General features: G+C 60.4%; 54 protein-coding genes and 2 pseudogenes (1 of these 56 running past the window's edge). 30 read left to right on the forward strand and 26 right to left on the reverse strand.

What is annotated here, in order from left to right; translation table 11 throughout:
* Positions 1-45 precede the first annotated feature (45 nt).
* Both ACM6IK_RS11915 and ACM6IK_RS11920 read right to left on the reverse strand, forming a co-directional pair.
* A complete protein-coding gene (locus tag ACM6IK_RS11915) occupies positions 46-1,023 on the reverse strand; it encodes an NAD-dependent epimerase (RefSeq protein ID WP_414874476.1) in 978 nt (325 codons plus the stop codon).
* A 199-nt stretch (positions 1,024-1,222) separates the two neighbouring features.
* A complete protein-coding gene (locus ACM6IK_RS11920) occupies positions 1,223-1,843 on the reverse strand; it encodes a cell wall hydrolase (protein WP_414874477.1) in 621 nt (206 codons plus the stop codon).
* Positions 1,844-1,985: 142 nt separating this feature from the next.
* Here ACM6IK_RS11920 and ACM6IK_RS11925 point away from each other — a divergent pair, with 142 nt between their 5' ends.
* From ACM6IK_RS11925 to ACM6IK_RS11945, 5 genes and pseudogenes are all read left to right on the forward strand, one after another.
* A complete protein-coding gene (locus ACM6IK_RS11925) occupies positions 1,986-2,837 on the forward strand; it encodes a CAP domain-containing protein (protein WP_414874478.1) in 852 nt (283 codons plus the stop codon).
* Between the two features lie 358 nt (positions 2,838-3,195).
* Entirely contained in the window at positions 3,196-4,194 is a 999-nt protein-coding gene (gene moaA, locus ACM6IK_RS11930; RefSeq protein WP_414874479.1) for a GTP 3',8-cyclase MoaA, read from the forward strand.
* Between the two features lie 5 nt (positions 4,195-4,199).
* Positions 4,200-5,099, forward strand: coding sequence for a bestrophin family protein (locus ACM6IK_RS11935; RefSeq protein ID WP_414874480.1), 900 nt, complete (start codon positions 4,200-4,202; stop codon positions 5,097-5,099).
* A 291-nt stretch (positions 5,100-5,390) separates the two neighbouring features.
* Positions 5,391-6,088 (forward strand): annotated as a pseudogene (locus tag ACM6IK_RS11940) (chromate transporter); the annotation flags it as partial.
* Positions 6,089-6,278: 190 nt separating this feature from the next.
* The gene (locus ACM6IK_RS11945; protein WP_414874481.1) at positions 6,279-7,574 is read left to right on the forward strand and encodes an NAD(P)/FAD-dependent oxidoreductase; all 1,296 of its coding nucleotides are present in this window, start codon (positions 6,279-6,281) and stop codon (positions 7,572-7,574) included.
* 251 nt (positions 7,575-7,825) lie between these two features.
* Here the strand turns inward: ACM6IK_RS11945 and ACM6IK_RS11950 are convergent, their stop codons facing one another.
* Positions 7,826-8,608 carry a DeoR/GlpR family DNA-binding transcription regulator gene (locus ACM6IK_RS11950; protein ID WP_414874482.1) on the reverse strand — a complete coding sequence of 261 codons (783 nt, stop codon included), beginning with the start codon at positions 8,606-8,608 and terminating at the stop codon, positions 7,826-7,828.
* 427 nt (positions 8,609-9,035) lie between these two features.
* Between ACM6IK_RS11950 and speF the strand changes: the two genes are divergently transcribed.
* Positions 9,036-11,219, forward strand: coding sequence for an ornithine decarboxylase SpeF (gene speF / locus ACM6IK_RS11955; protein WP_414874483.1), 2,184 nt, complete (start codon positions 9,036-9,038; stop codon positions 11,217-11,219).
* Positions 11,220-11,268: 49 nt separating this feature from the next.
* Here the strand turns inward: speF and ppk2 are convergent, their stop codons facing one another.
* Together ppk2 and ACM6IK_RS11965 are read right to left on the reverse strand one after the other, a co-directional pair.
* The gene (gene ppk2 / locus ACM6IK_RS11960) at positions 11,269-12,087 is read right to left on the reverse strand and encodes a polyphosphate kinase 2 (protein WP_414874484.1); all 819 of its coding nucleotides are present in this window, start codon (positions 12,085-12,087) and stop codon (positions 11,269-11,271) included.
* A 58-nt stretch (positions 12,088-12,145) separates the two neighbouring features.
* Positions 12,146-13,867 carry a SulP family inorganic anion transporter gene (locus tag ACM6IK_RS11965; RefSeq protein ID WP_414874485.1) on the reverse strand — a complete coding sequence of 574 codons (1,722 nt, stop codon included), beginning with the start codon at positions 13,865-13,867 and terminating at the stop codon, positions 12,146-12,148.
* 323 nt (positions 13,868-14,190) lie between these two features.
* On the opposite strand from ACM6IK_RS11965, the gene ACM6IK_RS11970 reads away from it, so the two are divergent.
* Positions 14,191-14,643 carry a hypothetical protein gene (locus ACM6IK_RS11970; protein WP_414874486.1) on the forward strand — a complete coding sequence of 151 codons (453 nt, stop codon included), beginning with the start codon at positions 14,191-14,193 and terminating at the stop codon, positions 14,641-14,643.
* 172 nt (positions 14,644-14,815) lie between these two features.
* Here the strand turns inward: ACM6IK_RS11970 and ACM6IK_RS11975 are convergent, their stop codons facing one another.
* Positions 14,816-15,316 (reverse strand): hypothetical protein, encoded by a 501-nt coding sequence (locus ACM6IK_RS11975; protein ID WP_414874487.1) that lies wholly within the window; start codon positions 15,314-15,316, stop codon positions 14,816-14,818.
* Positions 15,317-15,436: 120 nt separating this feature from the next.
* The gene (locus ACM6IK_RS11980) at positions 15,437-15,886 is read right to left on the reverse strand and encodes an anti-virulence regulator CigR family protein (protein ID WP_414874488.1); all 450 of its coding nucleotides are present in this window, start codon (positions 15,884-15,886) and stop codon (positions 15,437-15,439) included.
* Positions 15,887-16,292: 406 nt separating this feature from the next.
* Here ACM6IK_RS11980 and ACM6IK_RS11985 point away from each other — a divergent pair, with 406 nt between their 5' ends.
* Positions 16,293-16,529, forward strand: coding sequence for a hypothetical protein (locus tag ACM6IK_RS11985; RefSeq protein ID WP_414874489.1), 237 nt, complete (start codon positions 16,293-16,295; stop codon positions 16,527-16,529).
* 190 nt (positions 16,530-16,719) lie between these two features.
* Positions 16,720-17,457, forward strand: a complete 738-nt coding sequence (locus ACM6IK_RS11990) for a hypothetical protein (RefSeq protein WP_414874490.1) — start codon at positions 16,720-16,722, stop codon at positions 17,455-17,457.
* 33 nt (positions 17,458-17,490) lie between these two features.
* Here ACM6IK_RS11990 and ACM6IK_RS11995 read toward each other — a convergent pair whose 3' ends face one another.
* Positions 17,491-18,294, reverse strand: coding sequence for a hypothetical protein (locus ACM6IK_RS11995; protein WP_414874491.1), 804 nt, complete (start codon positions 18,292-18,294; stop codon positions 17,491-17,493).
* A 647-nt stretch (positions 18,295-18,941) separates the two neighbouring features.
* Here ACM6IK_RS11995 and ACM6IK_RS12000 point away from each other — a divergent pair.
* Positions 18,942-19,235, forward strand: coding sequence for a fructose-bisphosphate aldolase (locus ACM6IK_RS12000; RefSeq protein ID WP_414874492.1), 294 nt, complete (start codon positions 18,942-18,944; stop codon positions 19,233-19,235).
* Between the two features lie 118 nt (positions 19,236-19,353).
* Here the strand turns inward: ACM6IK_RS12000 and ACM6IK_RS12005 are convergent, their stop codons facing one another.
* The 4 genes from ACM6IK_RS12005 to ACM6IK_RS12020 all read right to left on the reverse strand — a co-directional run bounded on the left by ACM6IK_RS12005 (position 19,354) and on the right by ACM6IK_RS12020 (position 24,645).
* Complete coding sequence (locus ACM6IK_RS12005; RefSeq protein ID WP_414874493.1) at positions 19,354-19,902, reverse strand: cupin domain-containing protein; 549 nt, start codon at positions 19,900-19,902, stop codon at positions 19,354-19,356.
* A gap of 339 nt (positions 19,903-20,241) precedes the next feature.
* Positions 20,242-21,540, reverse strand: coding sequence for an NAD(P)/FAD-dependent oxidoreductase (locus tag ACM6IK_RS12010; protein ID WP_414874494.1), 1,299 nt, complete (start codon positions 21,538-21,540; stop codon positions 20,242-20,244).
* Between the two features lie 51 nt (positions 21,541-21,591).
* On the reverse strand, positions 21,592-23,082 hold the full coding sequence (locus ACM6IK_RS12015) for an aldehyde dehydrogenase (RefSeq protein WP_414874495.1): 1,491 nt from the start codon (positions 23,080-23,082) through the stop codon (positions 21,592-21,594).
* A gap of 186 nt (positions 23,083-23,268) precedes the next feature.
* Positions 23,269-24,645, reverse strand: coding sequence for a glutamine synthetase family protein (locus ACM6IK_RS12020; RefSeq protein WP_414874496.1), 1,377 nt, complete (start codon positions 24,643-24,645; stop codon positions 23,269-23,271).
* A 284-nt stretch (positions 24,646-24,929) separates the two neighbouring features.
* Between ACM6IK_RS12020 and ACM6IK_RS12025 the strand changes: the two genes are divergently transcribed.
* The 5 genes from ACM6IK_RS12025 (at position 24,930) to ACM6IK_RS12045 (ending at position 30,283) form a co-directional block, all read left to right on the forward strand.
* Complete coding sequence (locus ACM6IK_RS12025; protein WP_414874497.1) at positions 24,930-25,691, forward strand: gamma-glutamyl-gamma-aminobutyrate hydrolase family protein; 762 nt, start codon at positions 24,930-24,932, stop codon at positions 25,689-25,691.
* A gap of 352 nt (positions 25,692-26,043) precedes the next feature.
* Positions 26,044-27,186 (forward strand): polyamine ABC transporter ATP-binding protein, encoded by a 1,143-nt coding sequence (gene potA, locus ACM6IK_RS12030; protein ID WP_223530570.1) that lies wholly within the window; start codon positions 26,044-26,046, stop codon positions 27,184-27,186.
* Positions 27,183-28,097, forward strand: coding sequence for an ABC transporter permease subunit (locus tag ACM6IK_RS12035; RefSeq protein ID WP_414874498.1), 915 nt, complete (start codon positions 27,183-27,185; stop codon positions 28,095-28,097). The genes potA and ACM6IK_RS12035 overlap by 4 nt, the downstream gene beginning before the upstream one ends.
* Positions 28,094-28,978 (forward strand): ABC transporter permease subunit, encoded by an 885-nt coding sequence (locus tag ACM6IK_RS12040; RefSeq protein ID WP_414874499.1) that lies wholly within the window; start codon positions 28,094-28,096, stop codon positions 28,976-28,978. The genes ACM6IK_RS12035 and ACM6IK_RS12040 overlap by 4 nt, the downstream gene beginning before the upstream one ends.
* A gap of 207 nt (positions 28,979-29,185) precedes the next feature.
* Positions 29,186-30,283 (forward strand): polyamine ABC transporter substrate-binding protein, encoded by a 1,098-nt coding sequence (locus ACM6IK_RS12045; RefSeq protein ID WP_414874500.1) that lies wholly within the window; start codon positions 29,186-29,188, stop codon positions 30,281-30,283.
* 240 nt (positions 30,284-30,523) lie between these two features.
* Here ACM6IK_RS12045 and thpR read toward each other — a convergent pair whose 3' ends face one another.
* Positions 30,524-31,066 (reverse strand): RNA 2',3'-cyclic phosphodiesterase, encoded by a 543-nt coding sequence (gene thpR, locus ACM6IK_RS12050; protein WP_414874501.1) that lies wholly within the window; start codon positions 31,064-31,066, stop codon positions 30,524-30,526.
* A gap of 121 nt (positions 31,067-31,187) precedes the next feature.
* On the opposite strand from thpR, the gene ACM6IK_RS12055 reads away from it, so the two are divergent.
* A complete protein-coding gene (locus tag ACM6IK_RS12055; protein ID WP_414874502.1) occupies positions 31,188-31,382 on the forward strand; it encodes a hypothetical protein in 195 nt (64 codons plus the stop codon).
* Between the two features lie 14 nt (positions 31,383-31,396).
* Here the strand turns inward: ACM6IK_RS12055 and ACM6IK_RS12060 are convergent, their stop codons facing one another.
* On the reverse strand, positions 31,397-31,750 hold the full coding sequence (locus tag ACM6IK_RS12060; protein WP_414874503.1) for a DUF1428 domain-containing protein: 354 nt from the start codon (positions 31,748-31,750) through the stop codon (positions 31,397-31,399).
* Positions 31,751-31,767: 17 nt separating this feature from the next.
* Positions 31,768-32,832 carry a hypothetical protein gene (locus ACM6IK_RS12065; protein ID WP_414874504.1) on the reverse strand — a complete coding sequence of 355 codons (1,065 nt, stop codon included), beginning with the start codon at positions 32,830-32,832 and terminating at the stop codon, positions 31,768-31,770.
* Here ACM6IK_RS12065 and ACM6IK_RS12070 point away from each other — a divergent pair.
* Positions 32,810-33,157, forward strand: a complete 348-nt coding sequence (locus tag ACM6IK_RS12070; protein WP_414874555.1) for a hypothetical protein — start codon at positions 32,810-32,812, stop codon at positions 33,155-33,157. The genes ACM6IK_RS12065 and ACM6IK_RS12070 overlap by 23 nt on opposite strands.
* Positions 33,154-33,414 carry a hypothetical protein gene (locus ACM6IK_RS12075; protein ID WP_414874505.1) on the forward strand — a complete coding sequence of 87 codons (261 nt, stop codon included), beginning with the start codon at positions 33,154-33,156 and terminating at the stop codon, positions 33,412-33,414. Before ACM6IK_RS12070 ends, ACM6IK_RS12075 begins: the two co-directional genes overlap by 4 nt.
* Before the next feature lie 23 nt (positions 33,415-33,437).
* Here ACM6IK_RS12075 and ACM6IK_RS12080 read toward each other — a convergent pair whose 3' ends face one another.
* The gene (locus ACM6IK_RS12080; protein WP_218431844.1) at positions 33,438-33,674 is read right to left on the reverse strand and encodes a hypothetical protein; all 237 of its coding nucleotides are present in this window, start codon (positions 33,672-33,674) and stop codon (positions 33,438-33,440) included.
* Positions 33,675-33,853: 179 nt separating this feature from the next.
* Here ACM6IK_RS12080 and ACM6IK_RS12085 point away from each other — a divergent pair, with 179 nt between their 5' ends.
* The 6 genes from ACM6IK_RS12085 to yghX all read left to right on the forward strand — a co-directional run bounded on the left by ACM6IK_RS12085 (position 33,854) and on the right by yghX (position 41,108).
* Positions 33,854-35,617: an L-lactate permease gene (locus ACM6IK_RS12085; protein WP_414874506.1), complete on the forward strand. Its 1,764-nt coding sequence runs from the start codon at positions 33,854-33,856 to the stop codon at positions 35,615-35,617.
* 247 nt (positions 35,618-35,864) lie between these two features.
* A complete protein-coding gene (gene glcD, locus ACM6IK_RS12090; RefSeq protein WP_414874507.1) occupies positions 35,865-37,364 on the forward strand; it encodes a glycolate oxidase subunit GlcD in 1,500 nt (499 codons plus the stop codon).
* Positions 37,364-38,428, forward strand: a complete 1,065-nt coding sequence (gene glcE / locus ACM6IK_RS12095) for a glycolate oxidase subunit GlcE (protein WP_414874508.1) — start codon at positions 37,364-37,366, stop codon at positions 38,426-38,428. The genes glcD and glcE overlap by 1 nt, the downstream gene beginning before the upstream one ends.
* Before the next feature lie 3 nt (positions 38,429-38,431).
* On the forward strand, positions 38,432-39,649 hold the full coding sequence (glcF, locus tag ACM6IK_RS12100) for a glycolate oxidase subunit GlcF (protein WP_414874509.1): 1,218 nt from the start codon (positions 38,432-38,434) through the stop codon (positions 39,647-39,649).
* A 19-nt stretch (positions 39,650-39,668) separates the two neighbouring features.
* On the forward strand, positions 39,669-40,070 hold the full coding sequence (locus tag ACM6IK_RS12105) for a heme-binding protein (RefSeq protein WP_414874510.1): 402 nt from the start codon (positions 39,669-39,671) through the stop codon (positions 40,068-40,070).
* Between the two features lie 150 nt (positions 40,071-40,220).
* Positions 40,221-41,108 (forward strand): YghX family hydrolase, encoded by an 888-nt coding sequence (gene yghX, locus ACM6IK_RS12110; protein WP_414874511.1) that lies wholly within the window; start codon positions 40,221-40,223, stop codon positions 41,106-41,108.
* A gap of 145 nt (positions 41,109-41,253) precedes the next feature.
* On the opposite strand, the gene ACM6IK_RS12115 is transcribed toward yghX, so the two are convergent.
* Positions 41,254-41,907: a peroxiredoxin gene (locus ACM6IK_RS12115; protein WP_414874512.1), complete on the reverse strand. Its 654-nt coding sequence runs from the start codon at positions 41,905-41,907 to the stop codon at positions 41,254-41,256.
* 123 nt (positions 41,908-42,030) lie between these two features.
* On the reverse strand, positions 42,031-42,975 hold the full coding sequence (locus ACM6IK_RS12120) for an aldo/keto reductase (protein WP_414874513.1): 945 nt from the start codon (positions 42,973-42,975) through the stop codon (positions 42,031-42,033).
* A gap of 128 nt (positions 42,976-43,103) precedes the next feature.
* On the opposite strand from ACM6IK_RS12120, the gene ACM6IK_RS12125 reads away from it, so the two are divergent.
* From ACM6IK_RS12125 to ACM6IK_RS12140, 4 genes are all read left to right on the forward strand, one after another.
* Entirely contained in the window at positions 43,104-43,892 is a 789-nt protein-coding gene (locus ACM6IK_RS12125) for an alpha/beta hydrolase (protein WP_414874514.1), read from the forward strand.
* A 143-nt stretch (positions 43,893-44,035) separates the two neighbouring features.
* On the forward strand, positions 44,036-44,665 hold the full coding sequence (locus tag ACM6IK_RS12130; RefSeq protein ID WP_218431862.1) for a hypothetical protein: 630 nt from the start codon (positions 44,036-44,038) through the stop codon (positions 44,663-44,665).
* Positions 44,666-44,684: 19 nt separating this feature from the next.
* Entirely contained in the window at positions 44,685-45,314 is a 630-nt protein-coding gene (locus ACM6IK_RS12135; RefSeq protein WP_414874515.1) for a helix-turn-helix transcriptional regulator, read from the forward strand.
* Positions 45,315-45,464: 150 nt separating this feature from the next.
* The gene (locus ACM6IK_RS12140) at positions 45,465-46,325 is read left to right on the forward strand and encodes a CAP domain-containing protein (protein WP_414874516.1); all 861 of its coding nucleotides are present in this window, start codon (positions 45,465-45,467) and stop codon (positions 46,323-46,325) included.
* A 656-nt stretch (positions 46,326-46,981) separates the two neighbouring features.
* Here ACM6IK_RS12140 and ACM6IK_RS12145 read toward each other — a convergent pair.
* A complete protein-coding gene (locus ACM6IK_RS12145) occupies positions 46,982-47,614 on the reverse strand; it encodes a DUF5074 domain-containing protein (RefSeq protein ID WP_414874517.1) in 633 nt (210 codons plus the stop codon).
* A gap of 35 nt (positions 47,615-47,649) precedes the next feature.
* Positions 47,650-48,870 (reverse strand): helix-turn-helix domain-containing protein, encoded by a 1,221-nt coding sequence (locus tag ACM6IK_RS12150; protein ID WP_414874518.1) that lies wholly within the window; start codon positions 48,868-48,870, stop codon positions 47,650-47,652.
* Positions 48,871-48,954: 84 nt separating this feature from the next.
* On the opposite strand from ACM6IK_RS12150, the gene ACM6IK_RS12155 reads away from it, so the two are divergent.
* Together ACM6IK_RS12155 and ACM6IK_RS12160 are read left to right on the forward strand one after the other, a co-directional pair.
* On the forward strand, positions 48,955-49,713 hold the full coding sequence (locus ACM6IK_RS12155) for a DUF899 domain-containing protein (RefSeq protein WP_218431866.1): 759 nt from the start codon (positions 48,955-48,957) through the stop codon (positions 49,711-49,713).
* Between the two features lie 140 nt (positions 49,714-49,853).
* Positions 49,854-49,967: pseudogene (locus tag ACM6IK_RS12160) on the forward strand (thiamine biosynthesis protein ThiJ); the annotation flags it as partial.
* Here the strand turns inward: ACM6IK_RS12160 and ACM6IK_RS12165 are convergent.
* From ACM6IK_RS12165 to ACM6IK_RS12190, 6 genes are all read right to left on the reverse strand, one after another.
* Positions 49,950-50,720, reverse strand: a complete 771-nt coding sequence (locus ACM6IK_RS12165; RefSeq protein WP_414874519.1) for an APH(3') family aminoglycoside O-phosphotransferase — start codon at positions 50,718-50,720, stop codon at positions 49,950-49,952. The pseudogene ACM6IK_RS12160 and the gene ACM6IK_RS12165 sit on opposite strands and share 18 nt — an antisense overlap.
* A 450-nt stretch (positions 50,721-51,170) precedes the next feature.
* The gene (locus tag ACM6IK_RS12170; protein WP_414874520.1) at positions 51,171-51,920 is read right to left on the reverse strand and encodes an amino acid ABC transporter ATP-binding protein; all 750 of its coding nucleotides are present in this window, start codon (positions 51,918-51,920) and stop codon (positions 51,171-51,173) included.
* 14 nt (positions 51,921-51,934) lie between these two features.
* On the reverse strand, positions 51,935-52,594 hold the full coding sequence (locus tag ACM6IK_RS12175; RefSeq protein WP_414874521.1) for an amino acid ABC transporter permease: 660 nt from the start codon (positions 52,592-52,594) through the stop codon (positions 51,935-51,937).
* 10 nt (positions 52,595-52,604) lie between these two features.
* A complete protein-coding gene (locus ACM6IK_RS12180; RefSeq protein WP_414874522.1) occupies positions 52,605-53,252 on the reverse strand; it encodes an amino acid ABC transporter permease in 648 nt (215 codons plus the stop codon).
* Positions 53,253-53,315: 63 nt separating this feature from the next.
* Positions 53,316-54,104, reverse strand: a complete 789-nt coding sequence (locus ACM6IK_RS12185; RefSeq protein ID WP_414874523.1) for an ABC transporter substrate-binding protein — start codon at positions 54,102-54,104, stop codon at positions 53,316-53,318.
* Between the two features lie 171 nt (positions 54,105-54,275).
* Positions 54,276-55,613, reverse strand: the final stretch of a protein-coding gene (locus ACM6IK_RS12190; protein WP_414874524.1) for an aminotransferase class III-fold pyridoxal phosphate-dependent enzyme. The gene runs 1,710 nt beyond the window's last position; only the last 1,338 of its 3,048 coding nucleotides appear in the window; its start codon lies off the right edge, out of view; its stop codon occupies positions 54,276-54,278.

The following is a 55,613-nucleotide window of genomic DNA, read 5'->3' on the forward strand; positions in this document are numbered from 1 at the left end:
GGTCTCTCTCGCCCTTTTGATTTTTCGAGATCAGAGGCGAACGCTTCAAATCCGGTAGAACTGCCGATACCACTTCACAAACTCGCCAACGCCGGTTTCGAGCGTCACTTGCGGGCTGAAGCCCACCCACTCGGCCAGTGCCGAGACATCGGCCCAGGTCTTGACCACATCACCGGCCTGCATCGGCATGTAGTTGCGCCGGGCTTGCAAGCCCAGGGCGGATTCCAGGCAGTCGACGAAATCCAGCAACGCCACCGGCATGCCACGCCCGATGTTGAAGAGCCGGTTTACCCCGGTGGCGGAGCCTTGCGGCACCGGAGGCCTTGGGCGTAGTCGGGCGATACCTTCGACAATGTCGTCGACGTAGGTAAAGTCGCGCGACATCTGCCCCTGGTTGTAAATGTCGATGGGCAGGCCTTTGAGGATGGCGTCGGTAAACTTGAACAGCGCCATGTCCGGGCGACCCCATGGACCGTAGACGGTAAAAAAGCGCAGGCCACTGGCTTTCAGGCCATACAAGTGGCAGTAACTTTCGGCCAGCAGTTCATTGGCGCGCTTGCTGGCGGCGTACAGCGAAACGGGATGTTCGACAGGGTCCTCGACACTGAATGGCATCTTGCTGTTGGTGCCGTACACCGAACTGCTCGAGGCGTAGATCAGATGCTCGGGGCGATGGTGCCGACAGGCTTCCAGCACATTGAGGAACCCCACCAGGTTCGATTGCCCATAGACATCCGGGTTGTCCAGCGAATAGCGCACTCCGGCCTGAGCGGCCAGGTGCACCACCTCGGTAAAACGGTGTTCTTGAAACAGGCTCATCAGGGCCGGTTTATCGACAATGTCCATTTTCCGGAAGCGAAAGCCCGGCAAAGCCTCCAGCACCTTGAGGCGTGCATGCTTGAGTTCCACGTCGTAGTAGTCGTTGAGGTTGTCGATACCGACAACGTCCTGACCCTCGCGGCACAAGCGCTGGACCGTATGAAATCCGATGAAACCGGCCGCACCGGTGACCAGAACGGTCATTGGACGCACGCCTGCGATTGCACCGCGATCGGCGCGAGATTACTGATCCAGACCCTTGTCAGCTTCATATATAGCTCCTGCTTATGGCGTCATTCGCACACGGTTTCGTTGTGAAGCTTATAAAACAGAAACATTTCAGTTTCGATAACCCCGTGCGCGACCTCAGCAAAAAAACAATTTTTGGCCGAAACCGCCGCTACTATTTGACCGAATCGTCACGTGGTTTATAAAACCGGAACAAGCCGATATCCACGGTCTTGATGTATTGCGTGGCCCAATCCGGCTTGACGGTACGATCATGGAAATACAGGGCACCCTGGGTGCGGTCCGGCAGTTCCTTGTTCAGGGCCTTGCGCGCGATTTCCTTGGCCATCGCATAAGGCACCTCTTCCTGGACCGAATCGGACTTACCGTCACACCACCAGGAAAACTGGCAACTCTTGGTCTCCGAACCCTGTTTGACCACTTTGCACACCGTGTTCGGAAAGCCCTCGTGCCCCAGGCGATTCATGACCACGTTGGCCACCGCCTCCATGTCGGCGGAGTCCCTGCCCCTGGCTTCCCAGTAAATGGAGCGGGCCAGGCACGTGATCGCGTCGTCCAGCGGCGCGACACCCGCCGGGTCAACGGCCTGGACTTCGGACGGGGTAATCGCTTCAGCCTTGGGTGCCGGTGCGGGGCTTTTATTCTCGGCGGCTTTCTGTTCCAGCACCTCGGCCTTGTTCTCGGCCGCTTGCTGTTTCTGCTCTTGATCCGTAGCGGACACCGGGCCGGCAAGCAACGTGAAGGCTAGGCAGCTGGCGATCCAGTCGAGGCGCATGGTCGGTGTCACTCGGTGAGCGATTCGATTCAGTGTAGTAGTGAAATGATTTCACCCGCCCCACTACACTCTGGATAATTCCGTTGTCTTAGACGGGGCAACTTCGCGCATCATGGGTGCCATCTGCTCAAGGGGGATTTTCATGGGATTCATCTCATCCGCACTGCGTTTGGCCGGTTTGTCTCTGGGCCTGGTATTCGCCGCTAACGCTATGGCGGCGGACGAAGCGCAATTGATCGAATCGATCAACGTCTACCGCAGCCAACTGCAGCGCTGTGCCGGCCAGGTCTCAGCGGAGCTGCCACCACTGTCGGCCGACCCGCGCCTGGTGCTGACCGCCCCGAGCACCGGCAATCTGCAGCAGGCCATGGCCACTGCGGGTTATCCGATGAAGAATGTGCAGGCCATCAGCCTGTCCGGGCCTCGCGATGCGGCCTCGGCGATGAAAGCGATTCAGGAGAGTTTTTGCCAGATCGTCCTCGACCCGCAATTCGTCGATGTCGGCGTCAGTCGCCAGGACAATCAGTGGCGCATCGTCGTGGCGCGGCCACTGCTGAGTTCACGCCTGGGCGACTGGCAGACCGAGGGCCAGAAGCTGCTCATCGAACTCAACGCCGCACGGGCCAAGCCGCGCCAATGCGGCACCCAGTCTTTCAATGCGACCGCGCCGCTGGCCTGGAACGCCATACTGGGCACGGCCGCCGAAACCCACTCCCGCTCCATGGCCAACAACAACTACTTCGATCACAAGGACCGCGATGGCCGCACCCCAGGCGACCGCGCGGAACTGGCCGGCTACGACTTCCAGCAGATCGGCGAAAACATCGCCGCCGGACAGGACAGCGTACGCAAGGTGGTCGATGGCTGGCTGGCCAGCCCCGGCCACTGCGCCAACCTGATGAACCCGCAGTTCCGCGAACTGGGCGCGGCGTATGCGAATGATCCGAAGAGTGATGCGGGGATTTACTGGACGGCGGTGTTTGGGGCGCAGTAACCAAAAACCGAAGTCCCTGTAGGAGCAGCCGGTCGACGCTCGATTGCTCCTACAGAGTGCTGGTCCACGTAGTGGCTCCAGACCGTGTACATCAGGATTAAAGTTCATCATAGATCCGGTCGATCACCCGGTCATCAATAGTGATTGGACGCCCGGCAAAGTTGCTCTTAGCCTGCGCTCAACAAGTCCGCAAACAACGTAATCCGTAACTGTAGGAGCGAGCCTGCTCGCGATGGTCCCAAGGACACCGCGTTCAGCCAGAAAGCGCGCGTAATCGTTAACGACCATCGCGAGCAGGCTCGCTCCTACAGGTTTTGCGGATACTCATTCAATGTGTGCCGTGCCAAGAAAGAAAATCATGTCAGAACGAGTCTTGATCGATGGCTTCTCCCGGCGCGTGGACTATCTGCGGATGTCGGTCACCGACCGCTGCGATTTCCGTTGCGTGTATTGCATGGCCGAGGACATGCAGTTTCTGCCCCGGCAACGGGTGCTGACGCTGGAAGAGATCTATCAAGTCGCCGAAAGCTTCGTGGCGCTGGGCACCCGCAAGATCCGCCTGACCGGAGGCGAGCCGCTGATCCGTCCGGGGGTGGTGCAACTGTGCGAGAAGATCGCCGCCCTGCCCGGCCTGCGTGAACTGTGCATGACCACCAACGGTTCGCAGCTGGCAAAACTGGCCGAGCCGTTGTTCGACGCCGGGGTCAAGCGCCTCAACATCAGCCTCGACTGCCTGGACCCGCAACGTTTTCGCGAACTGACCCGCACCGGTGACCTGGCGCAAGTGATCAAGGGCATCGACGCCGCCAACCGGGCAGGATTTCGCAATACCAAGCTCAATTGCGTGGTGATGAAGGGCCGCAACGACCATGAGATCAATGATCTGGTGAGCTTCGCCATCGACCGTAACCTCGACATCTCCTTCATCGAGGAAATGCCCCTGGGCACCATCGATGAGCACAGCCGCGCCGAAGCGTTTTTCGCAAGCAGCCAGGTCCGCGAACGCATCGCCGAACGCTACACTTTGATCGATTCGGCCGAGTCGACCCAAGGGCCGTCGCGCTATTGGCGCCTGGCCGAGGCGCCGCAGATTCGCCTGGGGTTCATCTCACCCCACAGCCACAACTTTTGCGGCACCTGCAACCGGGTGCGGCTGACCGTGGAAGGACGTCTGCTGCTGTGCCTGGGCAATGAGCACGCCGTGGATCTCAAGGCTGTGTTGCGCAGCCACCCCGGACAGCCCGAGCGCCTGGAAAAAGCCATTATCGAGGCGATGAAACTCAAGCCTTACCGACACAACTTCGAAGTGAACGACGATGTTCAGGTTGTTCGCTTCATGAACATGACGGGCGGCTGAGACCCATGATCGTCAGACCCAAACCCAACCTGATCGGCGTGCTGACGTCCCTCAAGGGTTCGATTGCCAAGCGCATCGCCTGGCGCAGCCTGATGGTGACGCTGCTCGCCTCGGCCATCGTGCTCATTGAAACCTTGCATCCCAGTTACTTTTCCAAGGTCAGCGCCACGCCCTTCACGCTGCTGGGTTTGTCGCTGTCGATCTTCATGAGCTTTCGCAACAACGCCTGCTACGACCGCTGGTATGAAGCGCGCAAGGCGTGGGGCGATGTGATCGTGGAAGTCCGTTCGATGATTCGTGAAACCCTGGTGATCAAGGACACGGCTGAACGCCACACGATCCTCAGCAACCTGTGCGGCTTCGCCCATGCCCTCAACGCGCGGCTGCGCCAGGAAAACGAAATGGCCGCCAGTGGCGACTGGCTGCAGCCGATGCCCAAGGGCAACTCCACAGACATCACCGGGCAAATACTGATGCAGGTCGGTCAACAGTGCTCGGCACTCAACGAGTCCGGGGCGATCAACGACTGGCGCTACACGCTCATGGCCAACCACCTGACAGGCCTGACCCACGCGCAGGCGGTCTGTGAACGGATCAAGAACACTCCACTGCCGTTTCCCTACACGCTGCTGCTGCACCGCACCATCTACCTGTTCTGCATCCTCCTGCCGTTCGCCATGGCCGAGCCCCTGGGCTGGTTGACACCGATTTTCACCGCGATTGTCAGCTACACCTTTTTCGGCCTGGATGCGATTGCCGACGAACTGGAAGACCCCTTCGGCCGCGACGAAAACGACCTGCCCACCGACGCCATCGTGCGCAACATCGAGCGCGATGTGCTGGCCGCGCTGGGTGTGACGGAACTACCGCCACAACTGGAGCCGGTGGATTTTGTTCTGAATTGACCCTCAAGAAACACGCAATCCCTGTAGGAGCGAGCTTGCTCGCGATAGCGGTGGGTCAGCCAACGTCTCCATCGAATGTGCCGGCCTCTTCGCGGGCAAGCCCGCTCCTACAGGGATTGCGGCTGGTCGCGGGATTGGTGCTCACTGAAGATCAAAACTGTAGGAGCGGGCTTGCCCGGTTTGATCGAGCGTTTCCACAGCAACGGCTTCGCAGCATCAAGCAGCTATGCAACGCGCTCCGGCGTAGCTACAGTCTTTGGCTCAAAGCTTTTCTGCACTAGGAACCTGCGTTTGAGCCCCACGCCCTCCCCGATCACCCACCAGGATCTGCCGGAGCCCCGGTCCATCAGCCTGCGCGAAGCCTTTCTGTTCTGGCTCAAGCTCGGTTTCATCAGCTTTGGCGGGCGATTTCGATCATGCATCAGGAACTGGTCGAGCGCCGGCGCTGGATCTCCGAGCGGCGCTTTCTGCACGCCCTCAACTATTGCATGTTGCTGCCCGGGCCTGAGGCTCAGCAGTTGGCGACCTACATCGGCTGGCTGATGCACCGCACCTGGGGTGGCGTGATCGCTGGCGTGCTGTTTGTGTTGCCGTCGTTGTTCATCCTGATTGCGCTGTCCTGGGTGTACATCGCCTTTGGTGAAGTGCCCGTGGTCGCCGGATTGTTCTACGGGATCAAGCCGGCGGTCACGGCAATCGTGGTGCAGGCGGCCCACCGGATCGGCTCGCGGGCGCTGAAGAACGGCTGGTTATGGGGCATCGCCGCCGCGTCCTTCGTGGCCATCTTCATGATCGACTTGCCGTTTCCATTGATCGTGCTCGGCGCAGCGGTCATCGGCTTTTTCGGCGGACGCCTGGCGCCGGAAAAATTCAGGATCGGTGGCCACAGCACGGCGAAAAAATCCTTCGGTCTGGCCGTTATCGGTGCGATCTTGTGGACACTGCCCATGGCTATGCTCACCGCACTGTTCGGCTGGGAAGGACGGCTGGACTGGCCTTCGCTGCTGATCGCCATTGTGGCGGGCATTGCGTTGTTGCGGTTCAAGCGCGGGGTGATCGAGGTGTTGATCGGCCTCGGTGTGCACCTGATGTTCTGAATCAAACATTTACACGCGCCGCAATCCCTGCGCACTTCGACTGACCGGCATTGGTTTCTCCCAATTCTGCCTGGACACCGACATGACTCAACGTTGCAATTCTTACTACACCGCCACCCTCGACCAGGACACCGACTACCCGACGCTGCAAGGCCGGCACCGGGTTGATGTGGTGATCATCGGCGGCGGATTCACCGGCGTGGCCAGCGCCGTCGAGCTGGCGGAAAAAGGCCTGAAGGTCGCCATCGTCGAAAGCCACAAGATCGGCTGGGGCGCCACCGGGCGCAATGGCGGCCAGGTCACCGGCAGCCTGTCGGGCGACGAAGCCATGCGCAAACAGATGCGCCGCACCATCGGCGATGAAGTCGACGACTTCATCTGGAACCTGCGCTGGCGCGGGCACCAGATCATCCGGCAGCGCGTGGAAAAATACGGCATCGCCTGCGACCTCAAGCACGGTCACCTGCACGCCGCGTACAAGCCCGCGCACATGGTCGGCTTGCGCAAGGATTATGACGAGGCGGTGCGCCGGGGCATGGGCGATGAGGTCAGCCTGCTCGACCGCAGCCAGGTGCGCGACCTGCTGCAAAGCGACCTCTACCACGGCGCGATCAAGAACACCCGCAACATGCACCTGCACCCGCTCAACCTGTGCATCGGCGAGGCCCGCGCAGCCGAGAGCCTCGGTGCGTTGATCTTCGAGAACAGCGAAGTGCTGGAGATCATCCATGGCGATGGCCTTCACCAGAGCCCCGGCGTACGCACCGCCCACGGGCAGATCGACGCCAATCAGGTGCTGCTGGCCGGCGACGTCTACCACAAGCTGGAACCGGGCAAACTCAAGGGCAAGATTTTCCCGGCCATGGGCGGCATCGTCACCACCGCGCCGCTGGGCGATCTGGCCAGACAGATCAACCCCGAAGACCTGGCGGTCTACGACTGTCGTTTCGTACTCGACTACTACCGCCTGACCGCCGACGGTCGCCTGTTGTTCGGTGGCGGCGCCAACTACAGCGGCAAGGATTCGCGGGACATCGCCGCCGAGCTGCGCCCGTGCATCGAGCAGACCTTCCCGGCGCTCAAAGGCGTGGCCATCGATTACCAGTGGAGCTGCGCGATGGGCATCGTGATCAACCGCATCCCGCAACTGGGCAAGCTCTCTGACAACGTCTGGTATTGCCAGGGCTACTCCGGCCACGGCATCGCCACCACCCACATCATGGGTGAAATCATGGGCCGGGCGATCACCGGGCAGCTGGAGCAGTTCGACACCTTCGCCGCCTGCCAGCACATCCGCGTGCCCATGGGCGACCTGCTCGGCAATCCGATGCTCGCCGCGGGCATGTGGTACTACCAGATGCTTGAGCGATTGCGTTGAGGTTACTGGCCAATACATTCGACACACATTCGGCGCCAGTCACACCGCTATCGCGAGCAAGCTCGCTCCCACAAGGGCTGTTTGCCAGCCTCGATATTTGAGCTAGACATCAATCCCTGTGGGAGCGAGCTTGCTCGCGATGGCGGTGTGTCATTGAGCAGTGATGTCGGCTGAAAGTACGCCATCGCGAGCAAGCTCGCTCCCACATTTTGATTTTCAGTGAGCGCAAAAATGTGGCCACAGAGACCCGCTCAAGCCTGCACCACCTCGATCCCCAGCGCCCGGTAGTCCTCGACATTGCCTGACGCCACATGCCGTTCGGTGATCAGCGTGTGCACGCGGTTGCAAGGCGCGACGACAAAGGGTTCCACCGCGCCGAGCTTGTCCGCGGTGGTGACGGCGATCACGTGGGAAGCACAGTCGAGCATCGCCTGTTTCACCGGCACTTCATCAAAGTGCAGTGAGCTTAAGCCCACCTGCGGGTGTATCGCGCAGACCCCGGTAAACAGCAGATCAGCCTTGATGCCCGCCAGCAGCCGCAGGGTTTCGTGGCCGCTGGCCGACATCGTCGCCGGGTTGAGCTGACCGCCGGCCAGGATCACCTTGATGCCTTGGTATTCGGACAGGGTAATGGCCGTCATCGGCGATGCAGTGATCGCGGTGATGGCGATGTCCGCCGGCAGCGAACGCGCAATCTGCAAGGTGGTGGTGCCGGAATCGAACACCACGATCTGACCATCCTGCACCCGTTGCGCGGCCAGTTGCGCCAGATGGGTTTTCACTTCATCGGTTTCGCTGATCCGGGTGAAATAGTCCTTGCCCGTATCCTTGGGCCGCGGCAACGCCCCGCCGTGCACCCGCTGCACCAGGCCGGCGCTGGCCAGCTCCGCCAGATCGCGGCGGATGGTGTCTTCGGACACCGCGAAATGCTGGCTCAACTCCGAGGCCATGACCTTGCCGTCACGTTCGAGGATCAACAGGATCTTTTGCCGACGCACTGACGGAAGTTCGGCTGCAGAATGGTTGTCGTGCATGTTTTTGCTCGTTTATGCGTGTAATTGCGTGTTACCCGAGAGTATCTGCAACCCTGCGCAAAAACAACGAACCGGCCAGGTATCATTTTTTTCGATCTTTCAAATCATTACGCCGAATTTTTCATTTTCCTGTGACCTGTTCAGGATGGCGCCGTCACTCATGTTTTGGATGGAAACTTCATGAATATCAATTTTGCTTTTGCGTGCATGATCGTGGTCTCGTTCACGATTGCACTGGTACACGCCTGACCGACAGGTCGTGAGGCGTCAAGATGTGCAAGGTCGCGGTAAAAAGCCTGACAGATCAGGAATATGCTCTATAAACAGTGGTGGCACGATTTCCGATCAGGGGAACTGGAAGGCTCCCCCGGAAGTTGATCTCTAAAAAAGCTGCGGACAATTGAGTGCCCGCCAGGAGACACCACCGATGAAAGCCCTGAAAATCGCCGCCAGTGAAGGCGCATCCGCTTGTTTCCTGAACACCCGGGAGGTGGTCCCGCTCGGTCACACCGACTTCACCGACGTCGCCGTGGCCGTGGTGTCGGTCAATGATGTGTTGGCCGGATCCCTCGACGCCATTCAGCGCACCGGTTTTGATATCCCGATTTTCCTGGTGGCGTCCCCCGGCACCAGCACCCACCCCCGGGAAGTCTACAAACACCTCAATGACGTGCTGCTTCAAGTGAACGGCATCTTCGACCTGTCCCCCAGCAACGTCGAATACCACGGTAACCAACTGGAAACCGCGGCCAGGGCCTATGAAGAAAGCCTGCTGCCGCCGTTCTTCGATGCGCTCAAACACTACACCGAAGCCGCCAATGCGACCTTTGCCTGCCCCGGTCACCAGGGCGGCCAGTTCTTTCGCAAGCACCCGGCCGGGCGGCAGTTTTTCGACTTCTTCGGCGAGACGCTGTTTCGCGCCGACATGTGCAACGCCGACGTCAAACTCGGCGACCTGCTGATCCACGAAGGCCCGGCACTGCTGGCGCAAAAACAGGCGGCACAGGTGTTCAACGCCGACAAGACCTACTTCGTGCTCAACGGCACCTCGGCCTCGAACAAGGTGGTGACCAACGCCCTGTTGACCCCGGGCGACCTGGTGCTGTTCGATCGCAACAACCACAAGTCCAATCACCAGGGCGCCTTGTTGCAGGCCGGTGCCACGCCGGTCTATCTGGAAACCGCGCGCAACCCTTACGGCTTCATCGGCGGCATCGACGCCCACTGTTTCGAAGAAAACTACCTGCGCGAGCTGATCGCCGAAGTCGCCCCGGACAAGGCGCAGCTGCCACGGCCGTTCCGCCTGGCGATCATTCAACTGGGCACCTACGACGGCACCGTGTACAACGCCCGGCAAGTGGTCGACCGCATTGGCAAGTTGTGTGACTACATCCTGTTCGACTCGGCGTGGGTCGGTTACGAACAGTTCATTCCAATGATGAAGGATTGCTCGCCCATGTTGCTCGACCTGGGCGAGAACGACCCGGGCATCTTCGTCACCCAATCGGTGCACAAACAGCAGGCCGGTTTTTCCCAGGCCTCGCAAATCCACAAGAAAGACCGGCACATCAAAGGCCAGGCGCGCTATTGCAACCATCACCGGCTCAACAACGCCTTCATGGCCCAGGCGTCCACCAGCCCGTTCTACCCGCTGTTCGCCTCACTGGATGTGAATGCGCGCATTCACTCGGGACGCAGCGGCCTGCGCCTGTGGGAAGACTGCGTGAAGTTCGGTATCGAAGCGCGCAAGCTGATCCTCGAAGCCTGCACCCTGGTCCGCCCGTTCGTGCCGGATACCATCGATGGGCGCCCATGGCAGGATCACTCGACCGACGCTATCGCCAGCGATATCCGTTTCTTTGAGTTCCATCCCAAGGATCGCTGGCATGCTTTTCCCGGTTATGCCGACAAGCAGTACTTCATCGACCCGTGCAAACTGCTGTTCACCACGCCGGGCATCGACCCGGTGGACGGCAGCTACACCGACTTCGGCATTCACGCCGGCATCCTGGCCAACTTCCTGCGCGAGAACGGCATCGTCCCGGAAAAGTGCGACCTCAACTCGATCCTGTTCCTGCTCACCCCGGCCGAAGACTGGGCGAAGATGACCCACCTGGCCGCACAGATCGCCCGCTTCGAACGCTTCATCAGCGAAGACGCGCCGATGAGCCGGGTGCTGCCGGCCATCTACGCGCAGCACCAGGAACGCTACCGCGACTACACCATCCGCCAGCTCTGCCAGGAAATGCACGACCTGTATCGCAGCCACAACGTGCAGCAATTGCAGAAGGACATGTTCCGCAAGGCACACTTCCCGAAAAAGGCCATGAACCCGCAGCAAGCGCAAATCGAGTACATCCGTGGCAACGTCGAACTGGTGGCGCTGACCGATGCCGATGGTCGCATTGCGGCCGAGGGCGCGCTGCCTTATCCGCCGGGCGTCTTGTGCGTGGTGCCGGGGGAAATCTGGGGTGGCGCGGTGTTGAAGTACTTCCTGGCCCTTGAAGAAGGCATCAATGCGTTGCCGGGTTTCACACCGGAACTGCAAGGCGTGTACCTGAAGCACGAAGACGGTCGCACCCGGGCGTATGGGTATGTGATCAAGGCCTGATGGCAGGCGGCAGGAGCCGGCGTGGGCCGGTTCCTGCCCAACGCATCGATCAGAATTTTTCCGCAATGAACTTGAACGGATAGTTCGGTTCCCGATAGCTACCGGGACCTTGCCGTTTGGGCAGCTTCACTGTCGCCCGAGGTACTTCCTCGTAGGGAATGCTTTTGAGCACATCACTGATGATGTTCAGTCGCGCCCGTCGCTTGTCATTGGAGTTGGCGACTCGCCAAGGGGCGAATTTGGTGTCGGTGTACTTGAACATGTCGTCCCGGGCACGGGAGTAGTCGTACCAGCGGTTGTAGGACTTGAGGTCCATGGGCGACAGCTTCCAGATCTTGCGCCCGTCGGTGATACGCGCCTTGAGGCGTCGGGTCTGTTCCTCCTGACTCACCTCAAGCCAGTACTTGATCAGGATGATTCCCGATTCGACCAGGGCCTGCTCGACGCGCGGCGCCACGGTAAGAAACGTGCGCACCTGCTGCTCGCTGCAAAAGCCCATGACCCGCTCGACCCCGGCGCGGTTGTACCAGCTGCGATCGAAGATCACCACTTCACCGGCCGCCGGCAGGTGCGGCAGGTAACGTTGCAAATACATCTGGCTTTTTTCCCGGTCGGTCGGTGCCGGCAGCGCCATCACCCGGAACACTCGCGGGCTGACCCGTTCGGTCAGCGCCTTGATGGTCCCGCCCTTGCCGGCGCCATCACGGCCCTCGAAGATGATGCAAATCTTCGCGCCCGTGTGCTGCACCCACTCCTGCAGCTTGACCAGCTCGACGTGCAGCTTCGCCAGTTCCTCGAGATACACCTTGTTCTTGAGCTTGTCGCCTTCGACCGGTTTGCTTTTCGGTGCAGCCTTCTTCTTTGCCATGCCCGTTACCTCCTTCAATGCGTCACACAGCGTCCGGAGTGCGCCCGGCCGCGTTCATTCAGCCTCGATTGCGCTGGTAGTGTTCAACCGCCTGCTCCAGATTCAGGAACATGCGCGCTTCGCCCAACGTATGGCCCAAGGGTGCCTTGATGACCATGTCCCAGACGCCTGGGCTCATGCCCACCAGCCACAGTGAAATGCCTTTTTCCCGCAGTTGCTGTTCAGCCCCGGTGAGCATTTTCAGGGCGGTGTACTCCAGGTCGAACACGCTGCGCAGGTCCAGTATCACTACGCAGGGCCTTGCCTCTTCGATCAGGGGTCGCATCTTCATGCCGATACGCTCGGCGTTGGCGAAAAAAATCCGCCCTTCAGGCCGAAGCAACAGCAGTCCGTCAAAGTGTTCGTCATCGACATGGTCGGCGGACTGCGGCCGGTACACATTGGTGCCGGGTTTGCGCCCGAGGATGTGCACGGGTGGGTCCGAGACTTGATAGGCCAGTGCCAGCAGCGAAACCACGATCGCCACGACGATCCCTTGCAGCGTGCCCAACAGCATCACGCCGATCATCGCCACCACGGCCCAGGCAAATTCGGTACGGCGAACCGACAGGATCTCGCGAAACTCCGCCGGCTCGATCAGGCCTACCGAATACACAATCACCACGGCAGCGAGCGTGGCATTGGGCATCAGGCCAATCAGCGGCGCCAGCAGCAGGCAAGTGCCCAATGCCAGTGCTGCGGTGACCAGTGCGGCCAGTTGCGAACGGGCGCCGGCCAAATGGTTCACCGCCGTTTGGGTGGTCCCGCCACCGGCGACCATGGCCCCGAGAAATGCGCCGCCGATGTTGGCAACGCCGGTGGCCAGCAGCTCCCGGTTCGGTTGTGGCGCGGGCTCGTCACTGCGGGCGAACGCGCGCCCTGCCGCGATGGTTTCGGTGAAGCTCATCAGCGCGATACCCATCGCCGAAGGCCACAGGGTTTCAGCCAGCGACCATACCGGCAGGGTCGGCGCGGGCAATCCGATCGGCACCAGGCCGACGGCGGACACACCAAAGCTCTCCAGGCCAAACAGGCTCATGCCGATGATGCCCAGCGCAACCGCAACCAACGGTGCGGGCAGGCGTGGCGTAAAACGCTTCATGCCGACCAGCAGCAAGACCATGAACACGCCGACCGTCACGGTCGGCAGCGAGGCGTGACCGACGCTCTGTACCGTGGCCACCAGGTTGTGCAGGAAGCCACCTTTGTCGATGTGAGTGCCCAGCAGTTTGGGTAGCTGGTCGAGCACGATGACCACGCCGATGCCGGCCTTGAATCCCACCAGCACCGGTTCGGAAATGAAGTTGGCGACGAAGCCCAGGCGCAGCAACCCCGCGACGATCAGGATCGCGCCCACCATCAGGGCCAGCGTGGCGGACCCCGCGAGCAAGGTCGCCGCATCGCCGCCGGGGCTGATCTGGCCCAAGGCGGAACCGGCGAGAATGGCCAGGGTGGTCGTGGTGCTGACACTGAGCGGGCGCGAGGTGCCGAGCACGGCGTAGATCACCATCGGCACCAGCGCCGTGTATAGCCCGACCTGCACCGGCAGACCGGCAATGGTGGCATATGCCAGCGCCTTGGGAATGACCACGGCCGCTGCCGTCAGCCCGGCGACCACATCGCCTCGTAGCCAGTCGGGCCGGTAATCGCCGAGCCATTGCGGGACCAACAGGCTGCGCACGGTACCCCGCTGTGGAGTGCCTGGACTCCGCTCTTGCGGATGGCTGCCTTGTTGATTCATGAGTCACTCCAGTTGCAATTCGCCCCATGCGGATGATGAGTAGACTCAACTGACCGCACAATCCTTTAACTGCACGCGCAACCACTGCAAACCTTCATCGGCAGCGAAGCGCGTGTGCCGGCAGGCAGTCCACGCAGGCTCGACCAGTTACAAATGTAGCCGGTTTGCACGGCTACGCCGCCCTATGGCTGGCGAAGGGGGCAGACGCCCCGCCATCACCGGTGAAAAAGGGAAAGCCTTGTATGGACGACGTCATGAAAGCGATAAATGAGCTATACCCGCTAACTCCCCCCATTGCAGTTCTTCAGCTCAGGAGTTTGGCAATGAAGCTCAAAACCTCACTGGCAGCACTCATGATTGCGGCAAGCCTTTGCGGCTGCACCACTTCATCGACCCACGGCGTGAACGTTAACCTGGTCGCCACCCGGCAAAACGCCGGTCAGATCGGCACCGTCACGTTGACGGACTGGGACAAGAAAACCGGGCTGAGTTTCTTCGTCAGCGGTGTTCCAACCGGGGTTATCCTGCCCTTGCGGCTTTACTCTTTCATCAATAACGGCAGCTGCCAGCAACCCGGATCAGTCGCCTATGCGATGAACGACACCGTCAACACCGAACGCCAAGCCGTACGCGGCTGGTCTTTTACCAGAACCGCGCCTGTGCCGTTGCAGACCCTGCTTGACGGCAAGTATTCGGTAGTCGTGCGCACGGCTGCGACCGATGGCAACGTCGATATTTTTTGCGGGGATATCAAGGCTGAAATGTTAGCGAAATAGCTGCGACCCATTCAGGCCGGCCCTCGATACCGCTCGTGCCACCGGTTGTCCGGTGCGAGCGGTGACGTTTTTGCGAGTCCGTGTCATGTCCGGCGATCAAATTCAGAATGCAAAAAACCCGCCTTTGAGCGGGTTTTTGGCTGTTCAGAAACGGATGTCTACAACCGCGAACTCAATGGGATTTTTTCGAGGTCGACAGCCCGGCTTTACTCAAGCCTTTGGTGTTGTGATCACCTGGCGTCGAGGCCGAAATAGCGCTGGCCTTGGCGACGCCACGGGTATCGGAGTGGGCGAGGCCTGACGTCGTGGTGCCATGACCGTTATCGTCATTGCGCTCACTACCGTAGTGGTTCCCGCTCAGGCCACGGTCGCGCACGGATTTGCCGGCATGGTCGCTGTCCAGCCCGTCGCCGCGGCCGTTACTGCCGGAGTGGCCGGTGCCGGCGTGTCCGCCACCCATACCGCCGCCGTGGCCTCCACCGTTTCCGCCACCGTTACCGCCGCCGTTACCACCGCCGCCACCGCCGCCACCGCCGTTTCCGCCACCACCGCCACCGCCGTCCTTCGCGTATGCGGAACCCATGATCGACAGGCCATCAGGGAGCAGCGGGGCGGCTGCAAGCATCATGGCGCATGACATTACAGCAACGAGACTCTTGTTTTTTAAAAGCATGATGGCTTCCATAGGAGGTTGATATCGCGTGACGTATGACGCGATATCCCTCCAACAGTTCAAATACCACGACAAATGGCTGAAGCACCTTGAAACAGCGGGAAGACTACCTTCCACACTTTAATCAAACGCACCGTCGAGAATTTCATAGACAAGCCCGGTGGCCAGCGCAACCAGGATCAGGTCCGTGCCGACTTGCTGCCATTCGTAGCCATCATAGTGGGGCAGCCTGCCGGCCAGTCGGCCATCCAGTTTTTTCGCAATGCCGGGTGGAAGCGGTTTGCCTCGGGCGAGGTTCTTTTGAATACCCGGTGGCAAGTCAGGCGCAGGGCTCCAGTAGCCCGTATTCACGCCAATGATCTCGAGCACGCTGCCACGGTTGATACTCGGGCCATTGCTCCAGTCTCCACCACCGCCGGAACTCTTGTTCTTGTTGCCATGACCGCCCTGGTTGCCATGGTTGACCTTCCCGTTACCCTGGCCGTTTCCGGGATCGGCCAGCGCCGTCACCGAGCCGCAGACCAGAGTCAAACAGGTAACAGCTGCAATCAATGATCGAGTCCTGAACATGATTCATTCCTTCGCGGTGGGGAATATTCCCTGAAATTTAGACGCTATTGACGAAGTTGGTTCCGTCGAGTCACCGAACGCTGAACCGTCTAAGCTTATCCGGTCGAAGCCTTGCAGGCGTTTGCCGAAGGATGGGGCTTGTCTAATACCTTGTATGGAATTCCATTCGGTGAGTGCCCATTCGGCCCGAGGTACTCGCCGCAGCCTTCTTCGATGTGAATCCACGCTTGATACGTCCTAGATACTTCAACGCATGGCGCTGTTTCCCGATTGTTACCTCAGCGCCGCAGTTGTCACTTCTGCGCCGCCGAACGGGCCAATAGAGTATGGCCGTCGGTGTGGAACAGGGTCGTCGACTTGTCGGCCCGCGCTGGCACCGATCCCCCCATCACGGAAGAGGTGAATCATGAGTTTCGTCAAAGTGGAAAAAAACCAGAGCAGTGCCCCGTCGGATGCCGACATGAAAAAAGCCATGATCGAGTCGGGCGGCAACCCGGGCGAGGTCACCGGGAGCAATGCCGCCCGCACCCTGACCTACACCGGCGTGGTCAATCACACGGTGTACGAGAACAAGCTGATCGAGATCGCCAGGGGCAAACGCACCAGCTGGAACTTCGTCTGGGCCGATGCCCGGGCCGCCTGAGGTCAAGGCGGGGCGGCCGATCGGCTGCCCCGCTGACTCAGCCCCTGATACATCCCCGATACCCGCTTGTAACACCAAGACACTTAGCCGCCCTGCCCCTCGCCCCTAGAGTGAAACCGTCAATGGACTGCAGCGCCAAGCGCCAGCAGCCCATTGCTTGCCCAACACACCACCAAGGAAGAGGGAAACCATGAGCAAATCAATCGCTGTCAGCCAACAGAGCCAGCAGCTTCACAATGATGTGCAAGAAGCCGTCAAGTCGATCATGGGTGCAACGCAACTGAAGGCGGCAGATTACGGCCGGGTACTGAGGTCGGCCCTGGCGGCTTCGCAAAAAACCGTCACCATCGAAATCGCCGCCGGCGACCTGACGCTGCTGAAGAAGTCCGGCTACAAACTGTGCTTTGCCAAGAAGGTGGGTGACGCCGACTACAACGTGGTCTGGCAGTCCTATGACGCTTACCTGAGCAACAACGAGTTCAGCTGGACGCCGCAGTATCAGCTGTTTGCGTCCAACCTGTTCAAGGCAAATGTTCAGGTCAAAGTCTCGACCAACATCGTCAATATCGGCCTGGGACAAACATCGACACTCGATGAGCACGGTCTGCTGAGTTCGGCGGTTACCGGGGGGCCAAACATTTCCATGACCTTTGTAAACGACTACGCGCCCATCCATCCGGGTATCAACCAGCTATCTACCGGCATTGATGGCAATCAGGTCAGTACCCCCATTTACGTTGCGGTGGATCAGGTGGTCACCGGTGAAACCGTGCTGACGCCGGTGGAAACCATCCTTGTGTGGTTCGAACAGAACGTACAGACCAGCACCATGTTCAGTACCTCACGCTCCAAGGCGATCGAAATCGACTTGACGTTCGATAACACCGCAGGTCGCCTTTACGAAGGCGGTCAGTGGAAAACCGTGTAACCGTCATGCCGGGGCAACCTTGCGGTTGCCCTTTCACTCCTCTTTGCCCGCCGTGGCGAAGTAGCCCGTCAGCGAGCGGCAGATCGACTGCGCGAGGTCCTCCTGGGTGGCGATGCCATAGGGTCGATCGCGATCGAACTGCGCCGACCAGCGAATCCGCCCCTGCGCCACATCCACCAGGCGCAATGACGCTCGCACCCGCGAAGGCTCGACCCGCACGCTGCCCTCCAGGCAATAGCTGTAACGCCCGCCACGCTTGAAGTCCGGTACCGGCTGGCTGTTGCGTGCCACCCGCATCAACACATGATTGGTCCCGGTCTGCGCCTGCTCGAAGGACTCGAACAGTCGGCAGCTCAACTCCTCGCACAAGCCTCGGGTAAAGTCATCGCCATCGCGGGTGAGGCAGGTAAACGGCTGGATCTGGACCACAGGATGGCGAGTGCCGACGCCCTTGGGCCGCAGCCGCTGATAGGTCAAGCGATAACACCCGGGTGGAATGCACAAACGCACCGGGTCCTGCTGGCCGTTACCGGCGTAATGCGCTGCGAGCTTGCGCCGCAAGCGCCCCACCTGCACTCGCACCACCGGATCGTCGCCCGTGCAATACACTGCCGGGTCACGACGAAACACCGCGATGCCAATGGCGTGTTCGGTCAGCGGCGTATTGCAAGCCTGAAGGTCGTGTTCGACCAGAAAGCGCAACAGGCTGCCCATGCGACTGGACTTGGCAAACAACGGGCTGGCCAGCAACAGCGCCAGCACCCGCTCGATTTCTTCCCGATCGAGCGGCTCGGGAACCCCCGCCGCAGTCGAATCGGCCATGCATTTGATCACCATCGCCTGCCTCCGTGCAGGTTGCCGACAGGAATGGATGTCGCAATCCGTGATAACCCTTGCAGTGTGAGCAGGAATGGGGCTCGGGCGCTGCAACGACCAAGCGTAGCAGCCATGTTGATATCGGCAGGCAATTGCGATGGTAGCAACCCGCCATCCGACGAACGTTCAATCTTGACGCCTGAAAAAATTGTAGGACCTGTCCCGTTGTGGCGAGGGAGCTTGCTCCCGCTAGGCTGCGAAGCAGACCTCATCCCTTGCAACTCATTTCCTCAGACACACCGCAGTGCCCGGTTTTACGGCGGCAGAGCCGCCGAACGGGAGCAAGCTCCCTCGCCACAGGGGCATTTAGCGTCCTACAGGCCGGTTGCGGCAGTCGAAATCGATGCCTATGGTTGGGCAGTCGCTGACTTAAATTGGCGACAGGGTTTCGCAGCCCTATAGATACGTGTAGTAACCTTGCAGCCCACCACGCCACTGAAGGTCGCATCTGCGCCCATCTGTCGTTTTATGGTGGCTGTGTGTGGGAGATCTTCGGGTCTGCCGGGTTCCTCGTATCCTCGGTCTGCGAACCCGCACATAGCTACCACCCCATTCGATTCGCAGCGACCGGGAGTAGTTCTTCTTACAGATACGAGGAAATTTTACTTATGACTGCTAATAATCCGCATCGCCGCTTCACCCCCATGAAACAAATCGCCACCAGCTACCCCGTCCTCCTCATCGACGGCGACGCCCCGTTGCGCGAACTCCACAACTGCGCCGCCGAACGCCTCAACGCCGTCCTGCAATACCTCAACCTCATGGCCTGCACCAGCCTCCCCGACTACGCCGAAAACGACATCAACACCGTCACCAACATTTCTCGGATTCTGCTTCAGGATGTGCGGGATGTGTTTGGGGTGATTGAGCAGCGGGGGTTTGAAGTGTCCAAGGTGCAATAAGCAAATTCCACTCGTAAAAAACCCGCATTAATGCGGGTTTTGATCGCCTGATCCTGGTGAACTCTATCTGGAGAAACCGATTGTTCGGCCTGACAAAGCGTCACCGGGACAGACCCGATCAGAAGTTCGCCGGCGTATTCGCGCTGATGATCTCCGCCTCATCCGCCCCGATATTGCGAAACTTGTGCGGCAACGTCGTCGGGAAGTAGTAACCATCCCCGGCGTTGAGCACGCTCGCCTGGCCATCCACGGTCAATTCCACGGTACCCCGTGTCACCAACCCACACTCCTCACCTTCGGCATGCACGATCGGCTCTTCCCCGGAACTGGCGCCCGGGGCGTATTGCTCGCGCAGCAAGCGCATCTGCCGGCTCGGCACGGACGCGCCGATCAGCAGCAGGCGCAGGCCGTGGCGGCCGAGGTCGGGTTGTTCGTTGGCGCGGAAGACGTATTGGTGTTCGCGCGGTGGCTGATCGAAGGTGAAGAAGTCGGCCAGGGACATGGGGATGCCCTCCAGCAATTTCTTCAGGGAGCTGACGGAAGGACTGACCCGATTCTGTTCGATCAGGGAGATGGTTGCATTGGTGACGCCGCTACGCCGGGCCAGCTCGCGCTGGGACATTTTGTAGCTTTCGCGTACTAATTTGAGTCGTGAGCCCGTGTCCATGACAGCCTTATGTGCCAAACCTGTAGCGAGCTTGCTCGCTCCTACGGGGATAATGGAAGGGTGGAGAGCAGGCGCGAATCACGCCGTTTTCCGGTCCCGGAAACGTGAAAGGCGGCTATTAAATCACGTTTGTTCGTAATGCTCAGCAGGTTCGATAAACGGCTGGAAAAAACGACCTGTGGGAGCGAGCCTGCTCGCGAAAGCGGTGTGTCAGGCGACATCGATTTTGGCTGATATGGCCTCTTCGCGAGCAGGCTCGCTCCCACAGGGGACGGCGGTGTTTCTGGTATTAAAAAGCCGGCGGCACCCTTTGGGGAGATGCCGCCGGCGAGATAAGGCTTAGATGCCGAAACGGTCGCGCAGTGAGTAGTACACGGCGCCGAGGGCGGTCAACGGCGCCGAGAAGGTGCGCCCGCCGATCATCGGCATGTGCGGCAAGGATGCAAACGCGTCGAAACGCTCGGCGTCGCCACGGATCATTTCCGAGATCAGTTTACCGGCCAGGTGCGAGCAGGTGACACCGTGACCGCTGTAGCCCTGCATGTAGTAGGCGTTCTTCTCGATACGACCGAACTGCGGCATGCGCGACATGGTCAGCAGGAAGTTGCCGGTCCAGCGGTAGTCGATCTTCACGTCCTTCAATTGCGGGAAGGTCTTGAGGATTTTCGGGCGGATCAGTTGTTCGATGTCGTCCGGCTCGCGCGCACCGTAGACCACGCCACCGCCGTACAGCAGGCGGTTGTCCGCGGTCAGGCGGTAGTAGTCGAGCAGGTAGTTGCAGTCTTCGACGCAGTAGTTGTTCTTGATCAGGCTGCGGGCCTGCTTTTCCGACAACGGCTCGGTGACGACGATCTGCGAACCGCACGGCATGCTCTTGCTGGTCACGCGATTGTCCAGACCCTGCGGCAGGTAGGCGTTGCCGGCGATCAGCAGGTACTTGGCCTTCACCACACCTTTGGCAGTGCGCACGGTGATGGGCTCGCCGTAGGTGATTTCCACCGCCGCCGATTGCTCGTAGATCTTGCCGCCCAGGCCGATGATCGCCGAGGCTTCGCCGAGTGCCAGGTTCAGTGGGTGAATGTGGCCGCCCTGCATGTCCAGCAGGCCGCCGACGTAGGCGTCGGAGCCGACTTCGCGCTTGATGTCGGCCGCGTCGAGCATTTTCAGGTTCTTGTTGCCGTAGCGCTCCCAGCTCTTCTTCTGCTCGGCCAGGCCCTTGAGTTGCTTCTTGTTCATCGCCGCGAAGATACCGCCGGGACGGTAATCGCACTGGATGTCGTAGTGCTGTATGCGCTGACGGATGATGTCGGCGCCTTCGAAAATCATGCTGCCGAGGATTTCAGCAGTCCTGTCGCCATAACGCTCTTCGATGACATCGACGTCGCGACTGTAGGAGTTGACCAGTTGCCCGCCGTTGCGACCGCTGGCGCCGAAGCCGACCTTGGCCGCTTCGAGCACGGTCACGCTGTAGCCCGCTTCGGCGAGGAACAGGGCCGAGGACAGGCCGGTGTAGCCGGCGCCGATCACACAGACGTCGCAGTCCACCGCCCCTTCCAGCACCGGGAAATCACCGGTGAAGTTGCGGGTGGCGGCGTAGTAGCTGTTTACATGCTGTTGGTTGAAAGAGTCTTGTTTCATACAGTTCTCCGATGGCCGCCGACAGAGTCGGCGACCGTCGCTTTATTGTTATCAGAGCTTGATCCAGGTCGCCTTGAGTTCGGTGTACTTGTCGAACGCGTGCAGCGATTTGTCCCGACCGTTACCCGACTGCTTGAACCCGCCGAACGGCGCGGTCATGTCGCCGCCGTCGTACTGGTTGACCCAGACGCTGCCGGCACGCAGGCCACGGGCGAAGGTGTGGGCCTTGCTCAGGTTGCTCGTCCAGACGCCGGCGGCCAGGCCGAAGATGCTGTCGTTGGCGATCGCCAGGGCTTCATCGAAGGTGTCGAAGGTGATGACCGACAGCACCGGGCCGAAGATTTCTTCCCGGGCGATGGTCATGGCGTTGGTCACGCCGTCGAAAATCGCCGGTTCCAGGTACAGGCCACCGGTGTCCTCGAGGGTGCGGCTGCCGCCGGCGATCAGTTGACCGCCCTGCTGCTTGCCGACTTCGATGTAGCGCAATACGTTTTCCAGCTGACGCTGATCGACCACCGCGCCGACGGTGGTCGCAGGATCCAGCGCGTGGCCCGGCTTCCAGGCTTGCAGGGCTTCCACCAGCAATGGAATGAACTGCTCGCGAATCGAACGCTCCACCAGCAGGCGCGAACCGGCGGTGCAGACTTCACCCTGATTGAAGGCGATGCCGCTGGCCGCTGCCTGTGCTGCCGCGCGCAAGTCCGGCGCGTCGGCAAACACCACGTTCGGGCTCTTGCCCCCCGCTTCGGCCCAGACGCGTTTCATGTTGCTTTGCCCGGCGTAGATCATCAGTTGCTTGGCAATCGCCGTGGAGCCGGTGAAGGCCAGCACGTCGACGTCCATGTGCAGCGCCAGCGCCTTGCCGACGGTGTGGCCGTAACCCGGCAGGACGTTGAACACGCCTTTCGGGATGCCGGCGTCCAGCGCCAACTGGGCGATGCGGATCGCCGTCAGCGGGGATTTTTCCGAAGGCTTGAGGATGAACGAGTTGCCCATCGCCAGGGCCGGGGCGAACTTCCAGCTGGCCATGATCAGCGGGAAGTTCCACGGCACGATGGCCGCGACCACGCCGACGGCTTCGCGGGTCACCAGCCCCAGTTGATCGCGGGGCGTGGCAGCGACTTCGTCGTAGACCTTGTCGATGGCTTCGGCGGTCCAGCGGATCGCGTTGGCGGTCGCCGGAATGTCGATGCTCATCGAATCGCTGATCGGCTTGCCCATGTCGAGGGTTTCGAGCAGGGCCAGTTCTTCCTGGTTGGCCAGGATCAGATCAGCGAAGCGGATCAGGATGCGCTTGCGCTCGACCGGGGCGAGGTTGGCCCACACGCCGGATTCGAAGGTACGGCGCGCTACGGCGACTGCTGCATTGGCGTCGGCTTCGTCGGTGCTGGCGACGTTCGCCAGGAAACGACCGTCTACGGGGCTTGTGCATTCGAACGTGGCGCCACTGGCGGCCGCGCAGTATTGGCCGTCAATGAATGCGCGACCTTCGATAGAGAGGGACTGGAAGCGTTGCTCCCAGTCGCTGCGAGTGTTTGTCATGGTTGTGACTCGACGCAGGGGAATAGGTGATCGCCGGACCGAGGTCCGTCAATTCAAGACTTGAAATGCGATCCCCTGTAGGAGCGAGCCTGCTCGCGATGGCGGAGTGTCAGACGACATAAGTGCTGACTGATCCGCCGCCTTCGCGAGCAGGCTCGCTCCTACAGGTGATCGGTGTGGTTCGTCTTAAACCGTATGCAAGTACCAGTTGTACTCAAGGTCGGAGATGGAGTTCTCGAACTCGGCCAGCTCGCTTTCCTTGCACGCCACGAACACGTCGATGTACAGCGGGTCGATGTACCTGGCCATGACTTCGCTGTCATCCAGCTCGCGCAGGGCATCGCGCAGGTTGTTCGGCAGGCTCTGCTCGTTTTGCTCGTAGCTGTTGCCTTCCACCGGGGCGCCCGGTTCGATCTGGTTGGTCAGGCCGTGATGAACACCGGCCAGGACCGACGCCATCAGCAGGTAAGGGTTGGCATCGGCGCCCGCTACGCGGTGCTCGATGCGCACCGAGTCTGGCGAACCGGTCGGTACACGCACGGCCACGGTGCGGTTGTCGATGCCCCAGCTCGGCGAGTTCGGCACGTAGAACTGCGCGCCAAAACGACGGTACGAGTTGACGTTCGGGCAGAGGAAGGCCATCTGCGCCGGCAGGGTCTCGAGCACACCGCCGATCGCATGTCGCAGCGCGGCGTTCTGCTCGGGATCCTCGCTGGCAAAGATGTTGTTGCCTTCCTTGTCGAGAATCGAAATGTGCACGTGCAGACCGTTGCCCGCCTGACCCGGATACGGCTTGGCCATGAAGGTGGTGTCCATCTCGTGGTCGTAGGCGATGTTCTTCACCAGACGCTTGAGCAGGACGGCGTAGTCGCAGGCCTTGATCGGGTCAGCCACGTGATGCAGGTTGACTTCGAACTGCGCCGGGGCGCTTTCCTTGACGATGGCGTCAGCCGGGATGCCCTGCTCTTTCGCGCCTTCGAGGATGTCTTGCAGGCAGTCGACGTATTCGTCGAGGTCGTCGATCAGGTACACCTGGGTCGACATCGGACGCTTGCCGGATACCGGCGAACGTGGCGATTGCGGACGGCCGTTCACGTTGTCCTGGTCGATCAGGTAGAACTCCAGTTCGAACGCGGCGCAGATGGTCAGGCCCATGTCGTCGAACTTGCGCACGATATTGGCCAGCACTTCACGCGGGTCGGCGAAGAATGGCTCGCCTTCGAGTTCGTGCATGGTCATCAGCAGTTGCGCAGTCGGGCGCTTCTGCCAAGGCTCGATACTGAGAGTACCGGGGATCGGGAAACAGATTCGGTCTGAGTCGCCGATGTCCAGGCCCAGACCGGTGCTTTCCACCGTAGAACCGTTGATGTCCAGAGCAAACAGTGACGCCGGCAGGTTAATGCCTTTTTCGTAAACCTTATGAAGACTGGTGCGCTCGATGCGCTTGCCGCGCACCACACCGTTCATATCCGCAATCAGAAGGTCGACGTACAAAACCTCAGGATATTTCTTAAGGAATGCGTTTGCTTCGTTGAGTTGAACGGCACGCAGAGGGACCGACATGATGCACCTATTTTTTAGCTGTTAATTATTATGTTCACTACCCTTTCACGAACCCAGTCAACCCGAACGACAAAGTGAAGTCAATAGCGAACACTCAGCCTTTAAGCGTTTATTTTCGGGCCTCCCAGAAGGACGAGAGTACCAGGTACGCCCTCAAACACGCGTAAACCCTGAAGATTGGACGTTCGGCGTTTAGTATTTTTTACATGAGAGTTGTTAATTAAAATCAACAAGGCTAAGCTCCGGAAAAGCTCGTTCAAGTGTGAAACTTCGAGGTGATAAAAATGGCACTCAAGCCATTGATCGGCGTTACTGCGTGCGTCAAACAGATTGGCCTGCACCCCTACCACATCAGCGGCGACAAGTACCTGCGTGCTGTCAGCGTTGCGGCGCTGGGGCTGCCTGTCGTTATTCCTTCCTTAGGCGACCTGACCGAAATCGAAGATCTGCTGCCGCAGCTCGACGGTCTGTTGCTGACCGGCTCGCCGTCGAACGTGGAACCCTTCCACTATCAAGGCCCCGACAGCGCCCCCGGTACGGATCATGATCCGGCGCGGGATGCCACCACCCTTCCCCTGATCCGCGCCGCTATTGCAGCGGGCGTTCCGGTGCTCGGCATCTGCCGTGGCTTCCAGGAGATGAACGTGGCGTTCGGTGGCAGCCTGCATCAGAAGGTCCATGAACTGCCTGGCTTCCTTGATCATCGCGAGGCCGACCATCCGGACCTGGCCGTGCAATACGCGCCGGCCCATGGAGTGAATGTGCAGCCCGGTGGCGTGTTCGAAGCGTTGGACCTGCCTGCGGTGTTCCAGGTCAACTCGATTCACAGTCAGGGCATCGACCGCCTCGCGCCCGGCCTGCGCGCCGAAGCCGTCGCTCCCGATGGCCTGATCGAGGCGATCTCGGTCGAACACAGCAAGGCCTTCGCCCTCGGCGTGCAATGGCACCCGGAATGGCAAGTGCTGGATAACCCTCCTTACTTGAGTATTTTCCAGGCGTTCGGCCAAGCCTGCCGACAACGGGCGGCACTGCGTCACTCGAGCTGACGACCTGATACCCACATTCAACGATTGACTGCCCAACGCGAGCGGGCAGGCGCTTGTGCGTGCCCCGCTCGCAAAAACAACACACTGCGATAACAACAAGCACGACCAGGCAGCCAGGATGGCGGCGCCGAATAAACCCGGGGTGGGAAACGCAATTCCCTGTAGGAGCGAGCCTGCTCGCGATGGATGTCCGGACACCGCGGGCATTCAGACTGCCAGCGTCATCGTTGGCGACCATCGCGAGCAGGCTCGCTCCTACAAGGGATCAGCGCGGACCGGCTTCACGGGTTTGCAATCCACTATTAAGCCGGGCCGTGTTGGCCGGGCGACTGAAACCTGTTGGGAGTTTCACATGGCAAACGCCTCCAGCATCTACAGGAAGGCTCTTGAAGGTCACCAGGCACCGAAAAAGGTGTTGGTGAAAGTCGATCGCGTCACCAAGAAATTCGACGAAACCACCGCGGTGGACGACGTGTCCCTGGAAATCCACCAGGGTGAAATCTTTGCCCTGCTCGGTGGTTCCGGCTCCGGCAAATCGACCCTGCTGCGCATGCTCGCCGGTTTCGAGCGCCCGACCGAAGGGCGGATTCTGCTCGACGGTGTCGACATCACCGACATGCCGCCGTACGAACGACCGATCAACATGATGTTCCAGTCCTACGCGCTGTTCCCGCACATGACGGTGGCGCAGAACATCGCCTTCGGCCTCAAGCAGGACCGTTTGCCGGCGGCCGAAATCGAAGCCCGCGTGCAGGAGATGCTGCGCCTGGTGCACATGACCCAGTACGCCAAGCGCAAGCCACACCAGCTGTCCGGCGGCCAGCGTCAGCGCGTGGCCCTGGCCCGTTCCCTGGCCAAGCGGCCGAAGCTGCTGCTGCTCGACGAGCCAATGGGCGCACTGGATAAAAAGCTGCGCTCGCAAATGCAGCTGGAGCTGGTGGAGATCATCGAGCGCGTGGGCGTGACCTGCGTGATGGTGACCCACGACCAGGAAGAGGCCATGACCATGGCCGAGCGCATCGCGATCATGCACCTGGGCTGGATCGCCCAGATCGGCAGCCCGGTCGACATCTATGAAGCACCGGTCAGCCGCATGGTCTGCGAATTCATCGGCAACGTGAACGCCTTCGACGGCACTGTGGTCGAGGACCTGGAAGGTCACGCGATCATCCACAGCCCGGACCTGGAACAGAAAATCTACGTCGGCCACGGCGTCAGCACCTCGGTGCAGGACAAGTCGATCACCTACGCGATCCGCCCGGAAAAACTACTGGTCAGCACCGTCAAGCCCGAGCACCGCTACAACTGGTCCAGCGGCAAGGTGCATGACATCGCCTACCTCGGCGGCCACTCGGTGTTCTACGTCGAACTGCCTGGCGGCAAGATCGTTCAGTCGTTCATGGCCAACGCCGAACGCCGTGGTGCGCGTCCGACCTGGGACGATCAGGTCTACGTGTGGTGGGAAGACGACAGCGGCGTGGTACTGCGCGCATGAAAACCTTCAATCAGCAATTTCTGAGACTGGTCCCCAGCGGGCGCAAGTTCGTCATCGGGATTCCATTCATCTGGCTGTTCCTGTTCTTCATGCTGCCGTTCTTCCTGGTGATGAAGATCAGTTTTTCGGAAGCAGCCCTGGCCATTCCGCCATACTCGGAGATCTACACCTTCGCCGAGCAAAAATTTCAGCTGCTGTTGAACCTCGGTAACTACAGCCTGCTGACCCAGGACGAACTGTACATCTCGGCGTACCTCGGCTCGTTGAAAGTCGCGTTGCTCAGCACGATGATGTGCCTGGTGATCGGTTTCCCGATGGCCTACGCGATCACCAAGGCCAGCAAGGAATCGCAAAACGTCCTGCTGCTGTTGATCATGATGCCGACCTGGACCGCGATCCTGATCCGCGTTTACGCGTGGATGGGCATCCTCAGCAACAACGGTTTGCTCAACGCATTCTTGATGTGGACCGGGCTGACCTCGGCGCCGATCGAGATCCTCAACACCAACACCGCCGTCTACATCGGGGTCGTTTACGCCTACCTGCCGTTCATGGTGCTGCCGCTGTACGCCAACCTGGTCAAGCACGATGGCAGTCTGCTGGAAGCCGCGTCGGACCTGGGCTCGAGCAATTTCAACAACTTCTGGAAAATCACCGTGCCGTTGGCCAAGAACGGCATCATCGCAGGCTGCATGCTGGTGTTCATTCCGGTAGTCGGTGAGTTCGTGATTCCGGAACTGCTGGGCGGCCCGGAAACCCTGATGATCGGCCGTGTGTTGTGGCAAGAGTTCTTCAACAACCGCGACTGGCCGGTGGCGTCTGCCCTGGCGGTGGTGATGCTGTTGATCCTGATTGTGCCGATCATTCTGTTCAACCGCAGTCAGGCCAAAGAGATGGAGGCACGGGGATGAAACGCTTCGGATTTGCAAAGTTCATGCTGATTTTCGGCTTGTCGTTTATCTACCTGCCGATGCTGATCCTGGTGATCTACTCGTTCAACGCCTCCAAACTGGTGACGGTGTGGGGCGGCTGGTCGATCAAGTGGTACGCCGGCCTGCTCGACAACTCGCAACTGATGGGCTCGGTGGTGCGCTCGCTGGAAATCGCCTGCTACACCGCCATCGCAGCAGTCGCACTAGGGACGTTAGCCGCGTTCGTTCTGACCCGCGTTACCCGCTTCAAGGGCCGCACGCTGTTCGGTGGCCTGGTCACCGCGCCGCTGGTGATGCCTGAGGTGATCACCGGTCTGTCGCTGTTGCTGCTGTTCGTGGCCATGGCGCAGTTGATCGGCTGGCCGCAGGAGCGTGGCATCGTCACCATCTGGATCGCCCACACCACGTTCTGCGCGGCCTATGTGGCGGTGGTGGTCTCGGCGCGTTTGCGCGAGCTGGACCTGTCCATCGAAGAGGCGGCCATGGACCTGGGGGCGAAGCCGCTCAAGGTGTTTTTCCTGATCACCATCCCGATGATCGCGCCATCGCTGGCAGCGGGCGGCATGATGTCGTTCGCCCTGTCGCTGGATGACCTGGTGCTGGCGAGCTTCGTGTCGGGCCCAGGCTCGACGACCCTGCCGATGGAAGTGTTCTCGGCGGTGCGTCTGGGGGTCAAGCCTGAGATCAATGCCGTGGCCAGCCTGATCCTGTTGGCGGTGTCGATCGTGACCTTCATGGTCTGGTTCTTCAGCCGCCGTGCCGAAGAAAGCCGCAAGCGCGCGATCCAGGAAGCCATGGACCAGACCGCCAGCGAATCCTGGCAGCAACCTGAAAAGAAAATGCTCGAAGCCACCGCCTAAGGCACTGTGGTTTGCTCTTTGTGGCGAGGGGGCTTGCCCCCGTTCGGCTGCGCAGCAGCCGTAAAACCAGTACGTTCGGTGTAACTGAAACACCGAGGATTCCGGTTTTGGGGCCGCTTCGCGACCCAACGGGGGCAAGCCCCCTCGCCACAAAAGCTCGCTCGTCACAGGTTTTGTGTTTTGTATAAAAAGAATGGAGTTGTACCGATGAAAATGTTTGGCAGGACTCTGCTGACACTGTCCTTATTGGGCGCAATCGCTACGGTTGCCCAGGCCAATGACAAGGTTCTGCGCGTCTACAACTGGTCGGATTACATTGGCCCGGATACCGTCAGGAAGTTCGAGGACGAGACTGGCATCCAGGTGACCTACGATGTGTTCGACAGCAACGAAACCCTTGAAGCACGTCTGCTGGCGGGTAAATCCGGCTACGACATCGTCGTGCCGTCCAACAGTTTCCTGGCCAAGCAGATCAAGGCCGGCGTCTATCAGGAACTGGACAAGTCGAAGCTTTCGAACTGGAAAAACCTCAACCCGGTGCTGCTGAAGAACGCCTCGGCGAGCGATCCCGATAACGCCCACGCCATCCCGTACATGTGGGGCTCGATCGGCATCGGCTTCAACCCGCAGAAGGTCAAGGAAGTGCTCGGCGCCAACGCCCCGACCAACTCCTGGGACCTGCTGTTCAAACCGCAAAACGCCGAGAAGCTCAAAGCCTGCGGCATCAGCTTTCTCGATTCACCGACTGAAATGATCCCGACCGCCCTGCACTACCTGGGCTACCCGGTGAACGATCAGGACAAGCAGCACATCGCCCAAGCCCAGGCGCTGTTCATGAAGATTCGCCCGAACGTGGCGTACTTCCATTCGTCGAAATACATCTCGGACCTGGCCAACGGCAACATCTGCGTGGCCGTCGGTTACTCAGGCGACGTGCTGCAGGCCAAGGCCCGCGCCCAGGAAGCCGGGGACAAGGTGAAGATCGACTACAGCATTCCGAAAGAAGGCGCCGCCAGTTTCTACGACATGCTCGCCATCCCCCGCGATGCCGCCAACGTCGAGAACGCTTACCTGTTCATGAACTTCCTGATGCGCCCCGACGTGATCGCCGACATCACCAACAACATCGGCTACAGCAACGCGAACGCTGCGGCCACGCCGTTGGTGGATGAAGCCATCCGCAACGATCCGGGCTCCTACCCGCCGGAAGCGGTAATGGCCACGCTCTATGCCGTGCCGGACCAGCCGATTGCCATCCAGCGGATCATGACCCGTGGCTGGACCAAGGTGAAACTCGGCCAGTAATCCACTCGGATACGCCATCGCGAGCAAGCTCGCTCCCACAGGTACCGCATGTACTTTGAAGTTCGCGCTATCCCTGTGGGAGCGAGCTTGCTCGCGATGAGGCCAGAACATCCAGCACACATTTCAGCTTTACCCATTTCCGTTCACGCAGCGCCTTACCACCGCTGCCTCTCCTGCAGTAGAACGGCCTCACCTGGCTCCCTCGGTTCAGGTGAAGTTTGGCGCCCTCGGGCGCCTTTTTTATTGGGGATCGATCAACGGCCATTCGGCCAGCGCCCGATAACGGCCCTTGTGGGATTCGAACAGGGTGAATCGGTCGGCACGCAGGAAGAACTCGGGCGGTGTCGCGGACTCCGGCACCGGCGCCCGATACTGCCGTGCCAGGGTCAGGTGCGGACGATATTCCCTGGGTGCCTCCTCCAGCCCGAACGGCAACATCGCCTGTTCCAGGGCATACACCAGGCGCAGCAATGCCGGGGGCGCCTGTTGCGGCGCGAGCACCAACGCCCCTGCCCTGCGCCACACGTCCAGCCGATCCAGCACCACCGTCAAGCGCTTGCCCGGTGTACGGACGGACGTCGCAGCGGTGCAGAGCCCGGCGATCTGCGCCACACCCACCGCCCCCAAGAACTTCAGCGTCAGGTGAAAGTTTTCCGCTGGCACCGGCCGTCCGTTGCGCAGTTGCAGCGCACCGCGCCACTGGGCGATATCCCGGCGCAGGGCCGGGGCGCAGTTCAGCGCAAAGAACAGGCGTTTGAACGGCTCGCGGGTTTCGTCGTTCATGCCGGGCACCTCGTGGGAAGACTGCCTGAGTGTACTCAACACTCGCGCACCGGCCAGCGCAATTCTGGCGCCGTGCGGCAGGCGCGTTATAGTTTTAGCATCCCGTAATACCGGAGGGGCCATGCGACAGATCGTCAGCAAAGAGCCATGGTGGGCCACACCGCCCGAGCCAGGTCAGGATGAACTCAAGCTGGAATGGGGCTGGCTGGTGCATTACAACGAAGGTGAGCCGCGCTTCGAGTTCATCCACGAGCGGCCGACGGACGACGAGATCCGCCAGCGCAAGAGTTGCAGGATCACCCCGACGCCGGAGTGATCCCGCGTGCAGCGTCAAGCCTGGAGGAGCACTTCGAACCCGCCGTAGACCATGCGCTGGCCATCGAAGGGCATTGGATTGACGTCCGGTTTCATGCGCGGGTCCTGCATCATCCTGCCCATTCCGGCATCGCGGGTGGCCTTGTCAGGCCAGATGATCCAGCCAAAGGCAACGGTTTCGCCTTCCTTGAGCTTCACCGACATTGGAAACGAGGTGACCTTGCCTTCCGGGACATCCTCGCCCCAGCATTCGACCACGCTCAAGGCACCGTTTTCCTTGAAGACCAAGGCGGCGACTTTGGCGTGCCTGATGTATTGCTCACGGTTGGCGGTGGGTACGGCAGCGATGAATCCATCGACGTAAGACATGCGTTTTTCTCCTTGGGTCATGGGGTGTTCTGCAGGTTAGTCGGTTGCGCTGGCGTCCGATCGACAGTGCCGGCGCTCAAACCGACCGGCGGTTGTGCGCTGCCGCCCAGGCTGCCTTCGACCTGCGCCGCCATGTAAAGCGTGCCGGCCATGACGCCGCTGGTCGGGTCCTGCACCAGTTTGAGCCAGGCCTTGTCGAAGGTATTGCCCAGGCTACGGCGGATCAGCGCCTCGCTATCGGGCCGGTCAAAGGCCTGAATGAATGCGCGAATACCCGCCACCCCTAGCGTGATCAAGCCACCGGCGAGTTTCCCGGTCGCTGCGGCCACGGCGCTGGCGGCCCCGCGCGGGGCCATCTCGGCTTCCATCCGCCGGCTGGCGCGCCTGGCCACCGGCGCCATCGCGGTGTCGGTCGACCCCACCCCCTTGTCGCCACCGGCCTTATGGACTTTGTCGATCAGCGCGGCGAAGGCCGGCAAGGCGTTCAGCGGTTCGGTGTGCACGACCTGGTACAACGAGGCGTCTCTCGTCGGCGGAGGCCCGAGGGCGATGGCCGGGATTTTCTGGATGCGCCCGTTGAGCTGCGCCATCGGCACGCCGTGGCGGTTGGAGATTTTCTGCAGCTCCTCCTTGAGGATGTCGACATAGAACGCCGCTGCCAGGCCGAGAATCGCATCGGGATCGATTTCCACGGCCGCCGGGGCCAGGACCTTCTCCTGATAGGCTTCGAGCAGGTACGCCGCCAGGCGTTTTTCCACGGAGTCCTGCTCACCCTTGGCGCTGATGGTGTACCAGCTGACCTTCATCGACAGCCACTCCTGGGTCCAGTAACTGCTGAACCACGGAATGAAATTCTGTTCGGTCAACTCATAGACCCGTGTGCGCCAGTAATCCATGGCGCCGCGGGCGTAGATTCTGGTCTGCTCGGTAGCCGCCTGCGACGCGGTGACGATCTCCCGGTCCACTTCTTGCCAGGTGCTGGCAGGAACGATGACCGGCGCCACTTCTACCGGCGCGCGCACAGGCGTGGCACACCCCGCCAACACCACCAGCACGGCAATGATCAGCGAACGCAGGTTCAAGATGGCGGCTTCCTGGAGTTGGCACCGGGCAAAATGCCCGACACGCGAAACTTTCGGTTTAAGTATAGGTGGCGATGTCCCGGAGCCCGCGAAAGGGCCTGCATCAACAGCGAAAAAAACCGCCATCAGTTGCATCGATATTCACCATCGCCGCGATTGCCTTCCGTTTGATGGCCGTCAGCGTAGGATCGATTCCAAGCCAACACGAAACCCCGAATCGGAGGGGGACATCATGCTGATCCATCTGCTGACCTGCCTGGCTCTGACGGCTTTCACCTTGAGCGTATTTTCCTGGTACGTCCTGAGCGAGGAGCAAACATCATGATTCACATCGTCACCCTCGCCGTGCGTTTTCCGGTGTTCGGCAACAATTTCTACGCGCAGAAATACGAGCCGCGTAAAGAGTTGACTCTGCTGTTCGACGAGAAGTTCGAAGCGTTGCTGATCCCGGCAGCCGATCATCACTTCAGCAACGAAGTGGTCGGGCTCAATGATCAGTTCCGTTTTTTGAATGACGTGCTGGTCGAGCATCTGCTGGATGTCGAGCTGGCAAAAGGCTCGGCCCGTTCGTTCGGGTTCTGACAGCGACCGCCGGTCGCCTGGTCTCACAACGTTCGCTGGCTATTGCCAATTCCCTTGGCAATATCGATCCCCCAATCCATCGCCGCTTCCATGTCCAGCATGTGCGGCCGCGGGTCGTGGTTTTCATCGATGGCCGAGCCGTCCGGCCGATAGACACCGATGAACATGCCCAACGAACCGTCCTTCAATATCTCGGCCTTGACTCTGATGTTGCATCCGTTCGATAGCGTTTCCTTGTGCTCCATATGGCGCTCGGTCATGACTGGACTCCTCCCCTGACTGAATTCAAACCCTACTGGCCATGCTAGCTCAGCCCTCGGAACTGCGCCGACTCGCTGGACCGGAGGCCTGCCCTGACAGCGGCGCAATGCCACCTATACTGAAGTCCACCTCCCCTCAGGGGATCTGCACGCTCAACAATAAAAAGCAGAGGTGGAACATGGTCTGGCAGCAAGTCTACGATCCGTTCGGTAACCCGGTGCTTTCAACACTCATGGCGGCCGTGCCGGTGGTGGTGATGCTGGCGTCCCTCGCGTTTTTCCATGTCAAGGCGCACCTGGCGGCGTTGCTCGCCCTGGCCTCGGCCTTGCTGATCGCGATCTTCGCCTTCGGCATGCCGGCGAACATGGCAGGTACCGCGGCGCTGTTCGGTGCAGCCAACGGTCTGCTGCCGATTGGCTGGATTGTGTTGAACATCATCTTCCTGCACCGCCTGACCACCGAGAATGGCTCGTTCAAGGTGTTGCAAGACTCCCTGGCGCGCATCACCGATGACCGGCGCCTGCAATTGCTCCTGATCGCTTTCTGCTTCGGTGCGTTTTTCGAAGGCGCGGCCGGTTTCGGTACGCCGGTGGCGGTGACCGGGGCGATTCTGATCGGGCTGGGGTTTTCGCCACTCGCCGCCTCGGGGCTGGCGCTGATCGCCAACACTGCCCCCGTGGCGTTCGGTGCCCTCGGTACGCCGATCATCACCCTGGCCAGGGTCACCGGGCTGGATGAAATGGAGCTGTCGATGATGGTCGGCCGGCAGTTGCCATTTTTCTCGGTGCTGGTGCCGTTCTGGCTGATCTGGGCCTTTGCCGGCTGGCGCAAGATGCTGGAAATCTGGCCGGCGATTCTGGTGGCCGGGGTCAGTTTTGCCGTGCCGCAGTTCCTGGTGTCCAACTATCACGGGCCGATGCTGGTGGACGTGATCGCCGCACTGATTTCCATGGCCTGCCTGGCCGGTTTCCTCCAGGTCTGGAAACCGGCCACCGTGCACACCTCCGCGGCGCTGTCCGGCCGGGTCGACAACTCGAAGATCGACGCCGAGCACGACGAAAAGCCTGTACCGACTGCAACCTTCGCCAATGAGGCAAAACCGGCAGTGATGCGCGCATGGATGCCGTGGATCATCCTCACGGTCTTCGTGTTCATCTGGGGTACGCAAGGCTTCAAGAACACCTTCGACACCCGCCCTGCCATCGACCCGCAAACCAGCTCAGCCAAGCTCGACCCTCAGGGCAAACCGCTGCGCGAGGCCAACCCGGTGTTCGCGCCGGTCCTGACCTTCACCACCCTGCACTTGCAGGTCGAGAAAGTCCCACCCGTGGTGCCTGCGCCGAAAACCGAAGAGGCGGTGTACAAGTTCACCTGGTTCACCGCCACCGGCAGCGGCATTCTGCTGGCGGCGATTGTCGGCGGCTTGCTGATGGGGTACTCGATACCACAACTGATTCGCCAGTACCTGCGCACCCTGTGGGTGGTGCGCTACTCGCTGATCACCATTGCGGCGATGCTCGCGCTGGGCTTCCTCACGCGCTACTCGGGCCTGGATGCGACCATGGGCCTGGCCTTCGCCGCGACGGGCATCTTCTATCCGATGTTCGGTACCTTGCTCGGCTGGCTCGGCGTGGCGTTGACCGGTTCGGACACGGCTTCCAACGTGCTGTTCGGCGGCTTGCAACGAGTGACGTCCGAGCAGTTGGGCATGAGCCCGGTGTTGATGGCCGCCGCCAACAGCTCCGGCGGGGTCATGGGCAAGATGGTCGATGCCCAGTCGATCGTGGTCGCCTCCACCGCCACCCGCTGGTATGGCCATGAAGGGGAAATCCTGCGCTACGTGTTCTTCCACTCGATTGTGCTGGCGATTCTGGTCGGTGGGCTGGTGACATTGCAGGCCTATGTCGCACCGTTCAGCCACATGGTGGTGGGCGGACATTGAGTCGAATACACGCGTAATTCTGCGCAAACCTGATCCCTGTGGGAGCGAGCTTGCTCGCGATGACCGTGTCACATTCGACAGAGATGTCGACTGAGCCACCGCTATCGCGAGCAAGCTCGCTCCCACATTAGGGGATGGTGGTTTTTATTGAATGAATCGTACGTCGAGCAGACAACGATCCCATGGACAGTCGGCTGTATCAGGCCAATGATTAAGGTCAGTGGCCTCCAGCGAGAATCGTGACCCCATGAACATTCTCTACGATGAACGCGTTGACGGCGCCTTGCCCGGTGTCGACAAACAGGCGCTGTTGCAGACCCTGCAAACCCGTTTGCCGAATCTGGAAATCCTGCATCAGCAGGAGGAACTCAGGCCCTACGAATGCGACGGACTGTCGGCCTATCGCACCACGCCGATGCTGGTGGTATTGCCCCGATATATCGACGAAGTGCAAGGGGTGCTGCGCGTCTGCCATGAGCTGCACGTCCCCGTGGTGGCCCGTGGCGCGGGCACCGGTTTGTCCGGTGGGGCGCTGCCCCTGGAGAAAGGCGTGCTGCTGGTGATGGCGCGCTTCAACAACATCCTGGGCATCGACCCCGCCGCCCGTACCGCACGGGTTCAGCCCGGCGTGCGCAATCTGGCGATTTCCCAGGCGGCGGCACCCTTCGGCCTGTACTACGCGCCGGATCCCTCCTCGCAAATCGCCTGTTCCATCGGCGGCAATGTCGCGGAAAATGCCGGTGGCGTGCATTGCCTGAAGTACGGCCTGACCGTGCACAACGTGCTCAAGGTCGACATCCTCACCGTCGACGGCGAGCATTTGAGCCTGGGCTCCAATGCCCTCGACTCCCCCGGTTTCGACCTGCTGGCGCTGTTCACCGGCTCCGAAGGCCTGCTGGGGGTGATCACCGAAGTCACGGTCAAACTGCTGCCTAAACCGCAGACCGCCAAAGTGCTGCTGGCAGCGTTCGACTCCGTGGAAAAAGCCGGGCGCGCCGTTGGCGATATCATCGCCGCCGGCATCATCCCCGGTGGCCTGGAAATGATGGACAACCTGGCCATCCGCGCCGCCGAGGACTTCATCCACGCCGGTTATCCGGTGGACGCCCAGGCCATTCTGCTGTGCGAACTCGATGGCGTCGAAGCCGACGTCTGCGATGACTGCGAGCGGGTGCGCCAGGTGCTGCAACAGGCCGGCGCCATCGAGCTGCGTCAGGCGAAAGACGAAGCCGAGCGCGTGCGTTTCTGGGCCGGACGCAAGAATGCCTTCCCGGCGGTGGGCCGCCTCTCGCCGGACTATTACTGCATGGATGGCACCATCCCCCGTCGCGAACTGCCCGGCGTACTGCACGCCATCACCGAGCTGTCGAAGGAATACGGCCTGCGGGTGGCCAACGTGTTCCATGCCGGTGACGGCAACATGCATCCGTTGATCCTGTTCGACGCCAATCAACCCGGTGAGCTGGACCGCGCCGAAGCCCTGGGCGGCAAGATTCTGGAGTTGTGCGTGAAAGTCGGCGGCAGCATCACCGGTGAACACGGCGTGGGCCGCGAGAAGATCAATCAGATGTGCGCGCAGTTCAACAGCGACGAGCTGACTCTGTTCCATGCCATCAAAGCCGCCTTCGACCCGAGCGGCCTGCTCAACCCCGGCAAGAACATCCCGACCCTGCACCGCTGCGCCGAATTCGGTGCCATGCACGTGCATGGTGGTCAACTGCCCTTCCCTGAGCTGGAGCGTTTCTGATGCGCGGCCCTGTAGATTTCGATGACAGCCCGTCACTGCTGGAACAGGTCAATCAGGCGCTGGAAAACGCCACGCCGTTGCGCATCCAGGGATCCAACAGCAAGGCCTTCCTGGGGCGCACCACGGCCGGGGAAATTCTCGACACCCGCGCACACCGGGGCATCGTCAGTTACGACCCGACCGAGCTGGTGATCACCGTCCGCTGCGGCACGCCGTTGTCGCAGCTGGCGCAAGAGCTGGACGCCGCGCAACAGATGCTGCCCTGCGAACCGCCGGCCTTTGGCGATGGCGCCACCGTCGGCGGCATGATCGCCTGCGGGCTGTCCGGGCCACGGCGCCCGTGGGTCGGTTCGGTGCGGGACTTCATTCTTGGCACGCGGGTCATCACAGGGCACGGCAAGCTGTTGCGCTTCGGTGGCGAGGTGATGAAAAACGTCGCCGGCTATGACCTGTCGCGCCTGATGGCCGGCAGTTACGGCAGCCTCGGGCTGATCACCGAAGTCTCGCTCAAAGTGCTACCAAAACCCCGGCAGTGCCTCAGCATCAGCCTGGAAATGGACGCCGAGCGGGCCTTGTTGCGCCTGGCGGAATGGGGCCAGCAGCCGTTGCCGATCAGCGCGGCCTGTCACGACGGTTCATGCCTGCACCTGCGGCTTGAGGGCGGTGAAGGTTCGGTGGCGGCGGCCCATGAGCGCCTCGGTGGTGAGCAGTTGGACGCTTCCTGGTGGGACGATCTCAACGAGCAGCGCTTGAGCTTCTTCGATGAAGACCAACCGCTTTGGCGCCTGTCCCTGCCGCACAACACGCCGCTCCTGTCGCTGCCGGGTCGCCAGTTGATCGACTGGGGGGGCGCGCAGCGCTGGCTGAAATCCGATGCCGACGCGGCGTTCATCCGCCACGTAGTCGACGAGCTCGGCGGCCATGCCACCTGCTTCAGCCACGGCCTGACCGACACCCCGTTCCATCCGCTGCCGCCAGCGCTGATGCGCTATCACCGCAACCTGAAACAGCAACTCGATCCACGGGGCATCTTCAACCCCGGACGCCTGTACGCGGAGCTTTGAACCATGCAGACGACCTTGAGTGAAAGCGCCAGCCAGCTGCCCCGCGCCGCAGAAGCCGAAAGCATTCTGCGCACCTGCGTGCACTGCGGGTTCTGCAATGCCACGTGCCCGACCTATCAATTGCTCGGCGATGAACTGGACGGCCCGCGGGGGCGCATCTACCTGATCAAGCAAGTGCTGGAAGGCAACGAGGTCACGCAAAAGACCCAGCAGCACCTGGATCGCTGCCTGTCGTGCCGCAACTGCGAAACCACCTGCCCGTCGGGGGTCGATTACCACAACCTGCTGGACATCGGTCGCGCGGTGGTCGATGCGGCGGTGCCGCGCCCCCTCGGTCAACGCCTGTTGCGCGAGGGGTTGCGGCAGACCGTGCCCCATCCAGAGCTGTTCAAGAGCCTGGTCAATAGCGGTCAGGTGTTCCGCGCGTTGCTGCCCGGCACCCTGCAAAGCAAGTTGCCGCGCAATGTCTACCCGGCCAAGCCGCGGCCCATGACCCTGCGTGAGCGTCAGGTGCTGATGCTCGAAGGTTGCGTGCAGCCCAGCCTGTCTCCCAACACCAATGCCGCGGCGGCGCGGGTGCTGGACCGGTTGGGGATCAGCGTCATCGCGACCCGCGAAGCCGGTTGCTGCGGCGCCGTGGACTACCACCTTGGCGCCCAGGTCGCCGGCCTCGATCGTGCCCGGTGTAACATCGACGCGTGGTGGCCGGGCATCGAAAAAGGCGTCGAAGCGATTGTGCAGACGGCCAGCGGTTGCGGCGCCTTCATCAAGGACTACGGCCATCTGCTCGCCAGCGACCCGGCCTATGCCGACAAGGCAAAAAAGGTCAGCGCGCTGGCCCGGGACCTTGTGGAGGTGTTGCGCGACGAGCCACTGGAAAAACTCGGCATCCACGCCTCCCAACGCCTGGCCTTCCATTGCCCCTGCACCTTGCAGCACGGACAGAAACTCGGCGGTGCCGTGGAAGCGCTGCTGACCGGACTCGGTTTCAACCTGACGTCCGTCCCCGACGGGCACCTGTGCTGCGGCTCGGCGGGCACCTATTCGCTGACCCAGCCCGAACTGTCGCGGCAGTTGCGCGACAACAAGCTCAACGCCCTGGAAAGCGGCCATCCCGAGATGATTGTCACGGCCAACATCGGCTGCCAGACGCACCTCGACGGCGCGGGCCGAACCCCGGTGCGGCACTGGATCGAACTGGTCGAAGCCGCCTTGCCTTAAGCCAATCCTGGAGGTCCCCATGAACAGCAAAGCCGTCCTGAGCCAGACCGAAGTCAGCCAGATCATCAAAGCCGCCCGCACCGAAGCACAGGCCAATCAATGGGCCGTGACCATCGTGGTAGTCGATGACGGCGGCCACCCGCTGGCCCTCGAACGCCTCGACGGCTGCGCGCCGAGCAGCGCGTATATCGCCACCGAAAAGGCCCGGACCTCAGCCCTTGGGCGGCGTGAAACGAAAAGCTATGAGGACATGGTCAACGCCGGGCGCTACGCTTTCCTGTCGGCACCGTTGTTGACTTCACTGGAAGGGGGAGTGCCGATTGTTTTCGATGGCCAGGTGGTTGGTGCTGTCGGAGTGTCGGGCGTCAAGCCCGAGCAAGATGCGCAAGTGGCCAAGGCCGGGGCGCAGTGTCTGAAATGAGGCTTTGGCATCACCATTTATCCCTGTGGGAGCGAGCTTGCTCGCGATGGCGGAGTGTCATTCAACATAGATATCGACTGGTCTGCCGCCATCGCGAGCAAGCTCGCTCCCACAGGGTCCGTGTTCAACCAGCCGAGAGGAGTTGCAGCAATGACCCGTCTAACTGCCAAAGACTTTTCCCCGCAACTGCTGGAACTGTACGACTACTACGCCCACGGCAAGATCAACCGCCGGGAGTTTCTCGACCGCGCGGCGTTGTTCACCTTCGGCGGATTGACGGCTGGAGCCCTGCTCGCCGCGCTAAGCCCCAACTACGCGCTGGCCGAGCAGGTCGAGTTCACCGATCCGGACATTGTTCCCGAGTACATCACCTACCCATCGCCCAAGGGCCATGGCCAGGTTCGCGGTTATCTGGTGCGCCCGGCCAAGGCCACGGGCAAAGTGCCGGCGGTGGTGGTCGTGCACGAAAACCGCGGGCTCAACCCGTACATCGAAGACGTGGCCCGACGTCTGGCCAAGGCCGGTTTCATCGCCCTCGCCCCTGACGGCCTGAGTTCGGTCGGCGGTTATCCCGGCAATGACGACAAGGGCCGAGAGTTGCAGGCCACGGTCGACCCGGAAAAGCTGATGAACGACTTTTTCGCCGCCGTCGAGTGGATGATGAAACACCCCGCTGCCACTGGAAAAGTCGGCATCACCGGGTTCTGCTACGGCGGTGGCGTGGCCAATGCTGCTGCCGTGGCCTATCCGGAACTGGGTGCCGCCGTGTCGTTTTATGGCCGTCAGCCAACGGCCGAGGAAGTGCCGCGGATCAAGGCACCGGTGATGCTGCACTACGGCGAACTGGATACGCGGATCAACGAAGGCTGGCCGGCCTATGAGAAAGCGTTGAAGGCCGGGGGCAAGACCTATGTGGCCTACATTTATCCGGGCTGCAATCATGGTTTCCACAACGACTCCACGCCGCGTTATGACGAGGCGGCGGCGAAGCTGGCGTGGGAGCGGACGTTGGGGTGGTTTAAAAAGTATCTGGTTTGAGCGGAATTACTCGGCTAGCAGTTCCGGCCTCATCGCGAGCAAGCTCGCTCCCACAGGGGACTTCTGTCGAACACAGATTTTGTGTTCACTGAAGTCCCCTGTGGGAGCGAGCTTGCTCGCGATAGCGGTTTGAAGGCCGCAGCAGTTATTTCGGTTGCGCCACCGTCCGCAGATACGGCTTCAGGGTCTTGAAGCCATCCGGGTATTTCTTCTTCGCGTCTTCGTCAGACACCGAGGTCGGGATGATCACGTCCTCACCCGGCCGCCAGTTCACTGGCGTGGCAACGGTGTGCTTGGCATTCAATTGCAGGGAATCGAGCAGGCGCAGCACTTCATCGAAATTGCGTCCGGCGCTCATCGGGTAGATCAGCATGGCCTTGACCTTCTTGTCCGGGCCGACGATGAACACCGAACGCACCGTGGCGTTGTCCACAGCCGTGCGCGCACCGCCGCTGGCATTGGGATGGATCATGTCGTAGAGCTTGGCCACCACCAGGTTTTCGTCGCCGATCAGCGGATAGTTGACCGCCGTACCCTGGGTCTCGGCGATGTCACCGACCCAGCGGTTGTGGTCACTGACCGGGTCGACGCTGAGGCCGATGATCTTGGTGTTGCGCTTGTCGAATTCCGGCTTGAGTTTGGCCAGGTAGCCCAGTTCGGTGGTGCACACCGGGGTGAAATCCTTGGGATGGGAAAACAGGATGGCCCACCCGTCGCCGATCCATTGGTGAAAGTTTAGGGTGCCTTCAGTGGTGTCCGCGGTGAAATCCGGTGCTTCGTCGCCAATACGGATAGCCATGTTCGATCTCCTTGCAGTGATGGACAGGGACGCCGTCAGGGCAGCAAATACGCTTTCAACGGCATGGACGCGAAACAGTATAGGAGAGGTTCCGGCACTCGCCGGCCTGCGCTGGGTGAGTCGCTAGCCCACCAGCGCAATCAGTTGCTGACGCTGGGCATCGGTCAGCATCGGGCCGAAACCGGCCCGGGCATTTTCCGCCATGTAGCGCGGGTTGCCGGTGCCCGGAATCACGCAGGTCACCGCCGAATGCGACAGCAGGAACTTCAGCGCCAGTTGCGCCCAGCTTTTGACCCCGACTTGCGCTGCCCAGCCTGGCAGCGGCTTATCCTTGAGTTTGGCCAGCAAGCCTCCACCGCCAAACGGCCGGTTACAGATCACCGCCACCCCCCGCTCGCGGCACAACGGCAGCAGGCGATTCTCGGCACCGCGATCATCCAGGGCGTAGTTGATCTGCAAGAAGTCCAGTGGCTCGGCCTTGAGTACCGTTTCCACTTCTGCATAGGCCGACGCCGTGTAATGGGTGATGCCGATGTAGCGGATGCGCCCTGCTTCCTTCCAGTGGCGCAGGGTCGGCAGGTGCGTCTGCCAGTCCAGCAGGTTGTGGATCTGCATCAGGTCGATCCGGTCGGTCTGCAACAGGGCGAAGGATTGCTCCATCTGCGCGATGCCTTCTTCGCGGCCCCGGGTCCACACTTTGGTGGCGAGGAACGCCGGTGAGCGTGGCTCATGGATCGACAGCAACTCGCCGACGGTCTGTTCGGCGCGACCGTACATCGGCGAGCTGTCGATCAACTTGCCACCCTTGTCGAACAACGCATCGAGCACCGCGGGCAAGTCTTTGTAGGCCGGTTGCACCGGCTCGACGTCGAATCCGCGATAAGTGCCCAGCCCTACGATCGGCAAGGACTCGTTACTGGAAGGAATGGCCCGGGTCTGCATGGTCTTGCCTCCTGTTCCCGTCGACGGCGCGGGTTGCGCAACCGCCGAACCAAACGTGAAGACCGCCGAAGCACCGGCAGCCAGCGTGAGTATTGCTCTACGGGTGTAACCCTCAGGATGGCTCATAAAACGCTTCTCACCAGTCGCACGGGCTCGGCCCGTTGAATCGACAATCCGGATAAACCGCGCCAGGGTCGATTGACTACACTCAGGAAGCCTTGCGGTGCCAGCCACTTTCAAACCCCGAGCCGTCAATGCCGCCCACTAACGTTAGTCGAATGTCACGCACCCTGGTGTTACTCGTCGTCATCGTCGCTGCGTTGTACCTGGCGCTGTGCGTGGCGCTGTTCGTGTTCCAGCGGGCACTGATTTATTTCCCGCAACCGCGTACCGTCGGCGGCGTCGAGACACTGCTCACCCTGCCGGTCGCCGACGCGCAGGTGCTGGTCTCCACCCGACCTCACGAGGGTCCCAACGCGCTGATTTATTTCGGCGGCAATGCCGAAGACGTCTCGCGCAACCTGCCCGCGTTCACCCAGGCGTTCCCTGACTACGCGCTATATCTGCTGCATTACCGCGGCTACGGCGGCAGTTCCGGTTCGCCTTGCGAAGAAGCCATTGCCCGCGATGCCATCACGTTGTTCGACCAGGTGTATGCCAGTCATCGGCATGTGGCGGTGGTCGGACGCAGCCTGGGTTCCGGGGTTGCCGTGCGCCTTGCCAGCGAACGCCCGGCCGCACGGCTGGTGCTGATCACACCCTACGACAGCCTGGAAGGGCTGGCCGCCCGCCAGTTCCGCTGGTTTCCGGTGCGCTGGTTGTTGAAGGACAAATACCCGTCCTGGCAATACGCTGCCCGCATCACGGTGCCGACTCGGCTGATTGCCGCCGAGCATGATGAAGTGATTGCGCGCCAGAGCACCGAGCGTTTGTATACACACTTCGCCAAAGGCGTGGCGTCATTGCAGGTGGTACCGGGGACGGGGCATAACTCGATCAGCGAAAGCCCTGAATACCTCAAGGCGCTGGGGGATGGGTTGTAACGGCAACACCGGACTTTGTGGCGAGGGGGCTTCCGGCGGCAAGCTATGACCATTCATCCGAGAATTCACCAACGCCCAATAAAAACATATTTTTATGCCTATATTGATATTGTCGAACGTTCCCACTCTCAGAGGGTCCCGTCATGAATATCAAAACCCTGGCTTTGCTCCTGCTGGCGTTGTGTGCGCAACCGGTCTGGAGCCAGACGCCCGCCGCCTCACCTGCCGCTGTCGACAGCCCCGCGCTGACCACGCGCCTGGCCGAGCGTGACCTTTGGGTCGAACACATTTTCTGGATCAGAAACTACGCGCTGGCCAATCAATCCGCCGATAAAAAGCAAGCCAAAGTCGCGGCGGACCAGGTCGTCGACAACGCGACCAAAATCGCCAACAGCATCGCCCCGCTCTACGGTCAACCGGCGGCGGATCAACTGCTCAAGCTGCTGGCCGGTCACTGGGGCGCAGTGAAACACTACAGCGATGCCACCGTCGCGAAAGACGCCAAGGGCAAGCAGGCTGCCGTCGCCGAGCTGACCAGCAATGCCAAGGCGATTGCGGCTTTCCTGGCCACCGCCAACCCCAATCTGCCTGAAGCCACACTGGTCAACATGCTGTCGGCCCATGGCGGTCACCACGTCGCCCAGATCGATGAGTTTGCCGCGCACGATTACGCCGGCGAAGCCCGCACCTGGGCGATGATGCGCACGCACGTCCAGGCCCTGGCCGACGCGCTGACCGCTGCGCTGGTCAAGCAATTCCCTGACAAGTTCTGATATCGCGCGAGGGCATCCCATGCTGGAAGGACTGGGCCGAACACAGCAGGACCTGCTCAATGCGCTGCTGCACCATGCGGGCGGCATGAGCATTGACGAGTTGGCTGAACATCTGGCCGTCACGCGCACGGCGATCCGCCAACATTTGGCGGCGCTGGAGCGTGACGGTCTGGTGCTGCGCGGCGACACCCGTCCGACGGGTCGTCGTCCGGAGCAGTTGTATCGGCTCACCGACCACGCGCGGGAGCAGTTCCCTCGCCACTATCAGCTACTGGCCAGCGTATTGATTGATGAAGTCGCCGCCATCATCGGCCCCGAAGCCCTGGCCACGCTGATGCGCAGCATGGGCCGCAAGCTGGCTTCGGAGCTGGAACAACAGGTCGTGGACGAAGCAAGGATCGTCCAGCACATGAACCAGACAGGCTACGAGGCCGAGGTGTTTTTTCGCTCAGGAGACACCCCGGAAATCGTCGCGCATAACTGCGTCTTCCATCGCCTGGCCGCTGCCCACCCGGTGGTCTGCCAACTGGACCTGGCCTTGATCGGCACGCTGGGCGGCGGTGAAGTCGAACACCGCGAGTGCATGGTGCGCGGCGGGCATGTCTGTCGTTTCAGGCTGCGACCGAGAGAGGACCAGGATCCCGTTTAAACGGCGCACCACGCCTTCCCCTTCGTCGAACGCATCGGTTGGACGACAGGCAGTTGCTTGTCCGCCGTGAACCTTGTGTCGAGTCACCAGTCATACCCAGCGCTTTCCCCCCACTCCTATCGTCGTCATCTCATCCGAGTTGCCCGTCCCATGCGCCAAACTGCCGTTGCCTTGCGCTTTTCTTCGCTGTGCCTGTTTTCCCTGCTCCCGTTTTTTGCCAGCCCCGCCCACGCCGATGGGCAACGGCAACTGGTCGATGCCATCAACGACTATCGCGCCCATCCGCAACGCTGCGACCGGCGGCCGACGCAACGTTTGTCACCCCTGACACTCAAGTCGAACCTGGCCTTGCCCGTTGGCTATGGCGGTGGGTTGCGGGAGCGGTTAAAGGCTTCCGGTTATCAGGCAACCATGGTGCGCTCCATCCGCGTGGTGGGTGCACGGGATGCCGAAGAAGCCTTCGATATGTTCCAGGACGAACACTGTGCCGCACTGCTCGACAATCAATACGCCGACATCGGCGTCAGCCGCGCCGGGAGTGAGTGGCAAGTGGTGCTGGCACGGCCGGTGCTCGACGGGCAGACCGGCGATCCACGCAGCGCCGCACAGGCATTGCTGGCGCAGGTCAACGCCGCCCGGGCAAAGCCGCGCCTGTGTGGTCGCCAGCGCTTCGGGGCCGCGCGGCCGCTGACCTGGAACGCCTCCCTCGGCGCCGCCGCCCAGGGCCATAGCAAGGCCATGGCCTACGGCAACTATTTCGCCCACCAGGACCCCGACGGCGACATGCCCTACGACCGCGCCAAGGCCGCCGGTTACCGTGGCCGGCAGATCGGTGAAAACATCGCCGCCGGGCAAGGCTCACCGAGCAAGGCCATGGCCGGCTGGCTCGCCAGCCCCGGACACTGCGCCAACCTGATGAACCCGATGTTCACCCAGGTCGGTGCCGCTTACGCCGCCAACGCCCGCAGCGACAACGGTGTTTACTGGACGATGCTGTTTGGCGCGCCCTGAGCCGCTGACCAGACCCACCTTGCGGGCATTAAAAAGCCCGCACTGGGCGGGCTCGCGGGTGAGTGAAGTAGGTGGCCGGCGCTGGTCTCCGGCTTACAAGGTTTATCAGGCCTCCCACAAAAGAGCCGTGAATCTGTCTTGGAACTCTTCTGCTTCACACGGCATAAGGGCTGGATCCCAGCGCGGGGATCTTTCTAACCGTGTACCCTTCGGAACGCGCCCCACGTCTCCTTGCTATCCTTTTGCGCATCAGTCTGCGTCTTCACCTACAAGGTTGAGGATAGCAAAACAGGCACGATTGCCAACCAGGCTTTTAGACCGATTTCGACCAGCAGAAAACATGGCAGGACGGAAAAATACTATCGGTGTGCAGATGACTGTATATGGATGAATTGCGCCAAGGCAGTTGCCTTTCTGCTCGCGATGAGGCCGGCACATTCAACATTGATATCGGCTGACCCACCGCTATCGCGAGCAAGCTCGCTCCCACAGTGATTTCGGTTGCTTGCAGATTTTGCGTACACCCACTAACCCAGTGGGAGCGAGCTTGCTCGCGATGGCGTCCTTACAGTCAGCATCGGTGTGACTGACCCACCGCTATCGCGAGCGAGCTCGCTCCCACAAAGGTTGTACCTGGTGTACTTGGCAGCATCGCCTCACGAAGGCCGGCGCACCACCCTCACCTTGCCGCTGTCGCCGCCACCGCAGAACAACCGCTCGCCGCCATCGGACTCCAGCCCCGACACGCCCACGCCTTCGGGCATTTTCAGGCTCTGCAGCACTTCGCCCGATTGCGGATCGATCCGGCGCAGCTCGCTTTCATCGCCTTCCCACGTACCGTGCCACAGCGCGCCGTCCACCCAGGTCACGCCGGTAACGAAACGGTTGGATTCGATGGTGCGCAGGATCTTGCCGTTCTCGGGGTCGATCTGGTGGATCTTGCGTTCGCGGTACTGGCCCACCCACAACGTCCCTTCGGCCCAGGTCAGTCCCGAATCGGTGCCTGCGCCGGGGGCGGGAATCGTGGCGAGGATACGGCCGGTGCGGGGGTCGATCTTGTCGATGCGGTCTTCGGCGATCTGGAACAGATGCTCGCCATCGAACGCGGTGCCGGCATGGGCAGCGACATCGATCGAGCTCAGCACCTTGCCGCTTTGCGGGTCCAGGGCGTTGATTTTGCTGTTGCTGGCGAACCAGACCTTTTCGCCGTCCCAGGTGACGCCGCACACATGGTCGACATCGGCAAACGGGCCATATTCACGAATGATCTCAGCAGTTGCGTGTTTCATTCCGGCATTCCTCATTGGGGTTGGTGGCGTTCATCCTAGCCACCGGGCGGCGGTGCCGGGAGTAACAAGGTCGTCGCGAATCCCGGCACGGGCGGCGTCATCCAGCGCCGCGCGCGACCACGGCCAAACCATTGCACCTTGCCCTCCTCTGCCAGTGTATCGAGTGTGCGCTGTACCGTGCGCTGGCTAGTGCCCAGCGCCAATGCCAGGGCGGAGCTCGACCACGACTCGCCATCGGCGAGGCAGGCAAATACCGCGGCAAATTTTTCCTCGACCGGCGGCGCCAGTGTCACCACCTGCGTACACACCGGTGATTGCAGGGCAAAACCGCGAGCCGTCGCGGTGATGCCGGCCAAGGGCTTGAGTGCCTGACGCAGCCTGCCGATTTCCACGCGAAGCCGGGCGCGATGGGATTCATCCGAAAGCTTCAAGCGGAACGCCCGCGCGATCAGCGTTTCCCGCGCGACGTCGGCGGGCCACGCTTCGGCCAACGCGCGGGCAAGCATGAACAGAATCGGCCGCGTCGCGAGCGACACCGACATGCCACAGCCACGCACAGCGTACCGGCAGGCATCCACCACCAGCGACGTTGAACCGAGCAACGCTTGAACTTCACCGAGCAACAGCGGCCGTGCCTCACCCTGGGCAATCAGGCGTGCCGCGGGGGCATCGAGCAGGCGCGCAGCGTGTTCGACCTCGGCCATCAGCGCGGCAATCCCCGCTTGACTGGCCGCTTGCCCGGCCCTCGTCAACGCGTCCCGTGCCGCGTTCGATTGCAGGCGTCGAATGGCAATACCCGCCAGTACCAGTTCATGGGTCGCACGCAATGCCGGCGGCAATGGCCCGGGATCGAGTTCGGCCAGTCGCTGCTGCGCCTCATCGAGCTGACCAATCAGCAGCATCCGGCGGATTTGCAGATACCGCGCATGGGCGGCATTGACCCGGTCACCGTGGTGTTCAAGGGTGACCCGCGCCGTTTCGAGCGCCTTGACCGGCCACCCGAGTTCCCGCGAAGCCAGGGCGATCTCGGCCTCGGCCACCACACAGCGCGCACGGGCCAGCACTTCCCTGGGCGCAAAGGCCCGTTGCGCACGCCTGACCAGCGCCCGGGCCCGCACCAGATCGCCCAGTTGCGCCATGGCGATACCGCGCAGGGCCAGCGCCGGCGCATCGTCGCGCAAGGCCACACGGTCCAGTGCGCCCAGCGGGTTCCCTGCGGCCAGCGCCTGGGCAGCTGCCATGATCATCGAGTCCATCGAAATCCCGCCACACTTGTCACTCCCCTCATTCGATACCCGGGTTTAGTCTAAATCACGACCTTTCACCAGGAGCGTACAACGATGAACACCCACAATACCGCGACCCGGGAACAATGGCTGGCAGCACGCCTGCAACTGCTCGAAGCGGAAAAGGCCCTGACCCGACGCAGCGATGAAGTCGCCAGGCAACGCCAGGCATTGCCCTGGGTTCGTCTCGACAAGACGTACCGTTTCGATACCGACAACGGCAGCGCAACCCTGGCCGAGCTCTTTCAAGGGCGCTCGCAACTGCTGGTCTACCACTTCATGTTCGGGCCCGACTACACGGCCGGCTGCCCGTCCTGCTCAGCCATCGCCGATAGTTTCGACCCCATCGTCGTCCACCTGGCGAACCACGACGTGACCCTGATGGCCATATCCCGCGCGCCGTTGGCGAAACTGCAGGCCTACAAGCGCCGAATGGGCTGGACCTTCCCCTGGGCCTCGGCCGCCGACAGCGACTTCACCGCCGACTTCAACGTTTACTTCACCGAAGCGCAGCAGCGTGAAGGGCTGGTCGAGTACAACTACCAGCGCGGCGGCCATGCCATGGACGCCAGTGAAGTTCCGGAACCGGTGAAACAGTTCGCCGCGACCTGTGGCACCGATGCGCCGACCTATACCCGCGACAGGCCAGGACTGAGTACGTTTGTGCTGGAAGACGGCGAGATCTATCACACCTATTCCACCTACGCCCGGGGCCTGGACGGATTGTGGGGCATGTACCAATGGCTCGACCGCGCACCCAAGGGACGCAATGAAACGGGGCCCTGGTGGCGCCGGCATGATGAGTACCAGTGAGCGCCAGCAGCGTCACTGACCGTCGATGAAGATGTCGGCCAGATTGTCCACCGGTGCAGGCTTGGTCTGGGAGACTCAGCGCCGGGTCGCCCATTCCTGCCATCCCTCGGCACGGTCCGGGGTGTATCGCGGCACAAAGTCGCCGCGCGACGCTGCTCCCGGTTCTGCCAACTGGGCAGCAAGAGCTCTATGATGCCTTGATCGGGCTCAGCATCCGACAAGGCGAAGTCGGTTCATCAGTAGAACTCGTCTAGCAAACAGTAAAACGCTATACGTTGCTGATCTGGCTCTACACCATAGGCGCGAAAAAATGGCGCTACCCATGCCTGTCCAAGGTTGCGCTCTATGCTTCGGACAGCCAGTGCAAGATCTTGATAGATGTCACTGATGCCCAGCCGGCTGCAGTCGATGTAGCCGGTAAAGCTGCTTCCTTCGACCATGAAATTCGGTAGGCAGGCATCGCCGTGGGTGACCGCAAGATCATAGGTTTCAGGGAGCGTCGACAGCATCTCTGCGAAAACATCCTCAGCGGTCCGACCCAACCGCGCATCGTCAAAGTCTGCCTCGTCAACGAGCCCGGCACTCACTCGACTCCTGGCGGCGGCTATGCGCAGCTCCAAGGGGTGATCAAAGGGACATGTCTCAATTGGCATCTGGTGCAGAGTACGTAGTGCCGCCGCCAGGATGCTGATGACTTGGGGTGGAGACAAATCGTTGGCACTGGCCAGATCATGTCCAGGGACGGCACTCATGAGTAACCAATGGCGATTGTTTTCTGTCGTAGCATCAAGAACTGTTGGCCCAGGCAGGTCAAGCCGGCTCATCCAACGAAGACGCTCAATCTCTTCCGGCAGCTCACTGTGTACGCCAATGGGCTCGGACTTCACGAACAGGTGTTCCCCATTGATGCAGCGGATGCGAGAAACCTCGGCTCCTGACTCTCCGATAGTTTGTCGTTCAATAGGCGCCCCACTGAATGTTTGGGACCATTGGGTAGGAATGTACATACTGTCACTTACTCAAGTGTTGGCGGATTTACTGCCAGTCGGTTGCATGACAAACAAGACTCAAACCAAAGGTTATCGCCGAACGTCTACCATGGGTTGTGCTGCCCTTCACGACAGGCTGCGGTCTGCCGATTCTGTTGAAAAAGTCGGTCTGCCCAAACTGCCTGATCATTGATTGGTGAACACGCCTTTTTTGCACGCTGCTACGTGAAATCCGAGTCCGGATGCTTCTGCCAAAAGTAAAGATTTCAATCTCGGACGCCTACTTTTTTTGATGCGCAAACCATGGGCGACTTTTTCAACAGAACCGGCCAAGAGTGGTCATCCGCGATCTGAAACCGTAACGCCGATGAAGATCAGCAGCTCCAAAAGCGATTCGGTCCATTGCCTGCGTCGTAACCTCGGCGTTTGATCGCACCTGCCCCGGGCGTTGAGAAGCGAAAGCGCAACTTATCTATCGTGCAGATGCTTTTTCAAGAATGACCGGGTTCGTTCGTGGACGGGGTTTTGCAGGATCTCTTGCGGCGCCCCTTCCTCCACTACAACCCCGCCATCCATAAAAACAATCCGGTCTGCCACCTCACCTGCAAAGCGCATTTCATGAGTGACGATCAACATCGTCATGTGCTCCGCAGCGAGTTGTTTCATGACCTGGTTGACCTCTTCGACAAGCTCGGGGTCCAGTGCCGATGTAGCTTCATCGAACAGCATGACCTTTGGCTGCATCGCCAGTGCCCTTGCTATGGCAACGCGCTGCTTCTGTCCGCCCGACAGGCGAGAAGGATATTCATCGAGTTTGTTGGCCAATCCAACTTTTGACAAATACTCCAATGCCAGCTCACGAGATGCTTTTTTCGTAACCCCCTTGAGTTTTATCGGGCCAAGAGCAATGTTTTCACACACGGTCAAATGCGGAAACAGATTGAAGTGCTGGAATACCATGCCCATCTGCTGACGCACGGCATTTATATGCTGTTCAAACGCACGACCTTTCAATGGCCGATTGACTTGCTCACCCTCTAACCAGATCTCGCCATCATCAAGTGCTTCCAGGTGATTGATTGACCGCAGAAGCGTGCTTTTGCCTGATCCGCTTGGTCCGATAATGGCGACGATTTGTCCGCGAGATACGGAAAGATCGATTCCCTTGAGTACTTCAAGTGCTCCGTAAGCCTTGCGAGCGTTCTTCACCTCAACCATGAATTCTTTTCTTATCATCGTGACATCTCTACTTTTTTTTCGAGAAAATGCAGGCCGGCTTCGAGAACAAGATTGGTTGCATAATAAACAACCGCAACAGTCAGATAAAACTCAAACGGGCTATAGGTCTCGCTCACGGCAAGTTGCGCACTGTATACCAACTCGGCAATACCGATTATGGAAACCAGAGAGGTGTCCTTCAACAGGACAATCAGATTGTTTCCCAGCGGCGCAATAGTCCTGCGAAGCGCTTGCGGCACGATGATGTAACGCTGGGTCTGCCCACGGCTGAAGCCTATAGACCGGGCCCCCTCAATTTGACCAGGGTCTACTGACATCACGCCGGCACGAATGACGTCGGCGTTATAGACGGCGAAATGCAGGCTAAGACCTATGATGCCTGCCACCAGCGCAGGAATATCGACCCCTACTTGCACAAGACCATAATAAATCACGTACAACTGAAGCAGGAGTGGAGTCCCCATGAGCAACCACGTAATGAAGCGCACGGGCAGAGACAACAACTTAGGCGCATAAAGAACAATGAGTGCAAAGGCCACCCCTGCCATCAAACTCAATACGCTGGAACTTAAAAACATTAAAACCGTCCACCCAAGGCCTGTCGCAAGCAGCTCGGAATAAGGTGCAACTATACTAAGATCCAGGCTTTGCATTTTAACGCTCTCACTTTGCCGCGTATCGATTATCGAGATAGTCAACAACAAACCTGACAAAGTAGACCATCACGATGTAAAGCAGCGCAGACATCATGAACATCTCAAAGGGTTTGAACGTTGAACTGATAAAGCGTTGCGCTGTATATGAAAGTTCAACAACCGAGATCGTCGACACCAATGCAGAACCTTTGACAAGTGCGACAGCGTTGACACCTAGCGGCCTTATCATCAATTTTGCAGCTTGTGGCAGCGTGATAAGCCATAAGGTTTGACCACGTCCGAAGCCAATTGAACGTGCCGCTTCTTCCTGGCCAAGGTCAACGTTGATGATTGCGCCACGAATGGATTCCGCCATGTAAGCAGCGATGTTCAGGCCCAAACCGATTACACCTGCAGCAAATGGCTCCAGCTCAAGCCCGATCTGCGGCCCACCGAAGTAAATGATGAACAGCTGAACCAGACAGGGAGTGCCGCGGAAAACGCTTATGTAGATTCTTGCGAAGTACCGAAATATAAGAACAGTGGACAACCGCGCAGCAACCAGCACGATAGCGACCAGCAAACCAAGTAGCAGTGCGAGTACCGAGATCTGCAGCGTAATCCAGGCTGCCTCCAGGAAAAACGGGAATGTGCGCTGTATGAGTGTCAGATCCATGGGAACGCTCAGAAAAGTCCGATTGGCCGGCCCGACGCTCAGTCGAGCCATGCTGAATACGAATTAGCGAATATCGTTGCCAATCCACTTCATCGAGATCTTTTCGTAGGTGCCATCGGCGAGCATATCTTCAAGGGCTTTTTGCATCGTCGCCTTGAGTTCAGGGTTATTTTTGCGCAACGCAATTCCCATTCCCTCAAGAGCACCATCGCTATCCGGTGGAGTAATGATGCGAACCTTCTGCCCGGTTTCCTTGACGGCGACCAACACTGGAACACTGTCCATCACAATCGCATCGATACGTCCGGCGTCCAGATCGACAAGCATTTCGGGAAGACCTTTATACGCTCTCACCTTCAGGTTGCCGCGGGCCCTGGCCCATTTATCGTGCGCATCTCCGAGCGTAACGCCGACAACAACATCCTTGAGATCATCAAGGCTTTTGATCGAGGAATCGTCCTTCACTACGATCGTACGACCAGCATGGTAATAGGGCCCAACGAAATCGACTGCCCTCTGCCGTTCCGGGGTAATGGTCATCGAAGCGATAATGGCGTCATATTTTTTCGCGAGAAGACCTGCAATTATCCCGTCGAATGGCGTGGTAATGATCGTCACTTTTACCCCCATCCGCTCGGCCAGCGCCTCGCTGATGGAAGCGTCGAAACCGACAATCTGGTTCTGCTCGTTGGCAAAGCTGAAGGGCGAGTATTGACCGCTCATCGCGATACGGATCTCTTTGGAATCCTGGATCGACTGCAAATCATCAGCGTGAACAACTGAAGTGGAAAGTAGTGCCGCAGCCGCCACAGTGGAAGCGACAATCAAACCCTTGAGCTTTTTAATTAGCATTGAATGGCACCTTGGAAGAATTGTTTTTTATTTTTCTGGGGTTATTCACCCGGCCTTCATGAAAAGTCTTGCATAGGCAACTTTGGAAAGCACCCGGCAAGGTGTCAGCCTGACTGACACATTGCCGGAGTTGGCCGACACTATGTCGGGTAGTCACATCGTCCAACCAGGTTACCGGAGTGCGGCCTTGAAGCTTTCGTCCAGGACCTCAAGCAGAAAATCAGCATTTGCCTGACTGAAAATCATCGATGGGCGCATTTTCAGAATATTGTCATGCGGGCCTTCAGTACCGATCAAAATACCTCGTTCCCTGGCACCATCGGCTACTCGCCTGGCCAACTGCGTGGCCGGAACTTTCGTTTTGCGGTCCGTGACAAGTTCTATCCCGAGAAAAAGCCCCTGCCCGCGCACATCGCCAATGGCATCGTAGCGCTGCTGCAATTTACGGAAGCCGTCGAGCAAATAGTTGCCAATGGTCAGTGCGTTGAGTTTCAAGTTATCGCGCTCGATCACATCGAGCACCGAGAGCCCTACAGCACATGAAACCGGACTACCGGCAAAGGTATTGAAGTACTCCATACCATTGTTGAAGCTGTCTGCAATCTCACGCGTGGTCACAACCGCCGACATGGGATGGCCGTTGCCAATGGGTTTGCCCATGGAGACCGCATCGGGAACGACACCCTGGGTTTCAAAAGCCCACCAGTGGCTACCTACACGACCGAAGCCGACCTGGACTTCGTCAGCCAGGCAAAGACCGCCTTCTGCACGCACCATTGCGTAGACTTCTTTCAAGTAGTTTTCCGGGAAGAACAGTTGCCCGGCGACACTTGGAATGGACTCCGCCAGAAAGAACGCCGGAGCTCTGCCCTGCTTGCGCATGATCTCGATCTGATCCGCCACGCTCTCGGCGTAACGCTTGCCAAGTTCCTCGAACGACCAGTGATCCAAACCACGGTAGGCATCCGGGACGGCCGCCTCAAACACATGGACTGCACGGCCTTTACCGGCTTTACGCTTGTATTTGTAAGGGCTGAGGTCAATCAGCTCCTGCGTCGTGCCGTGGTAAGCCCAATCCAGCACGATTGCATCGTTACGCCCTGTGTGATTGCGCGCCATACGCAGCATGAGGCTGTTTGCGTCACTTCCCGAACACCCGAAGGAAGCGACCGCCAAACCTTCAGGCAAAGTAGCCGTGAGCCGCTCTGCATACTCCACAATATTATCGTGCAGGTAACGCGTGTTTGTGTTCAGGCGGGCAGCCTGCCGCGAAAGCGCTTGCACTACATCTGGATGGGAGTGGCCGAGATGGCAGACGTTATTGAAGCAGTCCAGATACGCCCTGCCAAAGTTATCGATCAACCAGACCCCGTCACCGCGAACGAACTTGATCGGATCTGAATAGGAAATCGACAGGTTTGGAAGCAACAACTCCTTACGCTTGGCCACAACTTCTGCCTTGGTGCGTCCGTCCTGGCTGTAGGTTTCCGCAGGAATCCCCGCGAGAGC

The sequence above is a fragment of the Pseudomonas sp. IT-196MI5 genome (assembly GCF_949767415.1).
Lineage (GTDB): Bacteria > Pseudomonadota > Gammaproteobacteria > Pseudomonadales > Pseudomonadaceae > Aquipseudomonas.

Bases quoted from the DNA above. Each gene is read 5' to 3' on its own strand.
- ACM6IK_RS11915 (WP_414874476.1), bottom strand. From the start codon at position 1,023: ATGACCGTTCTGGTCACCGGTGCGGCCGGTTTCATCGGATTTCATACG.
- ACM6IK_RS11920 (WP_414874477.1), bottom strand. From the start codon at position 1,843: ATGCGCCTCGACTGGATCGCCAGCTGCCTAGCCTTCACGTTGCTTGCC.
- ACM6IK_RS11925 (WP_414874478.1), top strand. From the start codon at position 1,986: ATGGGATTCATCTCATCCGCACTGCGTTTGGCCGGTTTGTCTCTGGGC.
- moaA (WP_414874479.1), top strand. From the start codon at position 3,196: ATGTCAGAACGAGTCTTGATCGATGGCTTCTCCCGGCGCGTGGACTAT.
- ACM6IK_RS11935 (WP_414874480.1), top strand. From the start codon at position 4,200: ATGATCGTCAGACCCAAACCCAACCTGATCGGCGTGCTGACGTCCCTC.
- ACM6IK_RS11945 (WP_414874481.1), top strand. From the start codon at position 6,279: ATGACTCAACGTTGCAATTCTTACTACACCGCCACCCTCGACCAGGAC.
- ACM6IK_RS11950 (WP_414874482.1), bottom strand. From the start codon at position 8,608: ATGCACGACAACCATTCTGCAGCCGAACTTCCGTCAGTGCGTCGGCAA.
- speF (WP_414874483.1), top strand. From the start codon at position 9,036: ATGAAAGCCCTGAAAATCGCCGCCAGTGAAGGCGCATCCGCTTGTTTC.
- ppk2 (WP_414874484.1), bottom strand. From the start codon at position 12,087: ATGGCAAAGAAGAAGGCTGCACCGAAAAGCAAACCGGTCGAAGGCGAC.
- ACM6IK_RS11965 (WP_414874485.1), bottom strand. From the start codon at position 13,867: ATGAATCAACAAGGCAGCCATCCGCAAGAGCGGAGTCCAGGCACTCCA.
- ACM6IK_RS11970 (WP_414874486.1), top strand. From the start codon at position 14,191: ATGAAGCTCAAAACCTCACTGGCAGCACTCATGATTGCGGCAAGCCTT.
- ACM6IK_RS11975 (WP_414874487.1), bottom strand. From the start codon at position 15,316: ATGCTTTTAAAAAACAAGAGTCTCGTTGCTGTAATGTCATGCGCCATG.
- ACM6IK_RS11980 (WP_414874488.1), bottom strand. From the start codon at position 15,886: ATGTTCAGGACTCGATCATTGATTGCAGCTGTTACCTGTTTGACTCTG.
- ACM6IK_RS11985 (WP_414874489.1), top strand. From the start codon at position 16,293: ATGAGTTTCGTCAAAGTGGAAAAAAACCAGAGCAGTGCCCCGTCGGAT.
- ACM6IK_RS11990 (WP_414874490.1), top strand. From the start codon at position 16,720: ATGAGCAAATCAATCGCTGTCAGCCAACAGAGCCAGCAGCTTCACAAT.
- ACM6IK_RS11995 (WP_414874491.1), bottom strand. From the start codon at position 18,294: ATGGTGATCAAATGCATGGCCGATTCGACTGCGGCGGGGGTTCCCGAG.
- ACM6IK_RS12000 (WP_414874492.1), top strand. From the start codon at position 18,942: ATGACTGCTAATAATCCGCATCGCCGCTTCACCCCCATGAAACAAATC.
- ACM6IK_RS12005 (WP_414874493.1), bottom strand. From the start codon at position 19,902: ATGGACACGGGCTCACGACTCAAATTAGTACGCGAAAGCTACAAAATG.
- ACM6IK_RS12010 (WP_414874494.1), bottom strand. From the start codon at position 21,540: ATGAAACAAGACTCTTTCAACCAACAGCATGTAAACAGCTACTACGCC.
- ACM6IK_RS12015 (WP_414874495.1), bottom strand. From the start codon at position 23,082: ATGACAAACACTCGCAGCGACTGGGAGCAACGCTTCCAGTCCCTCTCT.
- ACM6IK_RS12020 (WP_414874496.1), bottom strand. From the start codon at position 24,645: ATGTCGGTCCCTCTGCGTGCCGTTCAACTCAACGAAGCAAACGCATTC.
- ACM6IK_RS12025 (WP_414874497.1), top strand. From the start codon at position 24,930: ATGGCACTCAAGCCATTGATCGGCGTTACTGCGTGCGTCAAACAGATT.
- potA (WP_223530570.1), top strand. From the start codon at position 26,044: ATGGCAAACGCCTCCAGCATCTACAGGAAGGCTCTTGAAGGTCACCAG.
- ACM6IK_RS12035 (WP_414874498.1), top strand. From the start codon at position 27,183: ATGAAAACCTTCAATCAGCAATTTCTGAGACTGGTCCCCAGCGGGCGC.
- ACM6IK_RS12040 (WP_414874499.1), top strand. From the start codon at position 28,094: ATGAAACGCTTCGGATTTGCAAAGTTCATGCTGATTTTCGGCTTGTCG.
- ACM6IK_RS12045 (WP_414874500.1), top strand. From the start codon at position 29,186: ATGAAAATGTTTGGCAGGACTCTGCTGACACTGTCCTTATTGGGCGCA.
- thpR (WP_414874501.1), bottom strand. From the start codon at position 31,066: ATGAACGACGAAACCCGCGAGCCGTTCAAACGCCTGTTCTTTGCGCTG.
- ACM6IK_RS12055 (WP_414874502.1), top strand. From the start codon at position 31,188: ATGCGACAGATCGTCAGCAAAGAGCCATGGTGGGCCACACCGCCCGAG.
- ACM6IK_RS12060 (WP_414874503.1), bottom strand. From the start codon at position 31,750: ATGTCTTACGTCGATGGATTCATCGCTGCCGTACCCACCGCCAACCGT.
- ACM6IK_RS12070 (WP_414874555.1), top strand. From the start codon at position 32,810: ATGATCAGCGAACGCAGGTTCAAGATGGCGGCTTCCTGGAGTTGGCAC.
- ACM6IK_RS12075 (WP_414874505.1), top strand. From the start codon at position 33,154: ATGATTCACATCGTCACCCTCGCCGTGCGTTTTCCGGTGTTCGGCAAC.
- ACM6IK_RS12080 (WP_218431844.1), bottom strand. From the start codon at position 33,674: ATGACCGAGCGCCATATGGAGCACAAGGAAACGCTATCGAACGGATGC.
- ACM6IK_RS12085 (WP_414874506.1), top strand. From the start codon at position 33,854: ATGGTCTGGCAGCAAGTCTACGATCCGTTCGGTAACCCGGTGCTTTCA.
- glcD (WP_414874507.1), top strand. From the start codon at position 35,865: ATGAACATTCTCTACGATGAACGCGTTGACGGCGCCTTGCCCGGTGTC.
- glcE (WP_414874508.1), top strand. From the start codon at position 37,364: ATGCGCGGCCCTGTAGATTTCGATGACAGCCCGTCACTGCTGGAACAG.
- glcF (WP_414874509.1), top strand. From the start codon at position 38,432: ATGCAGACGACCTTGAGTGAAAGCGCCAGCCAGCTGCCCCGCGCCGCA.
- ACM6IK_RS12105 (WP_414874510.1), top strand. From the start codon at position 39,669: ATGAACAGCAAAGCCGTCCTGAGCCAGACCGAAGTCAGCCAGATCATC.
- yghX (WP_414874511.1), top strand. From the start codon at position 40,221: ATGACCCGTCTAACTGCCAAAGACTTTTCCCCGCAACTGCTGGAACTG.
- ACM6IK_RS12115 (WP_414874512.1), bottom strand. From the start codon at position 41,907: ATGGCTATCCGTATTGGCGACGAAGCACCGGATTTCACCGCGGACACC.
- ACM6IK_RS12120 (WP_414874513.1), bottom strand. From the start codon at position 42,975: ATGAGCCATCCTGAGGGTTACACCCGTAGAGCAATACTCACGCTGGCT.
- ACM6IK_RS12125 (WP_414874514.1), top strand. From the start codon at position 43,104: ATGCCGCCCACTAACGTTAGTCGAATGTCACGCACCCTGGTGTTACTC.
- ACM6IK_RS12130 (WP_218431862.1), top strand. From the start codon at position 44,036: ATGAATATCAAAACCCTGGCTTTGCTCCTGCTGGCGTTGTGTGCGCAA.
- ACM6IK_RS12135 (WP_414874515.1), top strand. From the start codon at position 44,685: ATGCTGGAAGGACTGGGCCGAACACAGCAGGACCTGCTCAATGCGCTG.
- ACM6IK_RS12140 (WP_414874516.1), top strand. From the start codon at position 45,465: ATGCGCCAAACTGCCGTTGCCTTGCGCTTTTCTTCGCTGTGCCTGTTT.
- ACM6IK_RS12145 (WP_414874517.1), bottom strand. From the start codon at position 47,614: ATGAAACACGCAACTGCTGAGATCATTCGTGAATATGGCCCGTTTGCC.
- ACM6IK_RS12150 (WP_414874518.1), bottom strand. From the start codon at position 48,870: ATGGACTCGATGATCATGGCAGCTGCCCAGGCGCTGGCCGCAGGGAAC.
- ACM6IK_RS12155 (WP_218431866.1), top strand. From the start codon at position 48,955: ATGAACACCCACAATACCGCGACCCGGGAACAATGGCTGGCAGCACGC.
- ACM6IK_RS12165 (WP_414874519.1), bottom strand. From the start codon at position 50,720: ATGTACATTCCTACCCAATGGTCCCAAACATTCAGTGGGGCGCCTATT.
- ACM6IK_RS12170 (WP_414874520.1), bottom strand. From the start codon at position 51,920: ATGGTTGAGGTGAAGAACGCTCGCAAGGCTTACGGAGCACTTGAAGTA.
- ACM6IK_RS12175 (WP_414874521.1), bottom strand. From the start codon at position 52,594: ATGCAAAGCCTGGATCTTAGTATAGTTGCACCTTATTCCGAGCTGCTT.
- ACM6IK_RS12180 (WP_414874522.1), bottom strand. From the start codon at position 53,252: ATGGATCTGACACTCATACAGCGCACATTCCCGTTTTTCCTGGAGGCA.
- ACM6IK_RS12185 (WP_414874523.1), bottom strand. From the start codon at position 54,104: ATGCTAATTAAAAAGCTCAAGGGTTTGATTGTCGCTTCCACTGTGGCG.